This window comes from Flavobacterium chungnamense (assembly GCF_039539165.1).
GTDB lineage: Bacteria > Bacteroidota > Bacteroidia > Flavobacteriales > Flavobacteriaceae > Flavobacterium > Flavobacterium chungnamense.
Genome location: NZ_BAABCS010000018.1, coordinates 57672 through 115342 on the forward strand (window position 1 = coordinate 57672; position 57671 = coordinate 115342).

Below are 57671 nucleotides of genomic sequence, written 5' to 3' on the forward strand. Positions count from 1 at the left end.
ATACAGGTTTTTTACAGACCCTATAAAATGGTACTATAATAAAACTTTAGGGATTTATTACAATGAAGAGGATGCTACTTTAGCTGAAACAGAACTATTTTCACTAAATTCTTTAGAAAGCTGGTTAATTAAAGACGAAGTGTTTAATATACCAAGTTTTGATGAAAGTAATATAGAAACCTATCGCTCTGAAAAAGTTAAAAAAGGGAATCTTCCTTTAATGCAAACTGGTGCATTAGTGTTGCAAAAATCATACAGTGAAATAGAACAACTAAAACACCTATTTGAAGAAATTAAAGTAGGAAACCATAATCCTACCAAATTAATTGGCCTTACTCTGGGTAAATATTATCTTAATGGACAAATTACCCATATTTATGGCAATAGATTAGTATTTGGAACAGTTTCTAAAGACAAATACAAATACCGCTTACAAGCAATTCTTCAATATTTGTTCATAGTTGCTTCTGGTAATGATGCAATAGAGTTATACTATTTGCATATAGAATCTAGTAGTGCTATAGTCGTTTCAGGTATTTCAAAAGAAAAAGCTAAAAACATTTTAGAAAAATGGTGTGGCTATTTTGAAATGGGTCAAAAGAACATACTCCCATTTTCATTGGATTTTTGCAGATTAGATAAAAAGACACATTCGTTTTTTTTAGACTTAATAGAAAAAGAAAATGCTAATGAAAGTACCATTATTCAATTTAATAAAAAATTAAAGGAATTAAGAAATCCTTCATATGGGGAGTGTTATTTGTCAGACTATCAAAAGAAAGAAATAGACAATAACTTCTTTGATAATGAGGCGAATGTTTCGTTATTTTTAAAAATTTACGAAGACATAATCGCAGAAATGAATATGCTATTTAACGAATAAACTATAAATTAGTATGGAACCATTTAATAGTCAAACAATAGACCTACAGGGAAGTAATATTATTGAGGCAAGTGCAGGTACAGGAAAAACTTATTCTATTGCCATATTAGTTTTACGCCTTTTATTAGAGAAAAATAGAGCTATTCAGGAAATTTTGTTAGTTACATTTACTGAAGCTGCAGCTGCTGAATTAAAAGAAAGAACAGCACGGTTTATTCGTATAGCTTTGACTGAAGCAGATGTTGTTTCCGAAGACAATGCAAATGATAAAATAATATGGAACATTGTTCATGATTCCATTAAATCTAATTCAGTTGATAAAGTAAAATCAACTTTAAATACGGCATTATTAAACATTGATTTGGCATCTATACAAACCATTCATGGTTTTTGCCAATCGACGCTAACCGAGTTTGCTTTTGAAACCAATCAGATTTTTGGTAGTGAATTAGTCAAAAATACGGATGAAATTATTACTCGTTTCTTTAATGAATATTGGAGAACAAACATTGCTATTCTAGAGTCTAAAATACAAGATTTTTTTCCTGATGATTTTAGAGAGAGAGTAAAGAAAGGAGCCGAATTAATTTTATCTAAGAACGTGTTTACTGATGTAATAGGTGAATTATCAGATTATGAAAATATCATTGAGCTTGATCAGCAAATTGAAGATTTTTATAATAATAAAAGAGAGGAATTTATATCAAGAGTTCAAAATACTCAGCTTAAAGGGTTAGGAGATTCTACTCGAGAGAAAGCCTATAGTATAATTTATGATACAACTAATTATCATCAACTTTTCCAAATTGAATCAAGATTTAAAATTGCCGAAATTTTTATAGAAGAAGTTACATTCAGTAGAGCTATTGAATTGCAAAAGTCAAATCTTAAAGCGGGTATTATAAATAGACTTATTTCAAATGCTTCCCAAGAAATAGCTCTTAAAGTAAAAGAACACTTAATAAATAATAACCTACTCACATTCGATGCTTTAATAGAAAATTTACATGCTGTAAAAGACGAAGAAAACTTAAGAAAGGTATTGAGAAACAAATACAAAGCAATTTTTATAGATGAGTTTCAGGATACCGACAAGCTACAGTATGAAATATTTGAATCAGTATTCCAGACAAACCCAGATTCAGTTATGTTTTATATTGGTGACCCAAAACAATCTATTTATGCCTTTAGAAAAGCAGATTTGAATACCTATTTTAGAGCAAAAGCAAGAGCGGACCATAAATGGACTATGAAAATGAATTTCCGTTCTACAGATAAATATATCGATGCGATGAACGCCTTTTTTAAAGCGTCAGACAACTTCAAAACTTTTTATTATGATGAAGATGAAATTGTATATCAAGAAGTAGAAGCTTCGCCTAATAATACAAATAAAAATGGAATAACCTCAAACGGAAAATATATATATACTCCATTAGAAATAAGAACTGATTATTCTAACAAAGATTCAATTCATGAAGATCTAACCAATCTTGTGGTTAAATTATTAGATGGTAATCATACCATTGACAATAGACCTATAGTGCCTTCGGATTTCGGGATTTTAGTTCGGTCAAATGCTGATGGTAGAACCATCAAAAAGAGATTAGAGAAAAAAGGTGTTCCTGCTGTGGTGGTGGATGATAGTAGTATTTTTAAATGCAATGAAGCCAATGATCTTAACTTGGTATTAAACGGAATAGCATTACCTAATAAAAGTAATATAGACAAAGCTTTATTGACTCAGTTAGTAGGATATAAAAGTGAAGAATTGAACAACATCGATCATGACAAGGTACTTTCATTATTCCGTAAATACCATCAGGTATGGGGAAAAAGTGGAATTTATGCCATGTTGCGTCTATTTCTAACGGACTTTGGAGTAGAATCCAAATGGACAACCGATGACGAAATAGGCCATCGTGTATTGTCAAATGTATTTCAGTTAACGGAATTGTTGCAAAATATAAGTATTTCAAGAAATTTTACACCTTCTAAGCTAAAAGCTTTTTTGAATAACGCCATACAAACTTCTGATAATTCAGATGATGCCTTTGCACAACGCATTGAAAGGGATGAAGATGCTGTTAAAATTGCAACGATTCATAAAAGTAAAGGGTTGGAATATAATATTGTATTGCTCCCAAACCTTGATTTTACAGTAAAAGAACGTGGGTTTTTTTCAAATTTTAAACATGAAAATGAGGAAAACATTGAATATTTGTTTACATCCAATCCTATAAGAAATTCATCGCATTCTCAATTATTTCTACAACAAGAAGAACAAGAAAACCGACGATTAATATATGTTGCAATTACACGCGCTCGTTTCAATTGTTTTGTTTTTAGAAATAATTATTATTCATCTTCATCAATTAATAGTTTTATTGACAAATTAGCAGTTCAAACAGAGGTTACCACTAACATTAAGTTAGTCAATGGTGATACTAATAAAATCCAAGAAGTAACTTATACAGCTAATGGTACTTTATATCAACCAATGCCTTTAGATTTTCCAACACAAAAGCCTAATGATCATAATTGGAAAAAAATGAGCTACTCCTTTTTAGCAGCTCCACATAAAAGTCACACCACAGAAAATAGTAAGGTGTATGAAGAAGGCTATGACCGATTTGTTTTTAAAGAGTTAGAAAAGGGAATTCATGTAGGGAATATGCTGCACAACATATTTGAATACCTAGACTTCACAGACAGCACAGATTGGAATAAGGTAATAGACATTTCATTACAAAAATTTACAGCATCCAAAAAAGAAGTTTATACACCTTGGATGGAGTCATTTGTAGAAAACATTCTAAATGCTAAAATTAAAGTAGGTGAGGAGGATAGTTTTGAATTGAAAAGTGTCCACAATGATGTTAAAGTAAACGAATTAGAATTTGATTTTCCAATTGACGAGACCTTTGATATCAAGGCGCTTCAAGATTTATTTCCATCCTCAGATACTGAATTCATTTATACTGGTTTTGGTGAAGTCAAAGGCATGATGAACGGTTTAGTAGATTTATTCTTCAAACACAACGATAAGTACTACATACTAGACTGGAAATCTAATTTCTTAGGAGATGCTTTGGAGCATTATGATGAAGATAAATTGACAGAAGCCATGAACGAAAGTAACTACCATTTGCAATATTGTATCTATACTTTGGCAATGAAACGATTTTTAGAAAGTAAATTAGGCGATAGTTTTGAATACAACAAACACTTTGGAGGTGTAATTTACCTATTTCTAAGAGGGGTTAGAAAAGGAGCGTCTACTGGAATTTATACCAACAAATTACCACTTGATAAAGTTGAAAAACTAGAGAATATTTTAAAATTAACTGCTTTAAGTAAATAATTACACGTTTTTCAAATGATTACAAACCAATTGTTAACCAGTTTTTTAGAACTCTATACTTTAAGTGATAATACAGCAAAATGGTCAGTAGATAATTTCGCCAATAATCCACCACGATTGTATCGATTACAAGCAATAGAGGCTTTGATGAAAGCATTACAAATAAATTGTTCCTACCAAGAATTTCAGTATGGAGAATTTCTATTTGGACAAAATCAATTGAATCAATCAGAATTAATAATCAAAATAAAAGAGAACTACCCAACACTTTTTCAAACAACCAATACAGATGAAAAGGACCAAAGTGATTCTCAATTTATGTTTGAGATGTTGTTCAGTTATAGAATGAAATTACAAAAACTAACAAGCTTGAGGGATAGCGTATTGGAGTATTCAGAATACAATAGATATCCAGTACTAATTATTGATACAATTAATAACAAACTTCAAGCAGACATTGAAGCAATAGATAATATACTCGCATATCTAATCAATCCAAAAGAAATACATTTTTCTAATCAGGAATTAATAGAAAAATATAATTACCCAGTTGGAGACCTTGATGAAATAGATTCAGACTGGATATAATAAATAATAAAACTATGGAAAAGCAATTATTAGACACCTTTTTAGATTTGTACACCTACGATACCAAAATACATGAATGGTCCTTTGAAAAATACGAAAACAATCCTTCTCGATATTATCGATTGCAAATGATAACGGCTCTTATGAAAGCTTTAGATATCAATTGTAGTTATTATAAATTTACAGAAGGGCGTTTTATATCAAAAGTACAGTTTAGCAAATGGAAAGAATTTAAAGAATCTATTATCGACCAATTAGATGCCAAAGCATATGCGCGTTCCCTTAAAGATAACTCACATCCTTTTGATATACAAAGCATTTTTAGAACATTTATGCAATACCGATTACACGCACAAAAACTAATAGGCGTTTTTGACGGTATATATGCTGCTAACGAGGAATTTAGGGCTTTTGTTAAATTGATAGAAATTCCTAATAATCATTTAAAGCAAGAGTTAAAAAACATAGAGCATGTATTATATTTTTGCATCAATCCTACAGGAATTAAACATACACAAGAAGAATTAATCAAACAATTTGGCTTTCCTGAAGTTGATTTAGGAGCGATAGATATTGAAAATTTTTGATTATATTATTAAAATAAAAACATTCAAAAAATAGTAATAAAATGGATTATAACAAATTAAAAACTAAAACTCCAAATGAAATTGCTAATTGGATTGAGGGTCATAAAATAATTAATAAAAGAGTAAGAGCAATTTGGAAAAGATTTATTTTATTTTATTTAAAAAATGATTCTTACAACTTACATGAGATTTTTGATCTCATAAACAATAATAATTTAGGAGAAACTTTAACAAGTGAAATGTTAAATGATATCGAATTTTTCTTTTCAAAATAAGAAAACGTTCCAATCAAATAAATACAAATATCAATTTTTGAATTCTCTTTTGAGTAAAAAAAACATTTAAATAATATTTGTATTGATAGATGTTTTGAGTTTATTTTAAAATGTTTTTAGTTATTTTAAAATATTGATAAATAAATATCGTTATTGATAAATAAAAAACACTAAATTATGAAAAAAGCTATTGTATTTATTTTTTTACTTTTAAATTTTGTTGGGTTTTCTCAATCAAATTTTTTGAGGTTGCATACAATTAAAGTTGTAAATAATCAGCAAGACCCAATGTCTAATGTTCCTGTAACATTAATTGAAAAATCTACTAAACAAAGAATTTCTAAGAATACTAATACTAATGGAGAAGTTGTTTTTGAAATTAAATCTGGAAAAGAATGGGCGGTAAATATTCTTGAAATGAAAAACTGTAGTTTTATTTATGATTTTGATAAGGGATACTCTACAGGAAGGAATTTAATAACTTATGATATTGAGCATTACAGAAGGAAAAATAGATTAAAATTAGATAGAAAATCTTTAAAAATTAGTACTATTGATCAAACCAAATTAGTAGTAATTCCACATGACTCAAAAACAGCTTCTGTAAAACTTAAGATTGTAAAGGATGATGATAGTCCTCTTAAAAATTTTGCAGTCAATCTTACGAGTTATAAATTAGAGCAAACTTTTTTAGGTAAGACAAATGAAGACGGGATAGCTAATTTTATTGTACCAATAAATACAGAATTTGATATAGATATTGATGGTATTGATAGTTTTGATTATATCGATACAAAAAAAGCTGGAACTTATAATTTACAATTTACTTACGAACCTACTAATATTAAAGAAACGGTAGTTAATGATACTATAGTTCAGTCAATTCCTAAGGATATAAAAGGAACATCAACTCGAATTGCTGTAAAACTTAAAGTTAACAAGTTAGGAGGAAATGATGTAAGCAGAGAATTAATTTACCTTCAAATGTTAGGCACTAATAAAATTTATAAAGGTAAAATGGACAAAGAAGGTAAGGTCTCATTTTTATTACCTAATAGGAGCAAATATTTAATTCATTTTAAATATCAAAAAGATGTAGATGTTTTGAATTTTTCTCACATGAGAGGAATATCAAATTCAGAGTCAACTATTATTTATAAGCCTGACCCTAAATTAGAGTTTCCTGAAAAATTTATTCCAACACCAGATCAATTATTTTTAAAAGAATTCAAAGATTTTATTACCAAACAATATCCCGAACCTACAGATCCAGTACAACTTCATATAAAATGGGCAAACGACTCTATAAATGCTCTTTCTAAAGAAGCTGTTTTAGAGTTGGGATTTAAAATACGCTCATCTAACAATTATAACTTAAATGGCCCGCCGATAAATCTTTCTTTAGTAGTTGACAGAAGTGGCTCTATGTATGGAGATGATAGAATTGTAGCCTTAAAAAAAGCATTGCTTAATTTTATAACTAAATTAAGAAAAACGGATATTGTTTCTTTAGTGTCTTACGATGATAAAGCAATTTTGTTAGTCCCTTCGCAGCCAGTTGGTGATGGAAAATATCTTAAAGACATGATAGAGGATATTGAAATAGGAGGAGGGACTAATATTTACAATGGAATGGTTATGGGTTATGAGCAAATAGAAAAGAAAAAACTAGCTAAAGGCACTAATAGAGTAGTATTATTGACAGACGGTTATGGAGCTGATGATCCTCTCATAACAATAAAAAAATCTAAGGAATATAATGAAAAAGGAATAGAATTGTCTGCCATTGGTGTTGGAGAGGGTTATAATCAAGCATTATTATCTCAATTAGCTTCAACTGGTGGTGGATTATTAAATTTTATTGGTTCGTCAAAAAACATTGAATCTGTTTTTCAAAAGGAATTAACAAGTCTATTGAGCCCTTGCGTCAGCGATGTTAAGATTGAAGTTGAATATAATGACAAAATTGTTTTTAAGCAATTATATGGATTTCCTTTTAAACAAAAGGATGGAAATTCAGTGCAATTGAAATTAGATGCTATATATGCTGGATTGCAAGGCATTGGATTATTAAAATTTGATTTAAATCATCCAGATAAATCTATTGAAAAGTCTCCTGTCATCATCAAAATGACCTATTTCGATCCAAATAAATTAAAGTATGATGAAAAGATTGAAAAAGTATATTTAAAATGGTTGCCAAAAGAAGGAAAAATAGAGTTAATTCTAGAAGCTGAGCAAAAAAAGTTATATGCTATTGCAGTTTTAAATCAAGGACTGAAGGTAATGTCTGAAAATTTTGCACAAGGAAACTACAAAGAAGCTATAGATCATATTGCTAACGTTCAAAAAAACATCAAGGAAATATTTCCTAATTCTCAAGACAAAGATGTTGAGCAACTAATGAATGAAATGACGGAATATTCTTCTCATTTATCAAGGTTTATGTTTAATAAAGAATCGAAAAACTAAAATTCAATAATTTCCTTGTCTACAATTAATGAAATCAAATAAAATATACCACATCCGGTTAGAAAAAGAAATTGTAAAAACCAATTATGCAGAAAATGATTTTTCGCATCCTATATATACTGAACTTGCTACTATAATTGAGCTAGAGGAGGCAAAATACATATGGATTTCAGATGATGACGAACTTTTTATTAGATTGGATGAAAATAAATACAAAAGCATTAAAAGTACATTTGAAAAATATTATGAACTCTTAGCTGAAGACATTACTGATAAATTGTTAAGAGGAGAAATTGAAAAATTAAATCCAAAAATCAAGTTCTCCAACGAAGCTTTTTTTACTAGTTTTAGAAAAGAATACACTTCTATTGACGATTTGTTGGATAAAATTAATGCTAAAGGTATTGATGCTCTCGACACTATAGATAAATCAATCCTATTCAACAAAAAAGAAAACAAATAATTAGACCCCTATTTTATGACAAAAGGTAAACAATTGATTATTCTTGAAAAATCAGGATATAACTGACTTTTTGTTTTTATTAATAAAAATATTTTCCCTAATTCATTTTATATTCTTTTATGAAATTAGATGATTGGTTTTTATTTTTAAACTTGAACTAACTTGAACTAAATTCACATCTAATTATTTTTTAATTTTCGTATTTTCTATTCTAGTTTTCTTTTTGACAGTGATAAATAATATAATTTCCACTAAAATAAGTATTTCAACAATCAATTCACATCAATATATTAGATAAAAATAGTATTAGAGCAATTGAATAACTTAAGTTTATGTAAAAATGAATAGGAAATATTTGTGAGTTCTAAATAAAATTGTTAAGTAAAAAATATTTGTTTTTAGATTTTCGGGATAATTTATTTATTGAATCGTATTACATATAAAATCTTTTTTTTAAAGTAATACTAATATTCTGAAATTTATGATAATAACATTAGAATTAATTGATTTTTTTATTTTAGTAATTATCACAACAAATTAACTAAAAGGTTTTATAAATTGCTTTTATAATCAATGATATTTATAATTATTCTTACATTAAACTGTATTAGGCTAATATGTTAAATTTTATTACTTTTGAAAAAATAAATACAAATAAATTATTATATATATGAAATTTTGCCATAATTGTGGAGAAAACCTTGCATCACACCGTGGATCTAAATTCTGTTCTAATTGCGGAACAGCATTAATCTTAAGTGAGTCAAACAGAATAACTGATTCTAATAAACCTCCACAACCATCAAAGGTAAATTATGATTCTTATGGAATTATTTTTACAAATACAGTTGCTATTGCTGATAATTTTGGAATAGAACAAGCTGAGGTTATTAATATTCTTGCTGACTATATTGAAAAATTAATATCCGTATCACATCAATATATAATTCTAGATGCATCTAACAATTCTTATGTTAATTTGAATCCTGATGATACATGGGAAAATCATGTTAAGCTATTGCGAGATTATTATAATGATTTAGAAAGTAAACCAGAATACCTTTTCATTATCGGAGGACATAATATTATTCCGATGGCAATAATCAATAATCAAGCAGGTTGTTATGAAGATGATTCAGATATAGATACAGATATGCCATATTCTTATCTTAAAATTGAAAATTTTGAGTCATTATTATGGAATGGAAATATCTTCAAAGAAAGTTTACTCCTTAATGTAGGAAGAATTCCTTTTGCAACAGATAGCGATATTTATGATTTAAAAAATTATTTGGATAGATCAAGTGATAGCGTTTTAACAAACGTTCAGATCAATAACTGTTTTGGAATGACGGCATTAAGTTGGAAAAGTGCTTCTGAAAAAATAATACAAAATGCCAATGCTCAAAAAATACTTCATACCTCTCCGCAAATTGATATAAACTCAGTGGATAATGTATACGATGAATCGGCTGAACTCTATTATTACAATCTGCATGGTAGTGATGCTCCTAGTGCTTCTCAATTTTATGGGGATAATGGTGGGGCTGTGGCACCAAAACACATAGCAAAAGCAGTTAATCCCAACTTTTTCATTACCGAGGCTTGTTATGGGGCTAAATTTATAGACTATGACAAACAATCTGCAATGCTTCATAGTGCGTTAAACAATAATACACTTGCCTTTGTAGGTTCTAGCAGAGTGGCTTTTGGTGCTTGTTCCTCAAACATTAGTAGTGCAGACATTGTAGCAAAATCATTTATTGACGCTCTTTTTGATAGCGTAAATTGCGGCAAGGCTTTGTCTAAAGCTAGAATAGACGTATTTGATGCTTGTCCCGACGAACAATATAATTATGGGGTAACTTCAGCGGTAGAGTTTAATTTATTTGGAGATCCTATTTTAAAGGCATCAGATTCAAGTAAATCAATGTTTAGAAAAAGTAGTGGTAATACATTAAAAAATAATAGTATAAAATCAAAATCATATACTAAATCAAAACCTGAAATTAAAGAAATTGATTTCCAAAATTTAGAAAAAGGTATTCTAAATGATGTAAGAAATTTGGTTAATAATGAGGTTTTAAAGATTAGAGAAATTGTTGATACTTATTTATATCAAAATTTTAATGTAGATAAAAGGTGTATTCAAAAAGTGTTCTTAATAAAATCAAAATTTGGTGAAGAAACTTTTAATTATACGTATCAAAATCAAAATGGAAATATACAAACCACATATTCTGTTTTTACAGATAAACGTGGCAAAATCAAATCAATACTAACATCAAAATAAATAATATGAATTGTCCAAATTGTAAAAGTATATATAATGCTACAGATGTTTTTTGTGGTGAATGTGGATTTAATTTACAATCATCTGTTAAAAAAAATGTTTCAACTCTCTCATGTACAAAATGTAATCATCCAATTAAAGAAAGTGATCTTTTTTGTGGAGAATGTGGAACTTCTAACCAAGTTATAAGTAAGAATACAAATAATCAAAAAAATAAAGACAATCTTGAAAATTCTTCGATGTCTGTAATAAAAGACCGAATTTTTTGGAACATTAAAGCTGGTGAAATAGCACATCGATTTAATGAAACAGATTTAATACAATATGAATCGGCTAAGGGAATTATAATTAATGAAGGAAGCACTGCGTATATAAAAGCTAATGGTGAACTTGTTGCTGAGTTGACTGGTGGAACCTACAATTTTGTTGAGCCAGAGCAGTTGCAACAAATATTAGAAACTCGTGAAGGAGGAATAGCTGGTGGTTTAAGAAATGGATTTCGTTTTATTTCTAATTTAGTAATGGGTACTAGAGTTAAAGATAAAATAGATAGTAACACTACATCAAATGTAAATCAGCAAACTACGTTGTCGAGTGTAATTGAATCCATGAAAAAAAATCAAGATTTTGCAGTTACGCTAAAATTAGATAAAAGTTTTCAAATTCCTTTTGGTAGAATTGAAGATTGCGATGGAAATGAAATGGAGTCTTTAATTATCAAAACCAAATTGTTAGACATGGAATTTGCGGTTGATGCATTTTTTAAAATTGATGATTTTAAAAAATTTGCGCAACACTATTTAAGTGACAATTCTAGTGTTACTAAAAAAATGATTCATAATGAGCTGTTTTCTTTAATAAAAGCTGCTATTCAAGATGTAATGCAAGATGTTGAAGTTTCTGAAAATAGACTTTCAGAGGAATTAATTCAAAAGATATCAAATAAAATAAATACAACAGCGGAGGATCTTTTTTACGGATTAAAACTAGAAAAAATTATTACAATATCTTCAAGTAATGAAGATTTAGAGCGATTTAGAGCTCTAAGTAGAGAGTTGTATTTGTCTGAAAGAGAATTTGAGCACCTTGCAAATCTAAATGAAATGAATACTCGTTTGTCACTTCATCAAAATGCGCAACGCCTTATTGAGGCAAGAAACGATTTTGAATTTCATAAGGAGCTACAAGCGATAAATAATAATAGATCCCTACATGATGAAAGAACGGAGTTAGATTTTGATAAAGAAAGTCAATCTATATTTCAAGAACGTTTGTTATCTGAAGATGATTTAGAAAAATTTTATATGGTGCTTTCTCGAGAAAAACGCATTAGAGAAGCAACAAATGAAAATGAAATTCAAACAGCATTAATTGAGATTGAAAAAACAGGTTTACTTAGAGAGGAAGATTTAGAAAACTTAAAGCGCTCAATTCGAGAGCGAAATGAAGATCATGATATAGTGCGTTTTCATGCTATTGATATCATTCAATTGAATCAAACATTAGAAATTGACCGTAAAAATCTAGAATGGGAATATGAAATTGGTGACAAGCGCATAGAACTAGAGTTAGATCGTAAAAGAAAGGCATTACAAGCTGAAATAGGATTCACTGAATTAGAAATTGAACAATGGAAAAAAGAAGATGATTACAAAGATTCTCGTTTTTATACAGACCTTCAAAAATCCAAAGCTGGTTTACTACAAGATATAGAAATAGATAAAACTAGAGCTAAAAATCAACTAGAGATAGAACGTGAGAGATTAGCAATTGAACAAGAAGATGAAAGGCTTAGGTTTGAAAGAGCTCAGCAAGTTTTTAAAAGGGATCAAGAGCATGAGTTAAAAACACGAGATCAAGAATTATTACATATACAAGAACTTGAAGAAAAGCGCCTTAAAGAAGTCGCTATTAAATATCAGGGAGCTAAAGATTTGACTGCAGAACAATTGATGGCAATTGCAGCAAACGAAAAGCTTGATCCAATAGCTGCACAAAAATTTGCTGAATCCTTTTCCGCTAAGCATAACAATGAACTGCAAAAGGAACACATGGAGCAGTTCAACAAACTTAATGAGCAAAGAATTGAGGATATCAGACAGAGTAATGCTCAAAAGGATGTAATGGCGGAAAATGACAAAGATAGATTGGAAAGAATGTTTGGGAAATTAGCCGATACAACATCATCAATGACAGGTCATTTAGTAGGAAGTAAAGACCAACAAAAAGAAGAGTATAAGGAGCGATTAGTAAGACAAGAGGACAGAATGGACAATACTCAAGACAAAGCACTAGACTACACCACTCGAAATAATAGTTATGGAGTAGTAAATCAATCTGCAAACACAAATATCCCACCACCTCCAAATGACTATTTTATAAATATACCAGGACAACAAGCAATTCCAAGACAGATTGATGTTCTAAAAAATATGATAAGAAGTGGGGAAATTGTGGCAGCTACCTCTATATTTTCACCTTTGTCTAACAGTTGGATTCCGGCAAGTACAATTCCTGAGTTAACTGTATTATTTTCAGATCAAAACACACAAGCTGCTAAGTTAGCCAGCTGTAAAAATTGTGGTAGTGATTTAATAGAAAATACTAAGTTTTGTAAAAATTGCGGAAGTGAATCTTAATATAAAGGAAATGGAAAAGTACAAAGGAGTCATAATAATAAAAGGTATGTTCGGCGGAAGTAAATCTGATGGTTATAAAGCCTATTTAGTCACAGACGATTTTAAAAATTATCAACTCTATAGAAAAGATACATTAGATATAAATGATGAATATTTCTATTCTTTTAATAAAAAAAGTGTAGAAGTAATTGGAGAAATCCAAAGGGATAAATGGATATTGGTAGATTCTGTAATTGAAATTAAAGATGAAATTTCAGAAAATGAAAATCAAAGTTTTCATCCCATTAAGTTTGCAAAGCCAGAAGAAGGTTTTCCTCAATTAATTAATTCAGAAGGTTCTATATTGGAGTTAGTAGAGAGCAAAGACCCCGAAAATGATTTAACCAAAGAAAGACTTTATTTAAAAGCTTTTATTGAGCCAGGAAAATCTATATATGCTAAAGTTAACGAAACAACACTATTGCTTTTTTTTCAAGGCAGATTATCTGTAAAAGAACTTTTTTTATTAAGAAATGATGAAATTTATATTATAGAAGAAAGCCTAAATAACAAAAAGAAACAAACGCCTTTTTATTTTAGTGAAAATTTTTTACAGGATACTATAAATAAAATTCAATGCGGTAATGAACATTATTACTCTTTACCCAAAGATATGCGGATAGAAGACCCCTTTCAAGAAGTAATGAAAAAATTGGAATTATATTGGAGTAATGCTCATTCTGCTTTAAACGGATTATAAAGAGTTAATTAATGAAAAACTGCTTAAAGTGCAATCAATCTGAAGAGGATGACGCATCAAAATTTTGCAAAAAATGTGGAACTTCACTACCAGAGCCTAAATTAAATTCTCCTAAAACTGGAGAATTTAACGCAACTATTGGGGATAAAAGTATTGTGTCTGGGAATGTAATTGGTAAAAATGAAGAAATAAAAGTTTCTGGAAATGCTACTTTTAATAAAATAGAAGACGACACAAAAAAAACAGTTGTTTGTTCTATTTCGGGTAGACGTTTGCTGTTAATAGATAGTATAATTTGTCCAAGTTGTACTAATGATGTTGCTCAAGAGTATTACCTTCAAAAACCAAATAGATGTTTAAATTGCGACAATTTAGCATTAGCTTCCTATAGAAAAAAGGTACAAATAGTTTTATCCGATGGAATATTAGATGAAACGGAAAGACTTAGCTTAGATAGCTTATCCATTACTTTGCATATTGATGAAGATAAAAAAAATGAAATAGAGTTAGAAGAAAAGCAAAATAGTAAACAAATCACAAGCAGTGAATTTTTAAGTGGATTTCATAAAATTGAATTTAATAGGGCTCTAAAGTATGTTTTTGAGGAAGATAATTTAGAACAAGGTTTTAAACTATTAAAAAATGTATTTTTAAAAAACTCCTCCAATGATGAAGTTGCTAATTTATATTATTTATTAGAGGCTATTGTTTTACCGGAAACTGCTATAGCAAATTATCATTCTAGGAATATAGATAGATTTTGGCAACATTATTGGGCTTTTTTACCGCATTTAAATAAGGAAGAAATAAGTGAAGCTTATGAAATTATTGAAAATAACAAAAATCTGTTTGCCGATAAAAATAATGATGTTTTAATAAGTGAAGTTGCCTTTTATCTGATCTGTTATTTTTCACAAGGAGAAAATAGCTATTTAGAGGAAGCTAAATCAATATATACCCATTTTAGTAAAAATATAAAAGACCCATTAGTACCTTTAGTAAAGGCAATAGACTATATTGTTAATGATGATTCAGATGAAAATGAATATTATGGAGATGAAAATAGTATTAAATTTATTTTAAATAATGTGTTTGGAGTTAAACCTACTACTGAATCTAAAGATCAGGATGAAGACTTTGTAGCCAAATTCGACCCTAACACAAATACAGAAATTGATTTAGGTACTACTAAATCTTCTATTTATAAAAATGATCAAAGCTCAAAAATTATAGGAATCGATTTAGGCACAACCAATTCATGCGTAGCTGTTATGGAAGGAGGTGAACTAGTAGTAATTGTTAATGGAGAAGGAAACAGAACTACACCATCTGTAATTGCTTTTGTAGAACGTGGTCAAATTAAAGTAGGAGATGCTGCCAAAAGACAGGCATTAACCAACCCAACCAAAACCATAGCATCTATCAAACGTTTTATGGGTAATAAATACACAGAAAATATTAAAGAAGCATCCACTGTTACTTATAAAGTTGTAAAAGGACATAATGAAACACCTCTTATGGATATTGATGGTAGATTATACTCTCCACAAGAACTTTCTGCTATGATACTTCAAAAAATGAAAAAAACAGCAGAAGATTATTTAGGACAAACAGTCACTGAAGCTGTAATTACCGTACCTGCTTATTTTAATGATGCGCAACGTCAAGCTACTAAAGAAGCTGGTGAAATTGCTGGTTTAAAAGTAATGCGTATAATTAGCGAACCAACAGCAGCTGCTTTGGCTTATGGTTTAGATAAAACAGGAAAAGATCAAAAAATTGTAGTATATGATTTAGGTGGAGGAACTTTTGACATATCAGTTTTGGAATTATATGATGGTGTATTTGAGGTATTATCTACCAATGGAGATACTCACTTAGGAGGTGATGATTTTGACCAAGTAATTATTGACTGGATGGCAAATGATTTTAATACCGAAGAAGGTATTGATTTACGTAAAGATCCAATGGCCTTACAACGTTTAAAAGAAGCTGCTGAAAAAGCTAAAATTGAGTTATCCTCTTCTACTCAAACTGAAATCAACTTACCTTACCTTAAAGCAACTGTTACTGGACCTAAGCACTTATTTAAAACTTTAACTAGAGCAAAATTTGAGCAATTAGCAGAAAGTTTAGTAAATCGCTCAATGGAGAAAGTTCGCAATGCTTTATTTGATGCGGCATTATTAACTTCAGATATTGACGAAGTAATTTTAGTTGGAGCTTCAACTAGAATACCTGTTATACAAGAGCAAGTTGTAAAATTCTTTGGTAAAAAACCATCTAAAAGGGTTAATCCAGACGAAGCAGTTGCTATTGGTGCTGCTATCCAAGGAGGAGTTTTATCTGGTGATGTGAAAGATTTATTATTACTAGATGTTACTCCATTTTCTTTAGGTATTGAAACTATGGGTAATATAATGACAAAATTAATTGAGTCTAATACTACAATCCCAACAGTAAAAGCGCAAGTATTTTCAACAGCTGAAGACAATCAATCAAGTGTTGAATTCCATGTACTTCAAGGTGAAGGAGCTATGGCTGCTGATAATAAAACAATTGGTCGATTCCATTTAAATGGCATTCCGCCAGCACCTAAAGGTGTTCCTCAAATTGAAGTTACTTTTGATATAGATACAAATGGTATCATTAAGGTTTCAGCAACGGATAAAGGAACAGGAAAATCGCATGATATTCGTATAGAAGCTTCTTCAGGTTTGGCGGCAGAAGAATTTAAAAGAATGAAAAAAGAGGCTATTGCAAATGTGAAAAAATACTACAGTGATTAATTTTAATATATTTCTGTTAAGTGGAAATTATTTACTAAAAGTACATTTTTCAAAATATTGAAAGAGAATAAAAAACTACACTTAATTAGAACTAAAGGTGGTCCAACATATTTAAACAAATTGTATAAAATTAATAATTAATGAAAAACTGTATTAATTGTAATCTTTTAATAGAAGATAATAAAAAATTCTGTGAGGGTTGCGGAACAAAACAACCAGAACCTAAATCAAATACTCCTATAACAGGAGAATTTAGCGCAACTATTGGGGATAAAAATATAATTTCTGGAAATGTAATTGGTAAAAATGAAGAAATAAAAGTTTCCGGAAATGCTACTTTCAATAAAATAGAAGATGACACAAAAAAAACTGTCATTTGTTCTATTTCAGGTAGACGATTGCTGATGATAGATAGCATTGCTTGCCCAAGTTGTAATAAAGACGTTGCCCAAGAATATTATAGTCCGAAATCGAACAGGTGTTTAAATTGTGACAATTTAGCTTTAACTTCCTATAGAAAACAAGTGCAAATAGTTTTATCGGATGGAATATTAGATTCAAATGAAAGACTTACTCTAGATAGCTTGGCTATGTCATTACATATTGATGAAGATAGAAAAAATGAAATAGAGGTAGAGGAAAAGCAAAATAGCAAACAAATCACAAGTGGTGAATTTTTGAGTGGATTCCATAAAATTGAATTTAATCGGGCTTTAAAGTATGTTTTTGAGGAAGATAATATAGAACAAGGCTTTAAATTGTTAAACAATGTGTTTTTAAAAAACTCCTCCAATGATGAAGTTGCCAATTTATATTATTTATTAGAGGCAATTTTATTGCCTGAAACTGCTATAGCAAATTATCATTCTAGAAATATAGATAGATTTTGGCAGCATTATTGGGCTTTTTTACCGCACTCAAAGAAAGGAGAAGTAAGTGAAGCTTATGAAATTATTGAAAACAACAAAAATCTTTTTGCTGATAAAAATAATGATGTTTTAATAAGTGAAGTAACCTTTTATCTTATTTGTTATTTTTCTCAGGGAGAAAACAGCTATTTAGAGGAAGCCAAATCGATATATGCTGGATTTAGTAAGAATGTAAAAGGACCTTTGCTCCCATTAGTAAAGGTAGTCGATTTATTAATAATTCATTCGGGAGGAGATTATTTTGATTTACTTCAAAATACTGATAAAGAAGAAATGTTTATTTTAGGACACATTTTTGGATTGCATAAAGTGCCCAAAAATATTGAAATAAAAGAGAATAAAATTGAGGTGGAATTGCAAATTGAACATCATAAAAAAACTGAGAAGCTTCAATTAGACGAAACACCAATTAGCTCCCAAATTCAAATTGAAAAAAATGAATTGAAAAAAAATGATTTTAATTCTGATGATGAAACGTGGGTTGACAAGGATTTAGGTTTGATTATAAAACGAGACAAATTATTTTTTATCGACGCAAGAGATAATAATGAATATCCTATTTTTTTTACAGATTCTACTATCTGGATAGGTCGTAATCTTGCCTATTTAAAAGGTGATTTTACTATTGACAACTCAAATCCTACTGCTAGTTGTGTATATAATAATTTACCTTCAGAAAACCATATGATTGTACCTAAAGGTTGGTATATGCCAGCATTGGATGATTGGAATTGTTTATCAAATTTTATTGCTGTAAAATCAGGGAATAAACAGGAAGATATAGAAGTATCTTATTTGTCATCAATCCATCCAAAAATACCTTTGGTTAAAAACTTTGGAATTAATTATAAATATGCAAATTTCTATATTTTCGATAATCATTGTGACTCTTTTTCTGTATCTAAAAATAAAGAAAATTATTTCATGGACAATGGTGAGAAGCTTGCTGTGCGAGTATATATACCATTAAATAAAAATATTATTGATAAATTAAAGGAATTAAACTTCCTACTACCTGATTATATAAATTATGAAGATATAAGAATAATTGTAGAAACAAAATCTAGCATAGATATTAATAACTTAATTATTGGATCATCTGTTTCATGTATAAATAATAAAAATGATGATCGTTCAACCATTAGCGAGTTAGAAAAGGGAAGTTTATATACAATTAGCGAAATAAACGTTAGAAAAAATATAATTACTCTCCAAGAATATCCCCAACAAAACAATAGTGAAAAGAAAAAATGGTTCAATATTTCACTATTTAATTTGGCAGTAAACAACAATTCAGAAAAGCAGATTGAAGAAAAAATTACAATTAAAAAAACTGTAATTGAGACACCAAAAAGTAATAAAAATGTTATAAAAACAAATTTTAATGAAATTAATAAAACATTTGAAATAGATTCTTTATTATGGTCAACATCATTTCTTAAAACAGCTACTTTTAGATCGGGTAAAGAAATCCCAATTATTGAGGATGCCAATGAATGGCTTGCGGCTTGCAGAGATGGTAAACCAGCAATGTGCTACTATCTTAATAATCCTAATAATCATGCATTATATAATTTCTATGCCATTTCAAGTGTAGAAGGTTTAGCACCAAAAGGATTTAAAATACCAGGTGATGATGAGGGTGTTGAAGATATCGATTTAAATTTTTTATTAAATTTTTCGCTCCCAAAAGGAATTCGACAAGTAGGAACTAATCCACAAACAGGTAAGTATTCAAATGAATTTGTTGAGGAATTAATGTGTGGTACATTAATGGATGTTAGTTTTTTGAATGAAATTTATGATCAAAAAGATTGTTTAGGAATACACGTTATAGAATGGAACTCCAATTATGTTGATACAAATAATTACAATGGTTTTTGGGGGTTACCAGTACTTTTAATCAAAAAAAACGATAGTAAACTTTTTGATAATGAGGATGAAGATTATTCCGATTTATATGATGTAATACTTGAAGATGAGGGTATTAGTAAATTAGCTGTTGTAAAAGTAGTAAAAGATTCAACAGGATTAGATCTAAAAGAAGCTAAAGAACTTGTTGAAAAAGCGCCTTCATGCATCAAAGAAGGACTTAATAAGGCTGAAGCCGATGCTATTAAAATTGCTATCGAGGAGGCTGGCGGAATTGTTACAATATCTAACAGCACAAAAAATACAACCAAAAAAAGTATGAATGAACCTCCACTTAAAATGGAAGTTAATAGTATAGAAAAAAAGATTGAGGATAAAGTTAATCAAACTAAAGAACTTTTAGAGCAAGAAAAAGGTGAAGTGAAGAATGAAGCACAAACCGAAGAGAAATTGAAAAATGAAGAGGAGCAGATAAGCTTCAAAGAAGATAATGAAATTCTTGATTTAGAAAGTGTATGTATAGGGAGTCAAGAATGGTTGAAAAAAAATCTAAATATTGATAAATTTAGAAATGGAGATATTATTGCTGAATCAAAAACTATTGAAGAATGGGAAAAATCATTTGCAGAGGAAAGGCCTTCATGGTGTTACTATAGTTTTGATCCAAAAAATGGTGAAAAATACGGGAAGTTATACAATATGTTTGCTGTTCATGATACTCGTGAGCTAGCACCAAAAGGATGGCAAATACCTAATGAAGAAGATTGGAAAGAACTGATGGAATATTCTGGTGGTGAAAAAATTGCTAGTCTAAGACTGAAAAGCAAAAAAGGGTGGAACAATGCTTCAGGTTGGGGATTAGGCCCTGATAAAGATGGAAACGGCATCAATAGAGATGGTTTCAGTGCTAAGCCAGGTGGTGCTTTTTTAGGTAAATTTTATAATATTAAAGATTGTGGGTACTTTTGGAGTAAAACAATAAAAAACCCTAGACAACAAATGTCTTTTATTATTTCTGCTAATGATAGTGCCAGCGTAGATGTTGTTAGTCCATCTTGTGTAAATAAAGGTTTTTCAGTTCGCTGCGTCAAGGAGAAAACACACGATGAAATTGAGAAGTCTGCAAAAAAAATGTCAGAAGAAAAAGAAGTAAAGAAACTTTCTGAAAATGTTAACGATAATGCAAATAATGTACCAGCTAAAGAAATTGTTTCTTTTCCAAGTATTACTATAGGAAAACAGGTTTGGATGAAAGAAAACTTAAATGTTGATAAATTTTTAAATGGTGATCCTATAGAAGAGGCTACTTATGGGATGGAATTTTGGACAAAAAAACGTCCCCTTTGGAAGAGTGTGAATTTTGATTCGTCCACGGAAAAAATCCATGGAAAACAATATAATTATCATGCTATAGTAGATACAAGGGGATTAGCTCCAAAAGGATGGAAAATTCCAAAAAAAAGTGATTGGATGGAGTTAGCTAATTATTTAGGGGGTGCAAAAATAGCCGGTAAAAAAATAAAAAGTGATTCAGGTTGGAATAAATATGGCTCATCTTTATTTGGTAAATCTAATGGAAATGGCACTAATGAGAGTAATTTTTCTGCTTTTCCATCAGGAAGTGTGTCTAGCGACTTTGGTGTTAAAACAAAATTTTGGTGTAGTGACAAAGAAAGTAAAAGTATTGACTTTCAAACATTATATGCAATAGAATTAAAAAATCATAGTGAAGAATTATTTTATACAGAATCTGGATACAATGAAGCAATTTCCATTCGTTTACTTAGAGATTTATAAGTTGTACTTATTTTAATTTTAATCAAAAAAATCAAAAAAAAATGAATTACAAAATTTCAAATCAAACATTATATATTTGTGATACTTATGGCAATACAGGAAGAAGAATTGCAGACAATGTGAGTTTTGCTACTTATGATGATGCTCAAAATATATTTCTAGTTACATCTATAAATGGAAAAGTAGAAACAAGAGATATCAATGGGAACCAAATTAGAACCATAACCGAAAATGCAATTGAAGCTAGATTTTCAGGTACCGATTTAATTATTAGAAAAACTGATGGTAGAACAGAAGTTAGGGATAGAATGGGGAATTTAAAGCGTTATCTATAGTATTCATCTAATTATGAAAAACTGCATTCAATGTAACCTTCTAATAGAAGATAATAAAAAATTCTGTGAAGATTGCGGGACAAAACAACCAGAAATTAAATCCAACTATAATAACGATGGTAAATATAATGCCACTATTGGGGATAAAAATATAATTTCTGGAAATATTATTGGTAAAAATGAAGAAATAAAAGTTGCTGGAAATGCTACTTTTAATAAAATTGAAGATGATACCAAAAAAATTATTATTTGTACGTTTAGCGGAAAACATTTGCTTAGGGGACGGGACTTAGTAGTAAATTGTCCTAATTGCAAATCAGATGTTTCTCAGGAGTATTTCAATACAATGGCAAGTAGATGTTTTAATTGTGATAAACAAGCCTACTCTAAATTTAGCAAACAATTAGATGTTATTTTACAAGATGGTATTATTGATCCCTCAGAAAGAATTCAATTAGATTCCTTCGCTAATAGTTTGTTGATTGATGAATTAACTAAACAAAAGTTAGAGGTTGACGCCAGAGAAAGAAATATAAATCTTAATACAAATGGTTTAAAATCGAATGAATTAATTGGCTATTATAAGATTAAGTTCAAGAAAGCGGTAGTTTTACTTTTTGAAAATAGAGATTTGGTTAGTGCAATTAATATTCTTTCATCAATTCATCAAGAAAATATTCTACATGACGAAACCGCATCATTATTTTTTTTAGCAAAAGCAATCCAAACTCCGACAGGTTATGTAAATGACTATGAAAATAAGAATGAAAGAAATGTAGATTTGTATTGGGAGCATTTTTGGGTATTTATCTCCTATTTTAAATTAGATAGACATGATCAAGGCTTCAAAATAATTAATCAAAACAAATCACGTTTTTTAGAAAATAAGAATGATATTTTATTAAGCGAGGTCATTTCTTATTTGTTTCTTTTTATATCTAATAACGAAATGGAATACCTGATAGAAGCAAAATCTGTTTATTCAAAATTAGAAGAAAATATTAAACAGCCTTTGTATGTAGTTTTTCAACTTATAAAAAAAATGTTAAATTATAATACTTTAGAGTGGGATAATTTATTTAAAGATTTTAACGAATATGAAAAATTTTACTTAGAGTTTGTATTTGGATATAGAACAGTTAATGAAAAATTTATACAATCTGAAAATGCAATCCCATTAAGCACAAATAAAAAAATAGATTCAATAGAATTTCTACAAGCAGATATTGTTGATAAAAAAAACACTCAATCAAGTGAAATAATACCCGACGCTGAATTGGATGTAAAATCAAAAAATTATAAAAGTATTGAAGTAGAATGGGCGGTTAATAACCTTAATACAAACTGTTTTAGTACTAATAATACTTCAGATGCTAATTTAGTGGATATATCTAATGATTTAGGAAATAGTTTAAAGAATTTATTTAAATCCATTATTGATAGTAAGCGTAATTTTAATATTGACAATGTTCAAAATAATTTAAGAAGAATTGAACAAATAAGAAATAAAATAAGGAATATAAAGGATACTGATGATTTTGTATTTAATCAAAAAATTCAAATATTTAAGCAAAACCCAATAATATTAACAGATTTTAGCCATATAATTGATTTTTCATCAAAAGATCAATTTAATATGAATTTAGTTGATTATTTCAATGAAATTTTTAATTCAGTATTTAGCGGCTCTTTCAATCACAATATTGAACCATTTGATTTGGCCAAACTACAAAAAGATGCAAACAATAGAAAAAAATTTAAAATACATTTAATTTTATTTTTAAAAGATGCAAATGGTCTTTTTCAGTATATGGTCAGTAAAAAAATTAAATCAGAATCAAAAATAAAATACCCAAAACAAAATAATCAGAAACAGATTTCTAAATTAAATGTATTTTCCAACCCAGAAAAAAAAGTACAATCGAAAATTTTAGAATTTTCGGAAACTACACAAAAACAAAATAATGATATAAATTTTGTTCTAAGTGAAATAAAAGAAAAATATTCCAGTCTCAAATTTTGGGATACTATAAAAACAGCTAATAAATATATAACTTCATTTCCAAATAACCCTGTTATACATTTCTATTTAGGGAGTAGCTACCAATATTTGAAAATGTACAAAGAGGCTTTATTAAATTTAGAGATTACTAAAGAATTCAGTTCTCAAAATCAAGTTTTACTGAGAACTGCAGAAAACTTAATTAAGCATTTACCAAATATGATAGATAATCAAATACATGAATTAAACGTACGTTATCATACTATTGGAAAACAAATTTGGTCAACTAACTTATTTACAAAATATTTCAAAAATGGAGATTTAATAAACTATGCTGAAACAGATGATGAATGGCATGAAGCTGCAAAGAATCAACTCCCTGCTTGGTGCTATGTTGATAAGAAACATTGGTGCTATGGGGATAAAATTTATGAAACAAATAGAGATCATATGGTTTTATATAATTATTTTGCCATAATTGATCCTAGAGGTTTAGCACCTGATGGTTGGAGAATAGCCAAAACAAAAGATTGGAATGCACTAATAAATTCGCAACAATCTCTGTTTAATAAAAAAGTTGCTTCAAAATTAAAATCCAAAAGTAGTTGGTTAAATCCAAACGAAAATATGCATGGTACAAATCATGCCGTTTTTGATGCTTATCCTGCAGGATATAGGAATTCAAATGGCGAATTTAAAGCTTTTGGTAAAGAAGCTCAATTTTGGCTAAATGGTAGTGATTTACATTCTAACACAATTATGATTTGGGGTGATTCAATAGGTATATCTGATAATGCAGATATGCCCGTGAGTTACCCGTTTGTAAAATTTGAAAAAGGTTGTGGATTAAGCATAAGATTGATTAAAATCTAATTTTATTGAATTAACAACAAAGATTAAAACAATTTAGTATAAAAACTTGAAATCTGAATTTGAACTAAACATTTTGATAATTTGTTGCTTGTATTCCTACTGGACTGTTATTGCGCTATAGTTGAATAGTTATTTTCTCTTAGAATACAAAACAGTTACAAAAGAAGAAATTCTTGAAGTGCTTAATTTAAATATACCTAATTAACAAAAGTATTTTAATACCACTCGTGAAACCATAATTAAAATGTCAGTTTAAGATCAAAACTGCTTTATTACGCTGTTGAAAGCTTGAAAGGCATCAATAGTAGATATTATGAAACGCCAGGAGAACGCAACTTAGTAAAATTTAAACTTGCTAAAATTTTTAATAAAGAAATATAAAATAGTATGAAAAATTTCATCATCCCTTATGAAAGATCCTATTGGGTTTTGCCTAATAAATTACTTGCAGGTGAGATTCCAAGTTCAAAAACGGAAAGTAGAAAAATTGAAAAAATCAAAAATATATTGGATTGCAATATTGATGTTATCATCAATTTAATGGAAGTTGTTGAAAAGAACTTTAGTAATGAAATTTTGGAAGATTATTCAATTACATTATTCAAAGAAGCTGATAAAAAGTATAAAAAAATAGAAGTATTTAGGTATGCCATAAAAGATTTGAATGTACCTACAGAAAGCTTCATGGTCGAAATTCTTAATAAAATCGACGAACAAATCGCTCTCGGAAAAAGAGTATATGTACATTGTTGGGGTGGAGTAGGAAGAACAGGAACGGTAATAGGTTGTTATCTTATTAGACATGGATTTGCAGAACCTGAAAACGTGATTGATACTATAAATTATCTCAAGAGAACTACTAATATTGCCCAAAGAAGTTCTCCTGAAACTTATGAACAGCGTCAATTCATTTTAAAGTGGTCAAGGAATAAGTAGATTAAAATTCATATATGAAAGAAGAGCTAAAGTTAATTAACATAATTCCTGACATTGACCAATATAAATTATTTTTCAATACTATTTTGAAAAGTAATGTAGAAATTGCAATTCGTTTAGAAGAAAAATTAAGTGATTTAAATAAAAAAATTGATGGATTATCAATAGAAGATATAACTATCATTGAAGAAGAATTATTTTGGAAAAACCTAAAAATTTACAATTTAGTGAATAAGAAAGATGAATTTTGTTTACCTTTTGTGTATACAAATTTATTCTACGATTTGGGAGAATCTCCCGAATTATTCCCTTTATCTAAGTATGATAATCAATTTTTAGATATTATAAATAAGTATGGAAAAGTTCTTTATCAGGATGCTTATTTCGTGCATTTACTAAACTATAATTTGATTATCATTCAAGATTATGATCTGAATAATAATCTTTATAAATACGATTCAAAATCAGAAGAACTTGTTTTTATTGCTGAAGAAGTTGATGATAGTTTTTTTGAATTTCCAATACGTTTTTCTGAAAACAAATTGTTTTTTAGCAACGGTTATGTAAATGAGAATTTTGAAACACAAACTCCATTTTGTTTTGATGCAGGAAAAGAATTCAATGAAGGCCTTGCAGCAGTATGTTTAAATGGAAAATGGGGATATATTAACCATAAAAGTGAAATCGTAATTGATTTTCAATTTGGTGATGCCAATTCATTTGAAAATGGTTTTGCCAAAGTATTTGAGTTGAAGCCTGAATTTCAATCTGAAAATGGAAATTGGATAGAAGTAAATAGTTCCAAGCAACATAGTCACTTTAATTATACTGAAGATGTATTTGATGTTAATTTCCCTCAATTTCCAAAACAAGTTAAAAAACCATTGTCTGTAATTAGAAAATTACAGAAAAATCGAGAGGAATCTATTGAACAATATCATTTTTTCGCATTTGGTTTTGGTAATAAAAGCTTCAATCTTTCGATTGATACAGAGAAATATGGAAAATGGATTACCATAGACAAATTGGGTAACCTAGTAAATAAAGAAATTACAATCGAGGCTGATTTAGAAATGAAAAATAGAAAAGCTAGATTAGATGAATTGGATAAAGAAGAACGATTCAATTCTTGGTTAAAAAAAATAATTAATCATAGTGATTTAACCTTTTCTGTCCCAGATGATTTATTTTTGAATAGAGAATTTGTTATAAAATCCATAAAAGAAAATCCAAAGTGTTTTAGACATTTTAGTACTTATTATTCAGATGATGATGAAATTTGTGAGATTGCTTTTAATTTAAATCCAGATTCATATAACTATTTTTCCAAAAGATTAAAGATTGTCTTTTTAAACAAATTTAATGAGTTACAAGAAGAATTACCATTTTAAGATAAAAAGTAGATAGATTTTAATAATACCATGGAAGTAGAAAATACAATTCAAAATGTAAATGTCATTCTTAATCGGATTTTTGATGAGCATTTATCAAAATTTAAAAGAACTAAAAAAGTAGCTCCCACAGAAAAAAAAATGATTAAATTTCATGATGATTTGACATTAAAAAATAAGGAAACTGGACAAATAGTTAAGTTATCAAAGTTAAATGATTTCTTCAAAAAAATGAACGATGGATTTGAAGGTGAGTTTGAAAGTTTTTTTTATGATAGTAGATTTGGTGATGGTGAAATTATAATTAAAGGTCTTGAAGGTAGATGGTGGTATTCTATAACAAAACTTAAAAAATACAAAGAATTAAAATATGAAAGTGGTGGTGATGAATGGGAATTTGAAGAACATATTTATTCTTTTAATTATTATTCATAAGAATTGGGATGGCGAACATAAATCAGATAGAAGTAATTTAAAATGTAAAATTTTAACTGCACTAGATCTAGGTTATCAATGTTCACAGACACATTTAGGCTATCTCAAAAAATGGTTTAAAGGGGATTACAAGGATTTAAAAAGACTAGAAGATTGTTCAACTACACCCTATACTGCTACTATTCAAAATACATTTGATAAAATTCAAATAATTCATAAAAATAATGATTTCTTTGTGATAGTAAATGCATCTTCGATAAATTCAAGAGATGAAATAAGCAGGAATTGGAAAGAGATCAATCATTTTGTTTTATTAAATAAAAATCAAGTAAAATTCCTGAGTAAAAAAACAATCTATTCCAAAAAAAGTAAGCTTTAAAAGCAGTCTTTTGAGTTAATAAAATATAATTAAAAAATAAATAAAATAATTTAATGGAAGATATATCTAAATTAAATTTTGTTTGTGTAGTCAATGAAAATTGTCCAGCAAATTTTGATAAAACAGCAGTAGTATTTGATTATAATGATACGTTTGCTGTACCCGATAAGAAAAATGAAACCTGCTGTCGTTATTGTAATTCAGTTTTATTTGAGGAACAAACATACTTAAATATAATTCTCGAAAAGAAGAGAAAACTTCAACAAAAAATAATACTATTAATAATTTCTATTTTAGTAATAGTAACTTTTTTTTGTTTTATTTTTTTTAAATAATTTGAATAGATTTTCTTTAAAAGCATCAAAATTGTAAATGCATGGAAATTAAAATAATTGATAACTCAGGGGTTAGGATGAATTTTGAATTTGATTATAGGCACGTTACACCTAAATTAGATTTTAACCAAATTTTAATTGAAATTAGAAAGTCATTTAAACTCCAATTTGAAAAAGTAAATAGCTTATTTTCATCTGATGATATCTTTTTTCATGTTAATCTCGAGCTAGAATCTGACTATGGCGAAAATATTCTAGGCCTTTTTGATGCACATCAAAGCAGTAATACTATTTTTTATTTCAGAATTTACCAAAATACGATAAGGCAGATTATTGAAAAAAAAATTTATGCTAGTGATGATTTTTATGAATATGATGATACAATATTGCATGAGATTATCCATGCTGCTGATTATGTTATGATCAGTAAAACGGATACTATTGAGGCAACTAATAAAAAAGTAAACAACTTTGAAGACGCTGCGCTTGGTTTAAATGAAAATTTAAAGAAACCCCATTTCAATTGGACAGCAGTAAACATAATTGAACGTTTCAGAAATGAGGGCATTGCCGTATTAGGTGAAAAATTACTTGGGAATAATCCCGATCTGCTATTTGATAATGATGTAGAGCACATTACAAATCAATTCAAGCATGTTTTAGAATTTTGTATCAAAACATCAGAATCAATTGATTTAATCTATTCGCTTTCTGAAAAAAATGAAATTTATGATGTTTTAGATAAAAGTAGCAGCGAAGCCTATATTTATGGTCATATTATCTTTTTATTAATTATAGCATTACAGGATGAAGATAAAAAAGAAATTTGTATGGATGCTGTCCACTATTTCCTTGGCAATCTAGAGAAAAAACCAACAAAAGAAAAAGCATTAGAAATACTGAAAATAGCCATAAATACAGATCTTTCAGATTATATAAACGGATTGTTAATTGAACCATTTCACCATTACACTTCAAGTGTTATAGATAAACAAGTCATTTTCAATTTTTGCGCCCATATACAAGGGGAGTCCAATATTGACGCAATCAAGATTTTAACAGAGAATACGTTCACCACCGTTTATGATAAGTTTATTAACCTGATGCAAATGACTGTAGGGTATCCAATGACCCAAGAGGAAATAGTTGACTATTCCAAATCCTTTGTGATTACTAAAGATTCCGACGAAATTAAAAAATGTATAAAAGATCAGATGAATTACTTATTGTCATTAGTAATTGAAGAACAAAATGAAATTGCTATTTGGTCACTAACGTATCTTTTTGACGAAGAAGAATTAATTTATGATTCCATTCCTTTCTTTGGTTATCAAGATGATTGGCTTGTCTTGAATGCTGCAATTCGATTAATTAAAACTTCTAAAAATAATAATAATGGGATTTTACAAGATTAACTATGGTAATGTTGATGAGGAATATAGCATTGTTTTATACAAACAAGATGTTAACAATATAAATTTTTTCATTACACAAGTAAATAATGCTATTCAAGAGAACTTAAAATCATTGATAACTAATGAAAATTTGAATACTATTACTACTTTTAATTGGGTGGAGTCTTGTGAAGATGAACTTGGTAATGTTGGATATGAATCAGTTAATCTAATGTCTCATTATTTCGATTTTTCAATTGATGAAGAAAATAATATTGAAATTTTTACAGATTCTGCAAAAATAACCAATAATAATTTAAACAATAACGGCATTACTTTGTACGAAATAGGTCTATTTTCTGAATTTCATACAGATAGTACTTTCAGTAGTTATTTTCTATCTAATAATAGGACTAATAATGAATTTGACATCGTTTTAAAAGATTTTTTAGAACAAAATGTTGATAAAAAAAACAATAAAATAGAAGCATACAGTGAATTATTAGCATCATATATGGTTGAAAAAGGTTTTGAAAATATCACACCAGAAGTATATTCTATTTATTGCGACCATAGAGACAAATTGCCACATCAATGGATTGATGTTTTAGGAAAGGAATTATATGATGAAATTTGCAACAGAAACGAACCGTCTCATAATGTGGAAAGAAATTTAAACAATAACTTAGAACTTCCATTTTAGGGAAATTAAATTGATATGAAAAAAGTTAAAATAATTAAGCTTGAACCTACTTTAGAACTTTCTAAAGTGTTTTATAAAAATACTATTGATGCTCAAGTAGGAATGTGTTATGAATTACAAGACATTTTAGCAAGCTTAAATAAAGATATTAATAATTTAACTGATAAAGAGATAGTATTTATTAATAAAAAGCTCTTTCCAGATCATTTAGAATTCTATAATTTAGAAAATAATCAAGGACAATTATTGCTACCAACAATTTATACTTACATGCAGCCTCTTCAAAATAATAATTTAGTTTGTTTTTCTAAATTTGGCGAAGATCAACAATATGATTTAATGGATAGTAGTGGTAAAATTATCTACAGCGACGCAAGAGATATTTCAGCATTTGATAATAATGTTATCTTTATTCAAGACCATGATTTAAATCAAAGATTATACCATTATGATGCCAACAATAACCAACTAAAGCTAATTGCTGAACTCGAAAAAAATAAAATGTATGGTGAATTTAAATTTTCAGAAAATAGATTATTTGTAGATAGTGGTTATTATGATGAAAATTTAGAACCGACGACTCCATTTTGTTTTGATAATGGCAAAGAGTATAGCGAAGGTCTTGCCGCTGTCTCTTTAAATGGTAAATGGGGTTATATTAACGCAAAAGGGGAGGTCATTATCGATTTTCAATTTGGTTATGCCTCTTCATTTAAGAAGGGTATGGCTAAAGTTTTGATAATTAGCCCAACATTTAAAAATCCAAGAGGGGAATGGATAGAGAAAGAATGTTTCAATAATATTCATAATAAAAATAGAGAGTGGTTTGCAACGAGTTTCCCACAATTTCCGAAAAAACACATAATACCACTTTCTGTAATAAGAAAAATAGAGTGCTCAAAGTATAAATCAAAAAAGCTTTATCATAATTTTAGTTTAGAAATTGAGGAAGATGAAATGTTAAATGGTTACGGTACTTATGCTACTATTGATTTAAATGGAAACATACTCAAACAAGAAGAACACATTAATTTAGAAGAGTCGATCAATCAAGAAAACACAATTAATGTAAATACGAATCAAAATAGTTGGCTAGAAAAAATCACAAAAAACAGCTTTGTAATTAATTCAATTCCAGATGATTTATTTGTAAACAAGCAATTTATAAAACAAGCATTACAAGCAAATCCTACAACTTTTGAATACCTAAGTTTATTATATTCAGATGACGAGGAAATAGGTAGTTTTGCTTTACAAATCGCACCAGTATTTTGTTACGACTTGCTTTCAGATAGGCTAAAAGCATTATATAAAAGCCAATACGAGGCATATCAGGAAGAGGAAATGGATTTAGATACAAGCAATATTTCATTGACCGAGCAAGAGGACGATTCTGATTTGCCATTCTAAAAATAAGATTTATAACAAACTACTATGAAAAATCAACTAAAAGCATTAGACGAGGTAATAGATAATTTTACTGAAGAAGAGAAACAAATAATGGAGGACAATCGATTTCCATATATTTTTTCTAAGGCTTGGATGTATCTAAAAAAAGGCCCTGAGATTTACAGAAAACACGATTCATTTCAACAACCTCCGTCAGATTTTGATGATGAAGAATTGCAAATCTTGACAGACGGCTGCAATCAAATCCTAAGAGGGGTTGGTATGACAGAAAACAATCCATTTACAAACTTAGATGTATTCGGATTTTATAATTTATTTAGACTTTTTCATTTTGACAACATTGATAGAAAAACAAACCACTATTTTACACTTAATGGTAAACCAGGGATTTTAGATTGTATTACATTCCAACATTATGTCGATGATAGTCAAGTTATCTATTATAATTTTTGTGAGTTTCCTAAAAAATAAGATTATAAAAATAATCTTTTAATTTAATTTGTAGTCCTATAATAATAAAGATTGAAAATGGTAAATACCATTGAAAAACATAGAATGTTACGTTTAGATTTACTCGAACAGGTAACAATAAATAACGACTCTAGTAAAGGGTATTATTTTTATTCCTATCCTCAGGATTGGCCTAATGGTTTTATGTTCGCAGAATTCAAAGCACAGTTTATTTTTGTAAAAGATGACAATCAAAAAACAATTTACTTTTACAACGATTTCTATCAAAAAGTAAAATTAATGTACAGCTGTTTAGAACTAAATACAGATGATTTTTATTTGATGAATGATATGGAGTCTTTTTTTAAAACGAATAAATCGATTAAACTCACTTCAACCGACAAGCCATTCAATCCGTATCTTTTTGCTAAGCATTATCAATTTCAAGTGATTGAAAAACCTTTCGAAATAAATGTAATTGAAGCTAGTATTCTTAATAGGTATATGGTTGAAAAAGAGTAAAATAATAACGATTCCAATCCAACCATTTATTAATTTCAGCTTATTTTTTTTTAGAAAATATAAATACGATACTCATGCAAAAACCAAAAATACTTTTCCTCACAGGAGCCGGAATATCAGCCGAAAGTGGCCTACAAACCTTCAGAGATTCAAAAGATGGTCTTTGGGATAATTACAAAATAGAAGACGTATGCACCACTGAAGCCTGGAACAATAATCCAGCGCTAGTGTTAGACTTCTATAACCAAAGAAGAAAACAATGCCACGATGCCAAACCTAATCTAGCGCACGAACTCATAGCCAAATTAGAAGAACACTATGAAGTAGTAGTGGTAACCCAAAATGTAGATAATCTTCACGAAAGAGCGGGTTCAACCAAAGTAATCCACTTGCATGGAGAACTTATGAAATCACGCTCAACAGCCAATTCCAAATTACTATACGATAGGGAAGGAGACGTACTTTTGGGCGACCTTTGCGAACAACAATCGCAACTCCGTCCGCATATTGTGTTTTTTGGAGAAGGGTTAGATCAATCAATTCATGACGCAGCCATAAAAGAAGCAGTTACCTGCGCTGTGTTTGTAGTAGTAGGAACTTCTCTAAAAGTAAGTCCAGCCAATGCCTTGCCTCACTATGTGCCTTTCGCTAGCCAAATGGTAGTAATCGACCCACTAGCACACGAAATGGATATTGACGACGAACGCTCTATCTTCTACCTTTCTGAAAAAGCTACCGATGGGATGCAGCAATTGTATGAAGTGTTGAGTAAGTTATAACTAATACAAATCTTTTATATTCTTTTAGTATCTATGCGATGATAAAGTGTAAAAGTAAGTCCAGCCAATCCCTTATCACATTATGTACCTTTCCCTAAAGAAGGTGGTAAGCATCGTCGCACTAGAACACCAATGGATATTGATTTGATTGTGTTACTAGAGTTAGGCGATTCGGACAATAAATTGACCAACAAGATTAAAAAATTAACATCTCAGTATCAAAATTATTACCCGAAGTTTATCTAGAAAATACTGCTGAATAAATGCTTTCTATCGCTTCAAATTCCACCTCAGTAATCTCTTCAAATTGTTTTTTTCTTCGATTGGGGAATACCCCTTTATTTTGATGAAGGTACATTATAACATCACTTAATCTCTTATCTGGCATGTCTATCAAATGTTGGAGTTTCTTTTTTAGTTCATCATAACGTTCAAGAAAAAAAAGTTCTTCAAATAAGTCTTGTTGTATGGTTGAGAATATTGTTTTGGCAAGATATTCGCTTTGCATTGTTAGATCAGGATATCTAAAATAAGAGCTAATATCATCTGTATTATCAATACTCAAATCACCACTTTCCGAAATATTAAAACGTACACGTTGTATCAATGGTTTCGAATAATCTTCAAGTACAGTATCATACTCAGCCATATTTTGTAGCATGTGAGCCGAAATAGGTATAATCATACCTTGCCCTAACAAACCATCTCGGGTGAGCATGTCATGTATCAAAAAGCGGTGGATGCGTCCGTTTCCATCTTCAAAGGGATGTATAAAAACAAAACCAAAGGCAATTATTGCAGCACGTACAATTTCTGGTGTTCCTAATGTTTTTTCTTCTGTGGCGGTAAGTCCTTTCATCATAGAGTCAACCATAGTAGGTGGTGGGCATATATAATGATAAATTTCTTCACCTCTATAATTGGTCTGCCCAATGTAATTTTGGAAATCACGAAAACCAGGTTGAGCATAGCGTGGGTCAACAATTGCATTTTGCAGAATAGTTAAATTCTCTTCAGCCATTACATCCGAAAAAGGCTCTTTCCCTGCTTGATAGAGTATAGTAATAAAACGGTCAACACGATCAAGCGATGGCTTTTCGCTTTCAATTTCGTAAGACGATCTAGTTTCCTTACGATATAAATATTGACTGGCACGTTGAAATATTTCAGGAGAATAGTCGTTTTTAAGTCCTTCAATTTCAGTCCTAATGTCTTTGGTAAGTAGCATTTTTAAGGATTGTGTTTTTCGGATTATAGGGCAAAACTCTTGAATACCTAATAAATTATCATTAATACGCCAACGGGCATTTTTTATGATTTTACCAGTAAGATAACGCTCTGTGTCAAGCAAGTCAATATAATTACCAATGATATCATTTGTAATGTTTAATTTTCTATTAGTTATCCATTCATACAAATAACCTATCCTTCTTGAATAACGACCACTTGGGCTTTCGTTAATATAATTTACAAGCTCCTGTTCCTCCAATTTTCGGAATACTGCCACTAAAAGATCAAGATTTAAATCATCATATTTGAACATAAACTCGATATGACCTATTGCAGTAACTTTTTTAGGAGCATACTTGGGTCCATAGGTTTGTTCGATACTCCCGTCATAAGCCAATTCAATTTTATCCCTTGTACCGATATAGGATTTATGAGTTATGCGATAATTACTAAGTTCAAAATGTGCTGCCAACCAGAGGCTTCCTGCTTTTTGTAATGCCATAAAATGCGGTAAAAAAGTTAGTAAAGCAGTAAATGTAATAAAAAAGATAAATCTTTATGTAAAATAATTATTAAAATCAATATATTTTAAAAGATTGCAGTAAAAAAGATATTCTTCTAGTAAAAAAGTTATTTTAAAAACATACAGCAGTAAAACGAATAAATTAGAATAATTATATTCAAGAAACTGCTTTAATTTTGTTTTAAATAATTGAATATTGAAATGTTAAAAAAATGGAATTATTCAAGTTTAAGATATTCTCAGAATAACATTTTAAAATATTTTAAAGGATATTATCCGATAAACAATAGTTAGTGTATTCGACAATGTATTGATAAAACTATGTTCTTTTCGCAAGCCAAATGGTAGTAATCGACCCATCAGCAAACGAAATGGATATTGACGACGAACGCTCTATCTTCTACCTTTCTGAAAAAGCAACCGATGGGATGCAGCAATTGTATGAAGTGTAGAGTAAGTTATAATAAATATAAATCTTCTAAATAGTCTTTTATCTTTGCGGAGATTATTTAATATAATTACCGCAAAAATGCGGTGATAAAATCAAAAAGTAAGTTCAGCAAATGCATAACCTTTCCGAAAAAGCTACCGATGGGATGAAACAATTGTAAGAAACATTAAGTAAACTAAAAATGACAAAAATGGTACTCAGACAAAAATACATAGACTTTATACTCGAAAACCTAATTCATCCTCAAGTTAAAATTCAACTACCAATACCTGGTGATAATGGTGAAAACTATTGCGTACAAGAAGGAACAATTCTATATATGGATATAACTATTCAAGTAATAGAAAGATATACCCGTGCAGTTAAACTCAAACTCAATTTTGATGCTTACGAAAAAGAACAAATCTTTTTCATTCCAATTACCGAAGCACCAGAACTAATAGAACGAAAACTCCATTACACGCTTAAAAAAGTAGTAATGGAAACTTTCGAAAATAATGGACGAAGACAAGAAATTAAACAGTGGTACGACGATGCAAGAAAAAATAGATTTATATAAATAAAGAAAATAATAATCCCTTTCTTTATTTAGTACTAAAAACTACTTTCCTCATTCGTTGCTTTTGGATTTAAAAAATTTAAATGTAATAAGTCAATCATTTCATCTTCATTATTAAATTTAATACCCCATCGTTTTTCAAAAAACTTTAAAAGTTTTATTCCTCTTATTTTAATTTCTTCAGCAGTCCAATTTGGCAAAACTGCAACTTCTTGTTCTGAATACGATCCATTTGAATAGCCGTTACGAATGGTATTCCCTTGAGCATCTGTTTTTACACTTTTTTTATCAGTGAATATGTCATTCTGTAAACTTGAATTTATACTTGAAGAGAGTGGCAATAAATTACCAAGAGAACCTGTCAAATAGATTGTATCTTCTTTTGAATAGTCCGAAAAATAATCTTGCCAACCTTGTTTTGAAGGAGTCTGTGGTAGAATGTGTTCTATTGAAACTTGATCTTTTTCACTTTTAACAAAATTCTTCCACGAAATTTTAGGCTGATTTCTACTTTTCTTAAGTTCTTCTTCATACTCATATAAAAAATATCTTATTCCATTCCAACCATAAAAACCGCTACCCTCTGAGGTGAATTTTCTATCAATATAATCCTTGAAATAAGAAAATTTAAAGGAGCCGTCTTTGTTAAAAAGGCCTTTTGAATCTTCGTTTAGAGAATCTATAATATTTGAAATACTTGTTTGACCATAATATAAATCCCTTGCAGCATTAAAGTAAACACTATTTCTATAGGTCGACATTGCTCTAGACACCCTAAATTCTAAAAATATAAATCTTTCGATAGCCTTTAATAAAGTAATTCTTTCATCCGATTTTATTTCTTTATTAACGAACGATGCTAAAACTAATGGTCTAAAATAAGCAATTCCAATTCTATTTAATTGGTCTAAAAGGATACTTTCCTCTGTAGTTAAATCATTATTATATTCCGGATTAAAAGTGTTATACCAATGTTTGGCGGCAGATTTCAAACTTAATACATAATTATTAATTTCTTTAATAGATAATTTTGCAAATTTTGAAGTTTCAAACAGTTCATCAGATTCATTATAATCATCATCGTCATTATCTGAATCTTTTAATTCTTCAACTTTTTGAAGAATATTGGTCTTTACTTCCACTTTTTCTAATACTTTTTTTGGAGAAAATTCATCGTCCAATAAAAAACGAATGTAATCATCACCTTTTTTTCTGGAGTATTTAAAATACATAATCCAATGCGCTCTTAAAAAATCATCATCATTTAGCGGTTGATGTTTATTTCTTCCAAGTTGATAATAAATCTCTCTCCAAGAATCATTAATATTATCCCTTATAGCAATTTTGTCATTCTCTTTTACCTCATTTTCACCATATAGAGTTGTTAAGTAAATAAGTCGATTCTTTAATAATTCTAAGTCAGACAATGATTTACCTCTGTTATTCATTGTTTCAAATGCAACAAAAACATCAAAGTCGTCACTAATCGTATATAAATTAAATAATAATTTTTGAGTTAGTTTTTCATATAAATTTTGAAGAATTTCTTCCCCTTTATTACTTACTAGTTCTTGAATATTAGTCTTGAAAAATTGCTTTGCATTTTCTAGATTCAAGGTATAAAACGTTTCATTTACGGTACCTGCAGCTGCTTCATTATAAATTTTGTAACGTAAAAATTGAAACGAAGGGTTATCGGCTTCATAACCAAATTTGTAGGTGTTAATTATGTTTTGTGGCGGTTGTGATAAAACGATGTAATTCTCTTTTATTTCTTTTAAATTATAAGAGCCTAGATAAATCGAGTCGTCTTTCAGGTCTTGATTTTTTGATAAACCTCTAATTTGTTCTACTAAGCATTGCAAAAAAATAGAAGTTGTTGTAAGTCTTTGTTGACCATCAACTACATAAAATGGCGTAAATTTTCTATTTTCTATCAACCACTTTTCATCATTCCAATGCTTCCAAATGGATTCTGGAACTTCTTTAATAGATAGAACACCAGTGTAATGAAATCTACTTCCATCCAATGAAATTAAATCATCCCAAAAATCGGTCAGTTGCTTTATTCCCCATGCATATCCTCTTTGATAATCTGGAATTCGAAATAGTTTTTTGTTATAGACATCATCTAATGATTGTAATTCTTTCATTTTTTATTTAAAAAATTATTTATTATTGAATCTAATTTACCCAAACGACTGCAAGTTGCTATTGAGCTTATTCTGAATTTACTATTTCATTAATTAGTTCTTCAACAGTAATGAAATGTAGTTTTATCAGTACATACAAAAATAGAACTTTCAAATTATAAAAAACCACATTTAGAATATATATCTTTATAAAATTAAAATAACAATAGCTATGGAACTACCTGATTTAAATATTTTACTTGATTTATTTCACAACACCCAATCCAATAAAAGCACAATAGATGGCTATGCCTGTTTTACAAGCGATTCCTATAGTGGTGTGGGGGCCTTTTGTTTTTGTGATAATCTAGAAGAATGGAAAAAATTGTATCCTGCAATTGTTTTTATTGATGCACTTGTCGATCAAGAGTATGGAATTTATAATCAAGACGATTTAAAAAACTTATATGTAATTTATCAAAAACACCAATCTTCCCAATGGAACGATTCGGATTTTAATATTTTTCGTAATGATCTAAAAGGAAATCATCTATCGTATGATGTAAATTTTTTGGGCAAAACCACATTACTTTTTAAAAATGATTTACATGATGACTTCCTTGAGCTTTTGCATATACAATTCGGGAAAAACGCTGATGAAAATAAAGAAAATTTTTTGATTTTTTTAGATGATTTTTTATCTTAAAAATACAGTCAATAAATTGGCCATACCTAACATAGTCTTATAATTATAAACATTTTTATATATTTACATCAACTAATTAAAGATACCAATTTTATAAGTTTAGTATTTATGAATGAAATGATTGAATCAGATTTTGAAGTGACTTTGGTCGCTCAAAACGAAAAAATGTTTTTTTTTGGTGCAGCTAAAGAGCTCTTTTATCACTTTGTTTTTACCGAGAAAACAAACGATTACGATGAAATTAATCAATATTACATTCATCGATTTGAATTAGCAAATTGGTTATATAACTTATTTAATAAGGACGGGGAGTTTGTTTTAGATTTACCCGAAAGTGGTATTCGTTTAACCATAGAGAATCCAATAGATTTACAGGATAAAAAGTTATCGGATGATAGTATTTTAGTAATCAAACATAATAATAACACAATTTATTTTCCTTTAAAGGAAAATTCATTTGGAGAAATGCTGCTAAAAGACTGCGAATTTCTCACTGAGGTCTATGCCGATTCTGTTAAAAAACCATTCAGAAAAAAAATAATATCTAAAATTATTGAAACGTATGACGAAACGATTACATATCCATTTTCACTTCATTCATTAATTATTGCTGCTTTTGAGAGTAAAGTGCTAAAGACTAAAAACAATTGGAGACAAAACTTAGGCGCTTATCGATTATTAAAATCTGAGTTCAATGTTTCTTCAGATATAGATCCTTACTTAGTAACCAATGTAATAAGTAAGTTACCTAGTGTAGTAGGCAAAAAAACATGCGACTGCAATAATATAGCTGCTTGCTTTTTTGATTTACTATACAAAGCTTATTCAACTTTCTTTAATGAAAAGGAACTGCTTACAAATGAGTTTATTGATGAAATAAAAGTTGAAAAACAATTCCATAAAATATGGAATGACCTAAGTGTCAAAGAAAGAGCAGTAATCGATTATTTAGATTATGAATTTGGTAATACACCATTACTTAATTTATATCTATTTACGCCAAATGCAAATATTCAAGAATACATTTATAAAATGACCTATCCTTATCAACCAGACTCCGAAGACGATGCTTTTGTGAGAATTACAGCAAGTTTAGTATGGTTTTATTTAAAGTGTATGTAAATATAGTCTGGTCTAAAAAAAATAGAATAAAAGTAAAGTCCGGTTAAGATAAAAACGTTATTAATTTATAAATAGCAAAGAAATGAATTGTTCTGCAATAATTGAATGTTCTAAAAGATCTCAAGATATTGAACACAAAGCAAAATTGATTGAATTTTTAGAGAAGTTTTCAATAGAAGTATTAGAGTATTGTGATATTGATAAAACAAGCGAAATGTATGCTTGGAACGGAACGGATTGGATAAATAATATTAAACAAAACAATCCAATTATCACTGATGATATTTTAGATTGGTTTGAGAATATTTTGAATGATGAATTTCGAAATTATGCTTCCGAAAAATTTTCTATAATAAATAACTTTATCTATGAACTTTGTGGCGTTTATTGGCACCTTGAAATAGAAGACAATGATGATGGCTTTATAGAATTTCATACAAACGGTCCAAGCACTGATAAAGATTGGATTATGGGTTTTATGCCATAAAATTATTAACTATTGGACCAGTATATCATTATCTTTAGGGAACACATTCTTTTTGCTTATGGAGTAAAAAATGGATATATAAAATTATCGCGCGAGTATAAAAAGTTTAAGGTAATGCAGGAGTGCTACCATCCTTATTTACAATTAAATTTTGATCATTTATACTTTGACGGTTGGAACTTTTCTACCCAACAAATATATGACAATTGGAAAATGGATAAATGGATGCATTTGCTGCCACAGAAAGCACAACCTAACTATTGAATCAATCTTCAAATAACTTTATTTAAAACAAGAATCAGATGGCACAAATTTTTTCTATAACAAACCTTACAACTACCTATTGGTGTATGAGAAAACCAGCTACCCTAAAACAGGTCAAGAACCTGCCAATTGGTTTAGATGGTTTATCGTGCGAAAAATTTGAACAAAAGATAGAGCTACATCTTGCAGAAATTTCTCGTAAAATTGAAAATAAAACGTACACTTTTGCACCATTGTTAGAATTAGAAAGATCTAAAAGCAATGGGGGAGTAAGAAGGCTATTTATTCCTAGATTAAGAGATCAAATTGTTTTAAAGGTTGTACACAATGCCATAATTGATACCGCAAAAGAAAAGAACATTCCACTATATCAAAAAACACCCTACGAAGTCGTAACAAATTTTGATGAGGAATCAAAAAGACATAAGAATCCTTGGATTCTAAGAACAGACATAACCTCTTTTTATGATTCCATCCCAAGAAAGGAATTACTTGATTTATTTGATAGTTTGAATCCCAATCCAATTGTATCTTATTTGTTACACGAGTGGAGTTCACAATTAAAAACCAGAAAAGGCTATGCTTGGGGTAAGGAGAGTGAAACAACTTTTCCTGGCTTACCTCAGGGTTTAAGCATTTCCACACCTTTATCAGAACTTTGGGCAACTCAAATCGATAACGAATATAAAAATAACACCAATTATTTTAGATATGTAGATGATATTGCATTAATTTGCGAAAGTAAAGAAGCAGCAGAGTTAGAATTAGAAAAACTGCAACAGATTGTACACAATTTAGGGTTAAAACTATCGCCGACCAAAACCATTATTAGTCAGTTATCGTCAGGGGTGGAGTGGTTAGGCATGAAACATTATGACACAAAAAAAGAAGTTAATCCAGATAAAATAAAAAATTGGTTAAAACCTTTTGTAAGATTAAAAAGAGAGGCTATTTTAGCCATTGTAGAAGCAGAAGGTGTGGATAAAAAAGTGCTGTTGAATCGTTATATTAAGAAAATAGAAAAACAGATTAATGGGAAATACGCCAACCGTATTCGATGGTATGCATTAGGAGAAGATCATGGACAATGGAAATATGCCGATAAATTAATTCATGAAATGATTCGTTCCGTTTGTCGTATAGCAGCAATAGATAGTAATACCATCAAGAAGCTTCCCTCAGTGCATGCCAATATAACAAAATATAAAAAAATAAGGAGCCACCAAAATGCCGTTTAAGGGCAAAGCGCCACTAGTTTATTACAAACATAAATAGCCAATTAAGGGTTTATCGCTAAACTGTGGCTCCTTTTTCAATATAGAAATTAATTAATATAAACGATGTTATTTAAAATAATTTACGATGATAAAAAAAATTGGCGTTAAAAATTTTAGGGTGTTTAAGGACTATACTGAATTTGAAATCAGACTAATAACTATACTAACAGGTCCAAACAATAGTGGGAAAAGTTCTTTTTCAAAGTTGTTATTATTATTAAAAAATGGGATAGAAGAACTTGTTTTTTGTTGAAGAAGAGCTTAATTGGAGTTAAAAAAAACAACATTTTTTATAAATATAATTTGTATATGTCAGTAACAATTAAAATTTTAGGACAAGAAGTATTATCAGGCATAGGATCTGATGAGTATTCTGGTGCTGTTCTTCTTAAATCTATATTTGAAAATGAATTTCATAATAAAAATGAAATAAATGGCACAATATTAATTAAACCAAATTTTAAAGCAGTTGGAGAAGATCCTGAAGATATTGATATTGTAGTTTGGATTAATTTAGAAAATTATTTTTATAGTGTTTTTTGCCCACATAAATATTTTAATGAGGAAACTCAACAATATGAAATTGTGAGTGATAAAACAAAAAAGGAAATAAATTTTAAATCAATGTTGTTGAATATTGAATTAAAATCGCATAATAATTCAGGAGTTTTAATTTCGACTAATGATATTGTTGTGGATTATAAAGGAAAAAAGAGTTCCGCTTATGATCAAAATACTAAACAAAAATATTCTCTTAAAAATTTTATTTCTAAATCACAGCCAAGTTTAAAAGACAAAAACATTTACATTACAAATTTAATTTGGCTTCCAAATTTTTTAGGCAGTATAGGTTGGGGGCAAACTAATTTGAAAAATATTATTTTAGGAAATGACATTGATTTTAAAAAATTTATAGAAGTTGCATTTGCGAAAAATCCACCAACAGCAGCTAAGAGCGGTAAATTATATTTTCAAAGTGCAGTTGATGATAGAAATTTAGCAACACTTAATAAGGATTTAGAAAATGTATTTACTTTTTATGATAAAGAAGTATTTGTTCAACAAGGCGATTTATCTAGAAAGAAAATGGAAAAGGTTATACAGAAACAATTAGATGGTTTGTATAAAGAAGCTTATGATTGTATTGGAAATAAAACCCTAATTATATTTGGAATTCCTGGTAGTGGAAAGACATTGATATTATTACGATTTAGTTATTTTTTAGCAATTGAAAAAGGATCTCGCTCTTTAATTATAACTTACAATAAGGCCTTAATAGCTGATGTAAATCGTCTTTCAAGATTGGCAGGATTTAAAGATGACCCCAGTTCTGCTTCTATAGGAACGAGTACTTTCCTTAAATTGATGCGAAGTTTATTTATAGAATTTGGAATTTATGAAGTAGAACCTTCTAATCTGACTGCTGTAGAAAAACAAAATTATTTTAAAATTAATTTTACAAATAAATACAATTCATTATTGACTGAACTTTTAGCTCTTATTGGAGTTGCGGATAGTAACGATATTGAAGAATTAAAGACTAATTTACCTGAACTGAATTATCAATATGTTTTCATAGATGAAAGTCAGGATTGGTATCCACAAGAAAGAGACATTTTGTATTCAATTTTTGGAAGTAATAATTGTATTGTTTCTTATGGTTCCCATCAATTATTACGTAATAATGAACCATTAAACTGGAGTGAAGGCACAACTTCGGTTTATAAACTCTCTTTAAATATTTCATATAGACAAAAATCCAATCTATGTCATTTTATAAAGGATGTGAGTACAAGAATTGATTTTGATGATAAGATTGAAGTTAATAATAAGATTACCGGAGGACAAGTTAAAATTTTCAATAGAGAATTAAATTTAAATGATTATAAGCAAATACATCAGTATTGTGTGAATCAATGTAAAAATGCGGCTTATGACATTTTATTATTAGTAAATTCAAATGATACAATTCATAAAACTTTAAAACATAGTGATGTTGCTATACACGATGGAACTATTGAAAAAAACAAAGGTATCACTCCTATCGATATGGATGCTTGTCGTGTTTTCAATTATCAAAGTTGTAGAGGTTTAGAAGGATGGGTTGTTATTTCCAATAATTTAGATGTTTTTTTATACGATATTGAAAAAACGATCAGTGTTGCAGAAGAAGGTTTGTCTTTGCAGGAAACAAAAGATAAAGTATGCTCACAATGGTTATATATGATATTATCAAGACCCATAGATACATTAGTAATTACATTAAAAAATCCCAAATCTAAGTATGCTAAACTTTTGAACGAAGTAGCAAATGATCACGCTGATTATTGTGAAATTTATAATTAAAGTTAAACCCAGTTTAAAATAATAAACTGGGTTTTTTTAATTTAGTTCGAATTTGCTGGTTTTCTTAATAATTCAAAAAAGTTTAACCAATTATTTATTTGGATTCCGGGGACAAACAAATTAGTGTTGTTTTGTATATTATTTTTATTCCACAGTGGATGCTTTACAAAACTATTTGTAATTGTTCCAAAATCATTTTTACTTACATATTTTAAATTATAAGCTCCTATTAAAACTTTTATATCTAAAATTTTGCCATAAGTGGTTGTGGTATCATTTATCAAATCTGACAAGTCTTTTAATTCTGGATAATTAAGATTAGCATCAAAACCAAATTTAAAATCGCGATCGATCATTAATCGGAGTAAACCAATGCCAAGTCTCCAGTCTAAGATATGATGATATCCTGAATTATCATAGGTGTTTAAACATTTTTGGCATGATGTCTTACATTGCTTAATATGCTCATTACTAATAATAGATTTAACAAAAGGATGTTCTCCATTAACAATTTCTTTGATAAGTATTTCTAAATTAGTTATCTGACCATTTGACTTTTCTAATAAAAAACTAACAAATCCTGCTCCATTTGGTAATGCATCTGACAGATAGAGGTAGGGTACTCCTGTTTCTTGATTGATTTTCAACTCACTTATTTCAATTTCATTGGGTTGAATGTCTAAATTATGAGCCAATGAACGTTGTAATATAAAAGCAGCTGAATAAAAAGCCGCCTTTATAGCAGTGGAATTATTGTTTTCTGGATCATTCACATTCAAACAAATTTCATTTGGAATTTGATTGATTTCTATTTTAATCATTTCTGTAGTTTTCTTTACACCAAGTGCAATTTCACCATGAAATGATTCATAATTTGGTATATTTATATGATTATCTACAATGAAGTTAGGAAAGAAATTACGATCTTGTCCATTAATAATACTTGGTTCAGTTATCCATCCAGTAGGTGTTTGGAAATTCCCACTAATTTCTTTTCCTCTAAAATAATTTCGGTTATTATCGTTGATATGCCAAATTTCTCCTTTTGTGTTTTCAAAAACCCCAAATAAAGTGACATTACAATTCTCAATTGTTTCAGCAACAGTAGTTCCATCTTCTATCGCAAAAATGGAAGCGGAACTGAAATTGCTTCTGGTATCTGAATTATCAGAAGCAGCACCTCTATTTCCTCTAATTCTTAAAGTACGGAATGCCTTTGGAACTACTAATCGTTTTGGAGTTATATTCCCATCAATTTGAAAGTTAGGGTCATATGCAGAAATTGTACTAATGCTTCCATCTTCTAGAATATTTAAGTTGAAACTGTATTCTAAGGCATTAAACTTTTCAAAATTATTATAATTTGGATCAAATTTTTCCATAGAATAAATTCCAGCATTATTGCCATTCCTATAATTCATCGGAATAGTCAATCCTACAGACTCATAAAAACCTTTGTCTTTTGTTTTTATTGCACCTGGGGCAAATTCTGTTATGGATTGCTCAACAGGTCTGTCAATAGTTCTAATATCATTATTATTTGAATCTATTCCATGATACATTACTCTTGTACTGGATGGCATTCCAAACATAGGTAAGTAACCCGCTTCTGCAAAAACTTCTGCTAAACCATTATTGGTTGTTTTTTGATTATAGGCTGTATTCAAATCATCAACCATAGTTTCAGTAAACCAACTAAATAAGTCATCTATATTGTGTTGAATTTGATCACCCGAATTAAATTGATTTAAATATTTGTGAACATAATCTTGAATTAAAGAATGATTATTATTTATCCATTCCCTTAATAAAGGTTGTACAGTATCCCAAAGAAAAATATGACCAAATTCACCGTGAGTGTCTGAAAAAATTGGAATCGATTCATTTATGTCATTCTGTCCATATTGATCTTTTGCAATAGGCATCAATTCAATAAATGCAAATTTCAGGATATTTTTGGTTAAAATCCTTCTTGTTATTGATGTTTTAATCGAAACACCACCTTGTGGTAATTGATGGGGTGCTATTGATAATGAAGGCGCAACAGGTACACTACCAACCATTTCATCTGTAGCCGAATGATAATAATAGTTATCGTGACTTTTTCCTCTACAAAATGTTACCGCACAAGAGTAAGCCTGACCTCTTCGACCGCCTCGACCCACACGCTGCTGGTAGTTATATCGAGTAGGAGGCATATTTCCTTGAAAAATCCCCTCTAAACTCCCAATATCGATACCAACTTCCATTGTGGTAGTCACGTTAATCATATCAATTTCCTTTGTAAGTTTTGCTTTAAAAGAATTTTGATTGTCTAATATGATTCCTTTAAATTCTAATTGACGTTCCGCTTGATTGTCTGTTTGCCCTGTTAATTCTTCAGTATGTAAACGGATTGGATTTCTCTTTTCTACCAATAAGTCGTATCCAATGTAGTTATTCAAATTCAAATCTTGCACTACACCATTAGGTATATCATCTAGCGGGGTCAAGCATTGTGTATTAGTACATATTCCCATACCCTTGTACAAATGAATTTTACTGCAATTTGTACATTTATAATAAGGGTTTTGAGGCAAAACACTATTATATTGCAAATGATTAGGGTTAAGAACGATGTTTGTTTGAGAACATTTAGTTTCTAAAATTATATTTAATTGATCTACAAGAGAGTTTAAATCAATACTGTTTTGATTACAAAAAGTTATGATAGGTTTTTTTATACTTGCAGACAAATCATTAAAAGTAGGTTTAGGATCAGCAGTAAAACCTGAATCAGGATCGGTATATCTATAATGATCACCTAATACTCGTAAAAAAGCATTCATAAATTCTATTGCATTAATTGCTGGAGGCAGAAGATTACTTAAAGCAAGCACATCTGCTTCGTTTAACTTAAATGAGATATATCCAATTCCAGCGCTTTCTGTATCCAAAGCCATAAATTTTCCAAAACTATTCTGATAGATAGAGGAAAATAAATTTTGCTTTACTTCTGTTTTTATTCGATCAAAATCATGTAGATGTCCAATTTCATTTTCAATTTCATTTAAAGATCTTAATCTAATATTATTAGTTTGAACATCAATTTCATACAAAGTGCTCCAGTGGTATCCATTTACAAATTGTTTGTCAAACTCGACACCTGCAGGATTTATTCCTAATTTTAGTAATTTTTTTACTAAAAGTCCATTTAGTTCACCACCATTTACATCTACTAAATCTCTTAAATTGAAATGTACTTGGGGATTTAAATAGTTTGCTCTTGCAGTAATATTATCTACTATAGTTTCAGCTGCAATTTGATGTCTATTATTAATATCACCAAATTCAGCATCTATTATCGTAAAAACCGCAGAACCTATTTCAATTGTTTTTTCAATTAAATTTAAAATTTGTTTATCCGGCTTTGTTAATTCTTTAATACATTCCAAAAACAATAGCCTAAGCATATCTCTATAATGTTCCTGCTCTATGCCAAAAGCTTGATCAGCAGCGTCTTGTCTACTATCTGAAAAACCTACTAATTTTGGTTTTTCTCCACTTAATTGATAAATCAATTCTTTGCTTAATAATTGATTGCTACGAGCTATACCTGTTCTAAAATTTCTAATTGGTGATTTTGTATATTTTCGTTTTGTATAATCTCTGGAACAAGATGGACACTTATGTGGTAATGCTTGAATGGGATTATCAAGCGCATAATTTAAAGCAATTAGTTCCGGATTTTCATTGTTATTATTGTTATTAATAACATTAAACACGTATCCTTTAATACTTCCAGCATCTCCAGTCCAACTTCTTTTTATTTCACCATTGTATGGGTTAATTGTTGCTTTTTGCCAATTGGCTCTTAAATTCACTTGATTATAAGCGGATAATCCTTGTCTGTTAGTACAATTAAAATCTTCTCGATCACCATCAGAATCTAATAGAAAGAAGTTTGAGTTTTGATTTGAAGGTTCTTTTTCTGTAGGCCAAAAAACTGCATATTCGTGAAACCATTTATTTTGCACCATAGGTGTAGGGTTTCGGTTTGGAATTTTTTCAAGTTCAGGACTATTCAAACTTAAAGTTACTCTATTTGCAACTCTATTAGCGTTTCCACCAATAAAAGCTGCTCCACAACCTTCACATCTTAATAATTCTAATACTTTGTGCATTTCACTACCATTATCAAAAACTTCTTGTGCTTGATACATTAATTGTCCAAAAGGTTGTTGTGGCTGGCCTTGAACCTGGGGTAATAATTCTGTCCACAAGCCTTCGATATATTTGAAAAACTGATGAAAACGAATTCGAGGTAATTTTAAGTTTTTTAATTCAGAATCTGCTCTTATTATTAAAAATCCTCTTAGTGCATTTTCGTTACCTTCAAAAATTGTATTTTTTATATTTTGTAATGGTTTAGGCACCTGGCGAACTCCATTTTCATCTTCAATTTTTGTTTCCGATTTGAATTTCGCAAAAATTGTTTCTGCATTTTCATCAAAGAACGTTTTCAATGATTCATAACGCAAATCATTTGCTAATTCATTTTTTTTGATGTTTTTATCATTATTATCTAAAAAAGGATAATCCGTACTAATAATCTCAAATTTGGTATAATCAATTACTTTGGTTGAAACTGGATGATAATCTGTGCCATTTTGAATGCTAAAAGCTTTGGTTCCGTCGGAATTATAGACTCCGAAAAATTCTTCAAGGAATTTTTGTGTTTGATCCTCTGTTCCCAATGAAGCACTTGATGCTAAAATGCGCAATTGTTTATTAGGTTTTTTGCCTCCATTTCCATCGTCAATGACAGGTTCAATTCCAATAGCATCAAAAAACATACGCATCAAATAAGCCAATTCTGTTCCAGCTGTTCCTCTGAATAAATGTAATTCGTCAATAATCAGGTGAAATACATTATTTTCATCTTTGAGCCAATCTTTTGTTTTTTCAAATATTGACGCTTCCGCTTCTCGCATTAGCATTATGCTCAACATAGAAAAGTTTGAAATCAAAATATCCGGTGGGAATTCTTGCATATCCCAACGGGTTATCATTTCAGATGTTCGAGAGTTTACAGACAATCTAGGCGAGATATACTTTACATCTTGATCATTAGTGGTATCTTCTGTATATGTTGAAATAGTATTTGAAAGGGTAATTAATTTATTAAGTTCATCTTGACATTTTTTATGATCACTATTGTTTTTTCTATCAAACTTTTTTTTCCCAATAGTCTGCCCATTGTATCTGCCAAAATAGATGCGATTTCCTTTTAAACCTTCTACTGAATCAAAATGTTCTCGAACTTCATCACAGTCTAAAGCTTTTCTTAACCTTGTCATTTGGTCTTCAACCAAGGCATTCATTGGGTACATAATCATTGCTCTCACTGCAGCAGTTCTATTCTCCCCTAGGCGTTGATAGGTATTATTATATTTTTTCCTTGCTCCATTTTCTCCTTCATACCAATTATTTTGATTGTAATTTGGGCTTTCCCAATTTTTCCCTTCTTTATATAACTGACCAAAAAGAGGAAGTAAAAAAGATTCTGTTTTACCAGAGCCCGTTCCTGACGTAATTACAGTGTTGTTACCATCTAAAAATGCTTTAGTATACATTTCAACCTGATGACCATATGGAGGATAATTCATTAAACCTGGTTTGATGAATTTTTTTATAAAATCATCTCCATCAATTAGGTTTTTAAAACCTTTTGAAAAAAGAGGTATGAGTTCTTCAATAGTTTTTACTTCTACTCCTTTTAAAGTTGCAGTTGTATATTCTGGTAAAACTTCTAAATAGGGTTGTTTGTATATATTCTCTTTAGATTCGTCTTCTAATTCCGTGTTTTTTTTCGCATCAAGTTCATTATTTTCAAACTTATACATTGTTTTAAAATAGCGAACATAGTTTTGTTTTATTTTATCAAAGGCTCCGATTGGATCTTTATCGAGTAGTTTTTCGAATGTATTCATAATTTAGTAATTTGAGATAATTAATATATCTTCAGTAATATAATCTTCAGTTTGGAAAGTTACAATTTTTGTTTTATCAGGTATTTTCTGATACCCATTTATTTTTTCAGTGTCATTTTTTAGGATAGCAGAAATTATAGAATTAATATCTTCTGAAGGGACTATTTTAGCCATGCTAAACGATTGACCGTCTATATTTATTTCGTTTTTTTGTATCGATTGTATTATTTCAGGTGAAATATAAACGGAATGAGGTTTGTAATAGTTTCCTAAAGTAATTAATGAAATTATTAAACCATCTTTTTTGATTAAAATAAATTTATTGATTTGATTAAATCCAATCATTTTAATTGTAAAAAGTTCCATTTTTATTTTATCATAATCGTTATGAACAGAATCTATAATTTGCTCATTTTCTTCAATTAAATCTGAACCAGTTAGGATTTTAGCTATTTTTTTTCTTCGATCAACATCAGATGAAATATTATATTCTAAAAAAACATTAAAGGGAAATTCTTTTGATTGCTTGTTAAATTTACTATTACAGACAAATATTTTCTTTTCAGTGGGAAGACCAATATTAAGAAAGGTTAATGATTTAGTTAATAATGTTGGGAATTGATCATATTTGTACAAGTATATTTCAGAGAAATAAGTAAAGTTTGTTTTATCAGATCTTTTCTTTCTGTAAATAATTACAGGATCTTTACGTTTATTTTTGATATATAAATTAAGCCATTTTGAAGAAAAGGTTTGATTGTATTTATAAAATACATTTTTTTGCATCTCTACAAAATAAGTAGGAGCTTTGTATACCTGTTTAGTGTCTAATACTCTTATTCTTGGAAAATTTTCTTCAGAAGTTGATTTAAGTTCTTTTTCTAAATCATTAAGCGTGTCATTGTTTTCTATTTTATCACTTGAATCTTTAAATTTTGCTTCAAAATCGCTAACAGAAGCCGAAAAATTTAATAATGAATTAGCAATATTTATTTGTTCTTCTTTAATAAAGTCTAATCCATTTTTAGAACATTCACTTTCAAATTTATCGAAAGGAAAATTGTGATCAATTAGTATTAAGTCTGGCAAAAGAAATGTTTCGGGTAGTTTTTCTTTTTCTTGGGTAGTTTTTATTTTTCTAAATTTAATTACAACATTATTTTCCTCGGCTACTTTTTTTACCAAAAATGTAAATTTTCGATTGTATAAGCCTGTAATAAGATATATTTGATTACCACCGTCAGTGAACGATTTTTCTATTTTAGTAAAAGTTGGAGGAACTAATACATAACATTCTTTTGTGTTTAAAGTATTTGTTATGATTTTTCTTTGTATAAATCCCAAATCAATAAGATATTTCAGCAAATTATTAAAGGAATAATTTGTCTCTATTAAATTAATTCCTTCTTGTGAATTTAAAAAAAGTAGTGTTTGTAAGTAAATTTCTTTCAATTGATGTTTTTCAATATAGTTCTTGATACTATTTTTATAAAACACGGCACATAATAAGTGTACGAAATAATCAGAATAGTTTCTTGGATTATCTTCTGTAGTGATTTTTTGTCGATTGTTGTTGTTAGCGATTGCTTTAGTGCCTTTAAAAGATAAAATATTATAGAATGGTTCTACATTCGTTTCTTGTCCCCATTTATCGAGTTTAACAAAATCATTTTCTATACTAATTGGATTCATTTTACTAGACTCAATTAAAAAGTCAAATGAACCAATTTCATCTCTATCATAATTGAAGTTAATCTGGATGTTTATTGTGTCAAATTGAAAATCTGGATCTTTTAGAAATATCGTAACTATTTCAGAGTTTATTAAATATCCAAAACAAGACGTATCTTCAATATTATTTAGATCTTTTCTTAAATAAATAATTTTTAATCGATTTTCTTCAAATTCGGGAATGTTTATTTTGAATTGTGGTAGTGCAATTTCTAAATAAGTATTAACAGTTCCTATAGGCTTTAAACCACCTATTCTTTGTATTTTATTAAATTTCGAATCTAATTTAAAATAATCGTTTTTGTCTATTTTATAATATGATTCACTAATATTATTGCTTATAAATAAAATATGAGTTTCCCCAAAATAATTTTTGGAATTATCAATAGGGATCTCATTATATTCTATTTTTTCTTTAGCCCAACTTTTGAATTTATTTAAAAGTTTATCCTCCTTTTTAACTAAAATATAAGTTTCTGTATTTGGGTAGGGATTTAAAGTTTGAAAATATAAATGATTATTAATTTTCTGAAAAAAAACAATATCATTTAATGATGAAGATTTTATATTTATATCAAGTTTCTCAAATTTATATTCTTTGAATTCTACTTTTTCTATTTGTACTGGGGTTTGAAAAAAACCATTTTCTAACTTTGAATTAGTTTCACAAGGGAATATAGTTATGCCATTATTTATTAATATTTCTTTTGGATTGACATTTGTGAATAATTGTAATCCACTAAATTCATTATTGATTACAAATGCTAAAGCAAATTCACCATGAATAGATATAGGTTCATCAGTTATTTTAGGTACATAATTTTCTAATTTGAAATTTTTTAATTTATTTTCAAACCATATTTTATAACATTCGTCAGTTGTTGAACGCTGTAATTTATCCCTTAATTTTCCATCTGAATATCTTAGAACTCTATTCATTATGGTTTCATAACTCTCATACTCAGAAAATTCTAGTTGATTTTTATATAGTATTTTTTCAAGTTCTACATTTTCATCATTTGTAAGTACAATTTGAAATTTAATAAGTCCTTCATACCTATGCTTTCCAATTTTTCTATTGATAAATTTAGGATATGCTTTCTCAATAGAATAAAAAAGGGAGTCATATTCAGATGGATTTTTTAGCGTTTGGAGTTTTTTGTAATTTGCATTTTCTACTGAAATAGTATTTTTTAATATGGATAAAATAATGTAGCTAAAAAATGTCATTGGAATTTTTCTATCAATACCTGTATCGTACAACACGATAGAAAATTTTAAGTCAGAGTTTGTCTTTATTTTTCCATTTAGCCTCGTGTCTCTCCCACCTTTGATAAAAAGAGAATCAAATATTGTAAATCTCTCGTTTTCATCTGCTAAAACACAATTAATAAAATCGGTTAATAATCCAATATTTTTGGTGGTTCCAATTTCATTTATTATTTCTTCATCGCAATAGAGTATTACTTCCTCTGTTTTATTTTCATTGAAATAATAATCGATTAATGCTTCATTCCACTTCTTGTATGACATTTTTATTTTTTTCTATTAAAATTATATAAAATCAAATTATGAAATTAATTACATTCATTCATAAAAACAAAACCATTATTACTAGCAATAGTTATAAGAGGTTGAATTGTGTTTGAAAATTTATCCTTTTCAAAATTATTTAAATCTGGAAAAATAGTAAGAAATTCATCCATGTGTTTACTTTTAGAATTATGATGTTTATTGATTTCAAATGCTACTTTTTGTAAATCAAAAAATTTATCAAAATACTTTTCAAATATAGGAAGTTTATCACTTTTAGATAAATTAAAGATTTTTTCAATTGGCAGTAAATTCCAAACCAAATCATGTGAAACAAAAGCATGAGGTACAAAATGGTCTAGAGCATAATTCTTTTCGTCAAAATACAATTTAGTATCTGTGAAAATACAATTTATTGAACCTAATTCTTTGAAAACTAATTTCCAATATTCATTAGTTTGTTTGGTTAAACCATTTCTAATTGCTGGTTTAATTAACTTATTTGGAATGTCAGGAATGTTAGGATTTCGAGTTTGAAGAAATAAAGCCAAATTCCAATAACAGAAATCTTTCAATACTTTAGCATTAGATTTTAGATAAGAAGTCCAATTAAGATTAATAGAAATAAAATCTTTGTGCAAAGCATATAAACTGTCATTCACAAAGGATTGTGAATCAGAATATATTCTACTTTTTTGTTGATTATCAGTTTCATTATTGATTTTTGGAAACCAAGGAGACAAAAACCAATGTGGAACATTTTTATCAAAGTGGAATAGTTGATTTATAGTTTCTTTATTATTTGAATTTTCTAAACATAAGTCAAGTTTACTTTTTTTTTCGTCAATTGTTAAATTTTCTAGGTTTAAAATTCTTTCAACTGCAATTTGTAAGTTGTCTTGTTTTCCAAATGAAATATGAAAATAATTTATGGTATACCAAGAATTACTTATCATTCTTGAAAATATTTTTCTTTTTGGAATTTCAACATTTCCTTCTTCAACTAATTCTATAATAGCAATTAACCAATAAAATTTATAAGTAGCCGAAGTACTTCCAAAAGCAGATGCTAGTTTATTTATTGGTAAATTATTTGAGTAAGGTAAGTTCATTTTAATTAATTTAAATGCTAGTTGTCATGTTATATAAAAAAAAGTGTTTTGTAAATTTGTTTAACGAACCAAAACAAATAAATTTTACAATGAATTCTTTCAATACGTTAGTAGCCCAAATTCTGAACTGTGTTGCTTTGGTAGAATTTACAAGATAACCTACAGAAATAATAGCATCTAAATTACAATATTCTAAATATCGAGTCACTTCTCGTTCGCTTTCAATTTGAATTGTTCGCAATTTCCGAACAGTTGCCACTTTTTCTAATTCTCCACTTCCGTAAATAGTAGCAAGATGTTCACTAATAGTTGATTTTCCAACACCAAAAAAGTCTACCATTCTTAGTTGTGTAAGCCAAATAGTTTCATCTTGTATATAAGCTTCAATTTTCTCATAACCGCTTGGAGCAAAATATGATATGGAGTTGTTGTTACTTGGTAGTATATCACTCATAGTGTTTGGCTTTTGGGAGTAGGTATTTTTCGTCAACTTTTTTTATAATCTTATGAAGGCTTCAAATTATGATTTAGTTATCCTTATTTTTCTGTAATTGATCCAATGGAGAATCCGTTTCATAGGGCACTTTACCAGAGGGCACCACTAAAGAGGTAGATTGCAAATGAGTATCTTGGTCATCAAAGAAAATATGGGCTCCAAAAGCTTCCAATACATGGTCTTTAGCCAAGCCTCCTAAAAAATACACTTCATCTACATAAACACCCCATTTTCTCAAGGTTTTAATTACTCTTTTGTGCGAAGGAGCGCTGCGTGCCGTAACAATAGCCAACCGCAAGGGTGAGTGTTCTATTTCCATTGGAAAGTGTTCTTGTATTTTAGAAAGTTTAATTAATAATTTAGCAAATGGTCCTTCGTTTAAGGCATCATTTTCATGTTCTTTTTCATAGTCTTGAAAAGAATCCAAACCTTCGGTTTTATAGCGATATTCCGATTCCTCAGAAAATAAAACTGCATCGGCATCAAAAGCTATTTTTACTCTAGTGTCAATAGGATTAAAATCAGTAGGAGGAGCATACAAATAAGCTGCAGCACATTTTTTAGAATCAATCACGCGTTGCACTTCGGTACTATCTTTAGATAAAAACAAATCAATGTCATACGCCTCAATATAAGGAGACAAAGGTTCTCCACCAGTAAAAGCCACTCTGGTAATATCCAGTTGGTGTTGTTCTATCGAGTTTAAAACCCTAAAGCCTGTTTCGGCACTATTACGAGACATAACAACCACTTCAACTATTTTCTTATGGGCAATTTTATTCAATTCCAACAAACTTTTAACCAAATAAAAAGCAGTGCCAGGCGCTAATAGTTCCTCTTCTTTTTCTAATTGATAAGCTCTAAAAGCAGCAATACCTTGACTTTGAAAAAGATCATTTTCAACTTCAAGGTTAAACAACGCTCTCGTAGAAACGCCAATCACTAATAGTTCAGAAAGGTCAACAGCCATCAAATAGATTAAAAATCAAATATACCAAAATACAACTATAAAAAAAATTATACATAAATTAATTCCAAACTTAAAACCAAACATCAAAAATAAATTTCAGTATAGACAAATAGTGTCGATAATAAAAAAAAACAGCTGGCAATAAATTAATGAACTCTAAAAATCGCATTTTAATTCACCTTCATAGTTTTCAATTAGATAACTATTTTATTATTATATTTGATAGTTTAATTATTTCAAGTAGTCTTTCAGGATTATTAGAATGTAAAATAACCCTTTCTAATTGATTTTTGTAAATGTATTTGTTACTCTTTTCCAAATTTTCAGTTTCATTCATCAATTGTAAATTGGAATAGTGATTTAATATTTTCATGTCTTCTCTGTTTTGTCCTAAACTTTGTGGTACACAATGATCGATATGAAGTCCCTTGTCTGTATGCTTTAGATCCCCATAATTCAACCATTCCAAAAAGTTTTGGTAAGAAATTCCAAGTATAGTTTCAGTTCTAGAATCTTTACCAAACCGTTTTAATGAATTTTTTAACAACTTTCTTATCTTGTGGCATTGCCTACATTTGGTATGGATTTTTCTCTCCCCATTAATAACTCTAGAATCAAAATCATTAAAATCTAAAAATAATTTGCAATCACCACATTGTCTTGATACTAGAAGGCCATTTTCAATTTTATGTTTTTCAAGATTACTGGATGTAATATTGATTTCAATTTTACCTATTTTATGGTCAATAATATGTTTCATAAATTACTTAATAAAAATTGTTTTTTCAAAGTTCAAATACTTTTTCAATATCGTTTTTGAAAATGATTCGTTGTTAAATTCTTTTAATAATTCCAATTTTAAAAAATATTGTTTATTATCATTAATTGATTTAAAATAAAGTAAAGAATATATTAATTCGAAAAGTTCATCATACTCATCAATACCCATCTGAATTTCTTCTTCTGAAAATTGCGCTAATAGTTCTTCATCAGATGCCTTCTCTATTTTTAAACTCTTTTTCAACTCTTCCGACGTAATTCCTATTGCATCATAATAGTCATTTAAAAAAGCAGTTGTCTCTTGCTTAAAAGGTTCTTCCATAATAGTAAATTTTAATATTTAGAG

Annotated in this window: 40 protein-coding genes and 1 pseudogene (2 of these 41 cut by a window edge); 31 read left to right on the forward strand and 10 right to left on the reverse strand. The window is 29.0% G+C overall.

The genetic code is table 11. The features are described from left to right. The 24 genes and pseudogenes from ABD771_RS09930 to ABD771_RS10050 all read left to right on the forward strand — a co-directional run. Window positions 1–883 carry the final stretch of an exodeoxyribonuclease V subunit gamma gene (locus ABD771_RS09930; RefSeq protein WP_345094056.1) on the forward strand. It extends 2225 nt beyond the left edge of the window, so 883 of the gene's 3108 nt are visible here — the last part of the coding sequence; its start codon lies beyond the left edge, outside the window; it ends in the stop codon at window positions 881–883. A 13-nt stretch (window positions 884–896) separates the two neighbouring features. After that, the gene (locus ABD771_RS09935) at window positions 897–4247 is read left to right on the forward strand and encodes a UvrD-helicase domain-containing protein (RefSeq protein WP_345094058.1); all 3351 of its coding nucleotides are present in this window, start codon (window positions 897–899) and stop codon (window positions 4245–4247) included. A gap of 30 nt (window positions 4248–4277) precedes the next feature. Next, window positions 4278–4835, forward strand: a complete 558-nt coding sequence (locus tag ABD771_RS09940; protein WP_345094060.1) for a hypothetical protein — start codon at window positions 4278–4280, stop codon at window positions 4833–4835. A 14-nt stretch (window positions 4836–4849) separates the two neighbouring features. Beyond that, on the forward strand, window positions 4850–5422 hold the full coding sequence (locus tag ABD771_RS09945) for a hypothetical protein (RefSeq protein ID WP_345094062.1): 573 nt from the start codon (window positions 4850–4852) through the stop codon (window positions 5420–5422). 41 nt (window positions 5423–5463) lie between these two features. Beyond that, on the forward strand, window positions 5464–5697 hold the full coding sequence (locus ABD771_RS09950; RefSeq protein WP_345094064.1) for a hypothetical protein: 234 nt from the start codon (window positions 5464–5466) through the stop codon (window positions 5695–5697). A 249-nt stretch (window positions 5698–5946) separates the two neighbouring features. After that, a complete protein-coding gene (locus tag ABD771_RS09955; RefSeq protein ID WP_345094066.1) occupies window positions 5947–8169 on the forward strand; it encodes a vWA domain-containing protein in 2223 nt (740 codons plus the stop codon). Between the two features lie 28 nt (window positions 8170–8197). Next, the gene (locus tag ABD771_RS09960; RefSeq protein WP_345094069.1) at window positions 8198–8632 is read left to right on the forward strand and encodes a hypothetical protein; all 435 of its coding nucleotides are present in this window, start codon (window positions 8198–8200) and stop codon (window positions 8630–8632) included. A gap of 670 nt (window positions 8633–9302) precedes the next feature. Then, window positions 9303–10925: a C25 family cysteine peptidase gene (locus ABD771_RS09965; protein ID WP_345094071.1), complete on the forward strand. Its 1623-nt coding sequence runs from the start codon at window positions 9303–9305 to the stop codon at window positions 10923–10925. 5 nt (window positions 10926–10930) lie between these two features. Continuing rightward, window positions 10931–13564, forward strand: coding sequence for a double zinc ribbon domain-containing protein (locus tag ABD771_RS09970; RefSeq protein WP_345094073.1), 2634 nt, complete (start codon window positions 10931–10933; stop codon window positions 13562–13564). A 10-nt stretch (window positions 13565–13574) separates the two neighbouring features. Continuing rightward, window positions 13575–14303, forward strand: a complete 729-nt coding sequence (locus ABD771_RS09975) for a hypothetical protein (protein WP_345094075.1) — start codon at window positions 13575–13577, stop codon at window positions 14301–14303. Between the two features lie 1199 nt (window positions 14304–15502). After that, a pseudogene (dnaK, locus tag ABD771_RS09980) lies at window positions 15503–17068 on the forward strand (molecular chaperone DnaK); the annotation flags it as partial. 164 nt (window positions 17069–17232) lie between these two features. Beyond that, complete coding sequence (locus ABD771_RS14325) at window positions 17233–21690, forward strand: ribosomal protein L7/L12 (RefSeq protein WP_425556473.1); 4458 nt, start codon at window positions 17233–17235, stop codon at window positions 21688–21690. A gap of 41 nt (window positions 21691–21731) precedes the next feature. Beyond that, window positions 21732–22025 carry a hypothetical protein gene (locus ABD771_RS09995; RefSeq protein ID WP_345094077.1) on the forward strand — a complete coding sequence of 98 codons (294 nt, stop codon included), beginning with the start codon at window positions 21732–21734 and terminating at the stop codon, window positions 22023–22025. A gap of 13 nt (window positions 22026–22038) precedes the next feature. Continuing rightward, window positions 22039–24900, forward strand: coding sequence for an FISUMP domain-containing protein (locus ABD771_RS10000; RefSeq protein WP_345094079.1), 2862 nt, complete (start codon window positions 22039–22041; stop codon window positions 24898–24900). Window positions 24901–25287: 387 nt separating this feature from the next. Next, window positions 25288–25836 carry a protein-tyrosine phosphatase family protein gene (locus tag ABD771_RS10005; RefSeq protein WP_345094081.1) on the forward strand — a complete coding sequence of 183 codons (549 nt, stop codon included), beginning with the start codon at window positions 25288–25290 and terminating at the stop codon, window positions 25834–25836. Window positions 25837–25850: 14 nt separating this feature from the next. Beyond that, window positions 25851–27227 (forward strand): WG repeat-containing protein, encoded by a 1377-nt coding sequence (locus tag ABD771_RS10010; protein WP_345094083.1) that lies wholly within the window; start codon window positions 25851–25853, stop codon window positions 27225–27227. Window positions 27228–27257: 30 nt separating this feature from the next. Beyond that, complete coding sequence (locus ABD771_RS10015) at window positions 27258–27662, forward strand: hypothetical protein (RefSeq protein ID WP_345094085.1); 405 nt, start codon at window positions 27258–27260, stop codon at window positions 27660–27662. A 432-nt stretch (window positions 27663–28094) separates the two neighbouring features. Continuing rightward, a complete protein-coding gene (locus tag ABD771_RS10020) occupies window positions 28095–28376 on the forward strand; it encodes a hypothetical protein (RefSeq protein WP_345094087.1) in 282 nt (93 codons plus the stop codon). Window positions 28377–28417: 41 nt separating this feature from the next. Further along, window positions 28418–29791: a hypothetical protein gene (locus ABD771_RS10025; RefSeq protein WP_345094089.1), complete on the forward strand. Its 1374-nt coding sequence runs from the start codon at window positions 28418–28420 to the stop codon at window positions 29789–29791. Beyond that, window positions 29772–30473 (forward strand): hypothetical protein, encoded by a 702-nt coding sequence (locus ABD771_RS10030; RefSeq protein WP_345094091.1) that lies wholly within the window; start codon window positions 29772–29774, stop codon window positions 30471–30473. Before ABD771_RS10025 ends, ABD771_RS10030 begins: the two co-directional genes overlap by 20 nt. A gap of 15 nt (window positions 30474–30488) precedes the next feature. Next, window positions 30489–31883 carry a WG repeat-containing protein gene (locus tag ABD771_RS10035; protein ID WP_345094093.1) on the forward strand — a complete coding sequence of 465 codons (1395 nt, stop codon included), beginning with the start codon at window positions 30489–30491 and terminating at the stop codon, window positions 31881–31883. A 24-nt stretch (window positions 31884–31907) separates the two neighbouring features. After that, window positions 31908–32354, forward strand: a complete 447-nt coding sequence (locus ABD771_RS10040) for a hypothetical protein (RefSeq protein WP_345094095.1) — start codon at window positions 31908–31910, stop codon at window positions 32352–32354. A 57-nt stretch (window positions 32355–32411) separates the two neighbouring features. Beyond that, window positions 32412–32855, forward strand: coding sequence for a hypothetical protein (locus tag ABD771_RS10045; RefSeq protein ID WP_345094097.1), 444 nt, complete (start codon window positions 32412–32414; stop codon window positions 32853–32855). Between the two features lie 74 nt (window positions 32856–32929). Next, a complete protein-coding gene (locus ABD771_RS10050; protein ID WP_345094099.1) occupies window positions 32930–33634 on the forward strand; it encodes an SIR2 family NAD-dependent protein deacylase in 705 nt (234 codons plus the stop codon). Window positions 33635–33872: 238 nt separating this feature from the next. On the opposite strand, the gene ABD771_RS10055 is transcribed toward ABD771_RS10050, so the two are convergent. Beyond that, the gene (locus ABD771_RS10055; protein WP_345094101.1) at window positions 33873–35366 is read right to left on the reverse strand and encodes a Fic family protein; all 1494 of its coding nucleotides are present in this window, start codon (window positions 35364–35366) and stop codon (window positions 33873–33875) included. Window positions 35367–36028: 662 nt separating this feature from the next. Between ABD771_RS10055 and ABD771_RS10060 the strand changes: the two genes are divergently transcribed. After that, a complete protein-coding gene (locus tag ABD771_RS10060; protein WP_345094103.1) occupies window positions 36029–36397 on the forward strand; it encodes a hypothetical protein in 369 nt (122 codons plus the stop codon). Between the two features lie 35 nt (window positions 36398–36432). Here the strand turns inward: ABD771_RS10060 and ABD771_RS10065 are convergent, their stop codons facing one another. Further along, on the reverse strand, window positions 36433–38550 hold the full coding sequence (locus ABD771_RS10065) for a DUF262 domain-containing protein (RefSeq protein WP_345094105.1): 2118 nt from the start codon (window positions 38548–38550) through the stop codon (window positions 36433–36435). 211 nt (window positions 38551–38761) lie between these two features. On the opposite strand from ABD771_RS10065, the gene ABD771_RS10070 reads away from it, so the two are divergent. The 6 genes from ABD771_RS10070 to ABD771_RS10090 all read left to right on the forward strand — a co-directional run bounded on the left by ABD771_RS10070 (window position 38762) and on the right by ABD771_RS10090 (window position 44731). Further along, window positions 38762–39235 (forward strand): hypothetical protein, encoded by a 474-nt coding sequence (locus ABD771_RS10070; RefSeq protein ID WP_345094107.1) that lies wholly within the window; start codon window positions 38762–38764, stop codon window positions 39233–39235. Window positions 39236–39343: 108 nt separating this feature from the next. Further along, the gene (locus tag ABD771_RS10075) at window positions 39344–40357 is read left to right on the forward strand and encodes a hypothetical protein (protein ID WP_345094109.1); all 1014 of its coding nucleotides are present in this window, start codon (window positions 39344–39346) and stop codon (window positions 40355–40357) included. 82 nt (window positions 40358–40439) lie between these two features. Further along, entirely contained in the window at window positions 40440–40844 is a 405-nt protein-coding gene (locus ABD771_RS10080) for a hypothetical protein (RefSeq protein WP_345094111.1), read from the forward strand. A gap of 302 nt (window positions 40845–41146) precedes the next feature. Beyond that, window positions 41147–42346: a reverse transcriptase domain-containing protein gene (locus ABD771_RS10085; protein ID WP_345094113.1), complete on the forward strand. Its 1200-nt coding sequence runs from the start codon at window positions 41147–41149 to the stop codon at window positions 42344–42346. 124 nt (window positions 42347–42470) lie between these two features. Further along, window positions 42471–42638 carry an AAA family ATPase gene (locus ABD771_RS14330; RefSeq protein WP_425556475.1) on the forward strand — a complete coding sequence of 56 codons (168 nt, stop codon included), beginning with the start codon at window positions 42471–42473 and terminating at the stop codon, window positions 42636–42638. Window positions 42639–42694: 56 nt separating this feature from the next. Beyond that, window positions 42695–44731: a DEAD/DEAH box helicase family protein gene (locus ABD771_RS10090; RefSeq protein WP_345094115.1), complete on the forward strand. Its 2037-nt coding sequence runs from the start codon at window positions 42695–42697 to the stop codon at window positions 44729–44731. Between the two features lie 41 nt (window positions 44732–44772). Here the strand turns inward: ABD771_RS10090 and ABD771_RS10095 are convergent, their stop codons facing one another. The 8 genes from ABD771_RS10095 to ABD771_RS10130 form a co-directional block, all read right to left on the reverse strand. Further along, a complete protein-coding gene (locus ABD771_RS10095) occupies window positions 44773–50703 on the reverse strand; it encodes a DEAD/DEAH box helicase (RefSeq protein ID WP_345094117.1) in 5931 nt (1976 codons plus the stop codon). A gap of 3 nt (window positions 50704–50706) precedes the next feature. Then, the gene (locus ABD771_RS10100; protein ID WP_345094119.1) at window positions 50707–53967 is read right to left on the reverse strand and encodes a hypothetical protein; all 3261 of its coding nucleotides are present in this window, start codon (window positions 53965–53967) and stop codon (window positions 50707–50709) included. A gap of 44 nt (window positions 53968–54011) precedes the next feature. Then, the gene (locus ABD771_RS10105) at window positions 54012–55079 is read right to left on the reverse strand and encodes an HNH endonuclease domain-containing protein (RefSeq protein WP_345094121.1); all 1068 of its coding nucleotides are present in this window, start codon (window positions 55077–55079) and stop codon (window positions 54012–54014) included. 10 nt (window positions 55080–55089) lie between these two features. Next, window positions 55090–55533, reverse strand: a complete 444-nt coding sequence (gene rhuM, locus ABD771_RS10110) for a RhuM family protein (RefSeq protein ID WP_345094123.1) — start codon at window positions 55531–55533, stop codon at window positions 55090–55092. Window positions 55534–55606: 73 nt separating this feature from the next. Continuing rightward, window positions 55607–56545, reverse strand: a complete 939-nt coding sequence (locus tag ABD771_RS10115; protein ID WP_345094125.1) for a 5'-nucleotidase — start codon at window positions 56543–56545, stop codon at window positions 55607–55609. Between the two features lie 202 nt (window positions 56546–56747). Then, on the reverse strand, window positions 56748–57305 hold the full coding sequence (locus tag ABD771_RS10120; protein WP_345094127.1) for a hypothetical protein: 558 nt from the start codon (window positions 57303–57305) through the stop codon (window positions 56748–56750). A 3-nt stretch (window positions 57306–57308) separates the two neighbouring features. Next, entirely contained in the window at window positions 57309–57647 is a 339-nt protein-coding gene (locus ABD771_RS10125; protein WP_345094129.1) for a hypothetical protein, read from the reverse strand. Window positions 57648–57658: 11 nt separating this feature from the next. Further along, a protein-coding gene (locus ABD771_RS10130; protein ID WP_345094132.1) for a hypothetical protein crosses the window boundary here: on the reverse strand, window positions 57659–57671 show its final stretch. It continues 875 nt past the right edge of the window; the window shows 13 of its 888 coding nt (coding positions 876–888); the start codon falls outside the window, past its right edge; its stop codon occupies window positions 57659–57661.

What these genes read in the sequence shown, in the direction of transcription:
- ABD771_RS10065 (WP_345094105.1), bottom strand. Translation starts at nt 38,550, where the DNA reads ATGAAAGAATTACAATCATTAGATGATGTCTATAACAAAAAACTATTT.
- ABD771_RS10095 (WP_345094117.1), bottom strand. Translation starts at nt 50,703, where the DNA reads ATGAATACATTCGAAAAACTACTCGATAAAGATCCAATCGGAGCCTTT.
- ABD771_RS10115 (WP_345094125.1), bottom strand. Translation starts at nt 56,545, where the DNA reads ATGGCTGTTGACCTTTCTGAACTATTAGTGATTGGCGTTTCTACGAGA.
- rhuM (WP_345094123.1), bottom strand. Translation starts at nt 55,533, where the DNA reads ATGAGTGATATACTACCAAGTAACAACAACTCCATATCATATTTTGCT.
- ABD771_RS09950 (WP_345094064.1), top strand. Translation starts at nt 5,464, where the DNA reads ATGGATTATAACAAATTAAAAACTAAAACTCCAAATGAAATTGCTAAT.
- ABD771_RS10030 (WP_345094091.1), top strand. Translation starts at nt 29,772, where the DNA reads ATGGGATTTTACAAGATTAACTATGGTAATGTTGATGAGGAATATAGC.
- ABD771_RS10100 (WP_345094119.1), bottom strand. Translation starts at nt 53,967, where the DNA reads ATGTCATACAAGAAGTGGAATGAAGCATTAATCGATTATTATTTCAAT.
- ABD771_RS09970 (WP_345094073.1), top strand. Translation starts at nt 10,931, where the DNA reads ATGAATTGTCCAAATTGTAAAAGTATATATAATGCTACAGATGTTTTT.
- ABD771_RS10055 (WP_345094101.1), bottom strand. Translation starts at nt 35,366, where the DNA reads ATGGCATTACAAAAAGCAGGAAGCCTCTGGTTGGCAGCACATTTTGAA.
- ABD771_RS10075 (WP_345094109.1), top strand. Translation starts at nt 39,344, where the DNA reads ATGAATGAAATGATTGAATCAGATTTTGAAGTGACTTTGGTCGCTCAA.
- ABD771_RS10050 (WP_345094099.1), top strand. Translation starts at nt 32,930, where the DNA reads ATGCAAAAACCAAAAATACTTTTCCTCACAGGAGCCGGAATATCAGCC.
- ABD771_RS10025 (WP_345094089.1), top strand. Translation starts at nt 28,418, where the DNA reads ATGGAAATTAAAATAATTGATAACTCAGGGGTTAGGATGAATTTTGAA.
- ABD771_RS09965 (WP_345094071.1), top strand. Translation starts at nt 9,303, where the DNA reads ATGAAATTTTGCCATAATTGTGGAGAAAACCTTGCATCACACCGTGGA.
- ABD771_RS10085 (WP_345094113.1), top strand. Translation starts at nt 41,147, where the DNA reads ATGGCACAAATTTTTTCTATAACAAACCTTACAACTACCTATTGGTGT.
- ABD771_RS10000 (WP_345094079.1), top strand. Translation starts at nt 22,039, where the DNA reads ATGAAAAACTGCATTCAATGTAACCTTCTAATAGAAGATAATAAAAAA.
- ABD771_RS10090 (WP_345094115.1), top strand. Translation starts at nt 42,695, where the DNA reads ATGTCAGTAACAATTAAAATTTTAGGACAAGAAGTATTATCAGGCATA.
- ABD771_RS09945 (WP_345094062.1), top strand. Translation starts at nt 4,850, where the DNA reads ATGGAAAAGCAATTATTAGACACCTTTTTAGATTTGTACACCTACGAT.
- ABD771_RS09960 (WP_345094069.1), top strand. Translation starts at nt 8,198, where the DNA reads ATGAAATCAAATAAAATATACCACATCCGGTTAGAAAAAGAAATTGTA.
- ABD771_RS10020 (WP_345094087.1), top strand. Translation starts at nt 28,095, where the DNA reads ATGGAAGATATATCTAAATTAAATTTTGTTTGTGTAGTCAATGAAAAT.
- ABD771_RS10070 (WP_345094107.1), top strand. Translation starts at nt 38,762, where the DNA reads ATGGAACTACCTGATTTAAATATTTTACTTGATTTATTTCACAACACC.
- ABD771_RS10060 (WP_345094103.1), top strand. Translation starts at nt 36,029, where the DNA reads ATGGTACTCAGACAAAAATACATAGACTTTATACTCGAAAACCTAATT.
- ABD771_RS10045 (WP_345094097.1), top strand. Translation starts at nt 32,412, where the DNA reads ATGGTAAATACCATTGAAAAACATAGAATGTTACGTTTAGATTTACTC.
- ABD771_RS14325 (WP_425556473.1), top strand. Translation starts at nt 17,233, where the DNA reads ATGAAAAACTGTATTAATTGTAATCTTTTAATAGAAGATAATAAAAAA.
- ABD771_RS10035 (WP_345094093.1), top strand. Translation starts at nt 30,489, where the DNA reads ATGAAAAAAGTTAAAATAATTAAGCTTGAACCTACTTTAGAACTTTCT.
- ABD771_RS10015 (WP_345094085.1), top strand. Translation starts at nt 27,258, where the DNA reads ATGGAAGTAGAAAATACAATTCAAAATGTAAATGTCATTCTTAATCGG.
- ABD771_RS10005 (WP_345094081.1), top strand. Translation starts at nt 25,288, where the DNA reads ATGAAAAATTTCATCATCCCTTATGAAAGATCCTATTGGGTTTTGCCT.
- ABD771_RS14330 (WP_425556475.1), top strand. Translation starts at nt 42,471, where the DNA reads ATGATAAAAAAAATTGGCGTTAAAAATTTTAGGGTGTTTAAGGACTAT.
- ABD771_RS09975 (WP_345094075.1), top strand. Translation starts at nt 13,575, where the DNA reads ATGGAAAAGTACAAAGGAGTCATAATAATAAAAGGTATGTTCGGCGGA.
- ABD771_RS10125 (WP_345094129.1), bottom strand. Translation starts at nt 57,647, where the DNA reads ATGGAAGAACCTTTTAAGCAAGAGACAACTGCTTTTTTAAATGACTAT.
- ABD771_RS10105 (WP_345094121.1), bottom strand. Translation starts at nt 55,079, where the DNA reads ATGAACTTACCTTACTCAAATAATTTACCAATAAATAAACTAGCATCT.
- ABD771_RS10010 (WP_345094083.1), top strand. Translation starts at nt 25,851, where the DNA reads ATGAAAGAAGAGCTAAAGTTAATTAACATAATTCCTGACATTGACCAA.
- ABD771_RS09995 (WP_345094077.1), top strand. Translation starts at nt 21,732, where the DNA reads ATGAATTACAAAATTTCAAATCAAACATTATATATTTGTGATACTTAT.
- ABD771_RS10120 (WP_345094127.1), bottom strand. Translation starts at nt 57,305, where the DNA reads ATGAAACATATTATTGACCATAAAATAGGTAAAATTGAAATCAATATT.
- ABD771_RS10080 (WP_345094111.1), top strand. Translation starts at nt 40,440, where the DNA reads ATGAATTGTTCTGCAATAATTGAATGTTCTAAAAGATCTCAAGATATT.
- ABD771_RS09935 (WP_345094058.1), top strand. Translation starts at nt 897, where the DNA reads ATGGAACCATTTAATAGTCAAACAATAGACCTACAGGGAAGTAATATT.
- ABD771_RS10040 (WP_345094095.1), top strand. Translation starts at nt 31,908, where the DNA reads ATGAAAAATCAACTAAAAGCATTAGACGAGGTAATAGATAATTTTACT.